At 48.9% G+C, this 49245-nt stretch carries 45 protein-coding genes; 15 read left to right on the plus strand and 30 right to left on the minus strand.

Going from position 1 to position 49245, the window contains the following annotated elements; all coding sequences use genetic code 11:
* Window positions 1-254 precede the first annotated feature (254 nt).
* The 3 genes from metQ to metN all read right to left on the minus strand — a co-directional run bounded on the left by metQ (window position 255) and on the right by metN (window position 2894).
* Window positions 255-1070 carry a methionine ABC transporter substrate-binding lipoprotein MetQ gene (gene metQ, locus BGK46_RS11170; RefSeq protein WP_069589332.1) on the minus strand — a complete coding sequence of 272 codons (816 nt, stop codon included), beginning with the start codon at window positions 1068-1070 and terminating at the stop codon, window positions 255-257.
* Between the two features lie 113 nt (window positions 1071-1183).
* Complete coding sequence (locus BGK46_RS11175) at window positions 1184-1870, minus strand: methionine ABC transporter permease (protein WP_069589333.1); 687 nt, start codon at window positions 1868-1870, stop codon at window positions 1184-1186.
* Window positions 1860-2894 (minus strand): methionine ABC transporter ATP-binding protein MetN, encoded by a 1035-nt coding sequence (gene metN, locus BGK46_RS11180; protein WP_069589335.1) that lies wholly within the window; start codon window positions 2892-2894, stop codon window positions 1860-1862. Before metN ends, BGK46_RS11175 begins: the two co-directional genes overlap by 11 nt.
* A 251-nt stretch (window positions 2895-3145) precedes the next feature.
* Here metN and BGK46_RS11185 point away from each other — a divergent pair, with 251 nt between their 5' ends.
* Window positions 3146-3784, plus strand: a complete 639-nt coding sequence (locus BGK46_RS11185) for a LysE family translocator (protein WP_069589336.1) — start codon at window positions 3146-3148, stop codon at window positions 3782-3784.
* Between the two features lie 118 nt (window positions 3785-3902).
* The gene (locus BGK46_RS11190) at window positions 3903-6170 is read left to right on the plus strand and encodes a TonB-dependent receptor plug domain-containing protein (protein WP_069589337.1); all 2268 of its coding nucleotides are present in this window, start codon (window positions 3903-3905) and stop codon (window positions 6168-6170) included.
* A gap of 90 nt (window positions 6171-6260) precedes the next feature.
* Here BGK46_RS11190 and BGK46_RS11195 read toward each other — a convergent pair whose 3' ends face one another.
* The 3 genes from BGK46_RS11195 to BGK46_RS11205 all read right to left on the minus strand — a co-directional run bounded on the left by BGK46_RS11195 (window position 6261) and on the right by BGK46_RS11205 (window position 10985).
* Window positions 6261-7415, minus strand: coding sequence for an amidohydrolase (locus tag BGK46_RS11195; protein ID WP_084781406.1), 1155 nt, complete (start codon window positions 7413-7415; stop codon window positions 6261-6263).
* A 118-nt stretch (window positions 7416-7533) separates the two neighbouring features.
* A complete protein-coding gene (gene pta / locus BGK46_RS11200) occupies window positions 7534-9681 on the minus strand; it encodes a phosphate acetyltransferase (protein WP_069589340.1) in 2148 nt (715 codons plus the stop codon).
* 107 nt (window positions 9682-9788) lie between these two features.
* Window positions 9789-10985, minus strand: a complete 1197-nt coding sequence (locus tag BGK46_RS11205) for an acetate kinase (protein ID WP_069589341.1) — start codon at window positions 10983-10985, stop codon at window positions 9789-9791.
* A gap of 357 nt (window positions 10986-11342) precedes the next feature.
* Between BGK46_RS11205 and yfbV the strand changes: the two genes are divergently transcribed.
* Window positions 11343-11792 carry a terminus macrodomain insulation protein YfbV gene (yfbV, locus tag BGK46_RS11210; RefSeq protein ID WP_069589343.1) on the plus strand — a complete coding sequence of 150 codons (450 nt, stop codon included), beginning with the start codon at window positions 11343-11345 and terminating at the stop codon, window positions 11790-11792.
* A gap of 165 nt (window positions 11793-11957) precedes the next feature.
* On the opposite strand, the gene BGK46_RS11215 is transcribed toward yfbV, so the two are convergent.
* From BGK46_RS11215 to BGK46_RS11225, 3 genes are all read right to left on the minus strand, one after another.
* Entirely contained in the window at window positions 11958-12908 is a 951-nt protein-coding gene (locus BGK46_RS11215) for a ChaN family lipoprotein (RefSeq protein WP_084781408.1), read from the minus strand.
* Entirely contained in the window at window positions 12905-13753 is an 849-nt protein-coding gene (rlmA, locus tag BGK46_RS11220) for a 23S rRNA (guanine(745)-N(1))-methyltransferase (protein ID WP_069589344.1), read from the minus strand. The genes BGK46_RS11215 and rlmA overlap by 4 nt, the downstream gene beginning before the upstream one ends.
* Window positions 13754-13896: 143 nt before the next feature.
* A complete protein-coding gene (locus tag BGK46_RS11225) occupies window positions 13897-14397 on the minus strand; it encodes a YfbU family protein (protein ID WP_069589346.1) in 501 nt (166 codons plus the stop codon).
* 172 nt (window positions 14398-14569) lie between these two features.
* Between BGK46_RS11225 and BGK46_RS11230 the strand changes: the two genes are divergently transcribed.
* Both BGK46_RS11230 and BGK46_RS11235 read left to right on the plus strand, forming a co-directional pair.
* Entirely contained in the window at window positions 14570-15235 is a 666-nt protein-coding gene (locus BGK46_RS11230) for an energy-coupling factor ABC transporter permease (protein ID WP_069589348.1), read from the plus strand.
* 229 nt (window positions 15236-15464) lie between these two features.
* Window positions 15465-16652, plus strand: a complete 1188-nt coding sequence (locus tag BGK46_RS11235; RefSeq protein WP_069589349.1) for an MFS transporter — start codon at window positions 15465-15467, stop codon at window positions 16650-16652.
* 92 nt (window positions 16653-16744) lie between these two features.
* On the opposite strand, the gene focA is transcribed toward BGK46_RS11235, so the two are convergent.
* On the minus strand, window positions 16745-18199 hold the full coding sequence (gene focA, locus BGK46_RS11240) for a formate transporter FocA (RefSeq protein WP_371414236.1): 1455 nt from the start codon (window positions 18197-18199) through the stop codon (window positions 16745-16747).
* Window positions 18200-18406: 207 nt separating this feature from the next.
* On the opposite strand from focA, the gene BGK46_RS11245 reads away from it, so the two are divergent.
* Complete coding sequence (locus BGK46_RS11245; RefSeq protein WP_069589352.1) at window positions 18407-19312, plus strand: LysR substrate-binding domain-containing protein; 906 nt, start codon at window positions 18407-18409, stop codon at window positions 19310-19312.
* Between the two features lie 55 nt (window positions 19313-19367).
* Here the strand turns inward: BGK46_RS11245 and pflA are convergent, their stop codons facing one another.
* Entirely contained in the window at window positions 19368-20108 is a 741-nt protein-coding gene (pflA, locus tag BGK46_RS11250) for a pyruvate formate lyase 1-activating protein (protein WP_069589353.1), read from the minus strand.
* 333 nt (window positions 20109-20441) lie between these two features.
* Here pflA and BGK46_RS11255 point away from each other — a divergent pair, with 333 nt between their 5' ends.
* The gene (locus BGK46_RS11255; RefSeq protein WP_069589355.1) at window positions 20442-22064 is read left to right on the plus strand and encodes a methyl-accepting chemotaxis protein; all 1623 of its coding nucleotides are present in this window, start codon (window positions 20442-20444) and stop codon (window positions 22062-22064) included.
* Window positions 22065-22232: 168 nt separating this feature from the next.
* On the opposite strand, the gene pflB is transcribed toward BGK46_RS11255, so the two are convergent.
* Window positions 22233-24509 (minus strand): formate C-acetyltransferase, encoded by a 2277-nt coding sequence (gene pflB, locus BGK46_RS11260; protein ID WP_069589356.1) that lies wholly within the window; start codon window positions 24507-24509, stop codon window positions 22233-22235.
* Window positions 24510-24645: 136 nt separating this feature from the next.
* Window positions 24646-26157 carry a DUF3360 family protein gene (locus BGK46_RS11265; RefSeq protein WP_069589357.1) on the minus strand — a complete coding sequence of 504 codons (1512 nt, stop codon included), beginning with the start codon at window positions 26155-26157 and terminating at the stop codon, window positions 24646-24648.
* A gap of 353 nt (window positions 26158-26510) precedes the next feature.
* Here BGK46_RS11265 and BGK46_RS11270 point away from each other — a divergent pair, with 353 nt between their 5' ends.
* The 5 genes from BGK46_RS11270 (at window position 26511) to BGK46_RS11290 (ending at window position 31472) form a co-directional block, all read left to right on the plus strand.
* The gene (locus BGK46_RS11270; RefSeq protein WP_069589358.1) at window positions 26511-27812 is read left to right on the plus strand and encodes a tetratricopeptide repeat protein; all 1302 of its coding nucleotides are present in this window, start codon (window positions 26511-26513) and stop codon (window positions 27810-27812) included.
* Window positions 27813-28385: 573 nt separating this feature from the next.
* The gene (locus BGK46_RS11275; protein WP_069589359.1) at window positions 28386-29156 is read left to right on the plus strand and encodes an ABC transporter ATP-binding protein; all 771 of its coding nucleotides are present in this window, start codon (window positions 28386-28388) and stop codon (window positions 29154-29156) included.
* A 76-nt stretch (window positions 29157-29232) separates the two neighbouring features.
* Complete coding sequence (locus tag BGK46_RS11280; RefSeq protein ID WP_069589361.1) at window positions 29233-30009, plus strand: ABC transporter substrate-binding protein; 777 nt, start codon at window positions 29233-29235, stop codon at window positions 30007-30009.
* Between the two features lie 38 nt (window positions 30010-30047).
* Window positions 30048-30788 (plus strand): ABC transporter permease, encoded by a 741-nt coding sequence (locus tag BGK46_RS11285; protein WP_069589362.1) that lies wholly within the window; start codon window positions 30048-30050, stop codon window positions 30786-30788.
* Window positions 30789-30794: 6 nt separating this feature from the next.
* On the plus strand, window positions 30795-31472 hold the full coding sequence (locus BGK46_RS11290) for an ABC transporter permease (protein WP_069589363.1): 678 nt from the start codon (window positions 30795-30797) through the stop codon (window positions 31470-31472).
* An 84-nt stretch (window positions 31473-31556) separates the two neighbouring features.
* On the opposite strand, the gene xthA is transcribed toward BGK46_RS11290, so the two are convergent.
* Window positions 31557-32360, minus strand: a complete 804-nt coding sequence (xthA, locus tag BGK46_RS11295; RefSeq protein ID WP_069589365.1) for an exodeoxyribonuclease III — start codon at window positions 32358-32360, stop codon at window positions 31557-31559.
* Between the two features lie 118 nt (window positions 32361-32478).
* Window positions 32479-32679, minus strand: a complete 201-nt coding sequence (locus BGK46_RS11300; RefSeq protein ID WP_046073639.1) for a hypothetical protein — start codon at window positions 32677-32679, stop codon at window positions 32479-32481.
* A gap of 696 nt (window positions 32680-33375) precedes the next feature.
* Here BGK46_RS11300 and BGK46_RS11305 point away from each other — a divergent pair.
* On the plus strand, window positions 33376-33678 hold the full coding sequence (locus tag BGK46_RS11305) for a hypothetical protein (protein WP_084781411.1): 303 nt from the start codon (window positions 33376-33378) through the stop codon (window positions 33676-33678).
* A 216-nt stretch (window positions 33679-33894) separates the two neighbouring features.
* Complete coding sequence (locus BGK46_RS18035; RefSeq protein ID WP_371440486.1) at window positions 33895-34197, plus strand: RNA polymerase sigma factor; 303 nt, start codon at window positions 33895-33897, stop codon at window positions 34195-34197.
* 56 nt (window positions 34198-34253) lie between these two features.
* Here BGK46_RS18035 and BGK46_RS11315 read toward each other — a convergent pair whose 3' ends face one another.
* From BGK46_RS11315 to BGK46_RS11365, 10 genes are all read right to left on the minus strand, one after another.
* Complete coding sequence (locus tag BGK46_RS11315) at window positions 34254-35864, minus strand: methyl-accepting chemotaxis protein (protein WP_069589369.1); 1611 nt, start codon at window positions 35862-35864, stop codon at window positions 34254-34256.
* Window positions 35865-35867: 3 nt separating this feature from the next.
* Window positions 35868-36359, minus strand: a complete 492-nt coding sequence (locus BGK46_RS11320; protein WP_069589371.1) for a DoxX family protein — start codon at window positions 36357-36359, stop codon at window positions 35868-35870.
* Between the two features lie 3 nt (window positions 36360-36362).
* Window positions 36363-37127 carry a DNA-binding domain-containing protein gene (locus BGK46_RS11325; protein WP_084781413.1) on the minus strand — a complete coding sequence of 255 codons (765 nt, stop codon included), beginning with the start codon at window positions 37125-37127 and terminating at the stop codon, window positions 36363-36365.
* Complete coding sequence (locus BGK46_RS11330; RefSeq protein WP_069589373.1) at window positions 37124-37981, minus strand: DUF692 domain-containing protein; 858 nt, start codon at window positions 37979-37981, stop codon at window positions 37124-37126. Before BGK46_RS11330 ends, BGK46_RS11325 begins: the two co-directional genes overlap by 4 nt.
* A gap of 7 nt (window positions 37982-37988) precedes the next feature.
* Entirely contained in the window at window positions 37989-38291 is a 303-nt protein-coding gene (locus BGK46_RS11335) for a DUF2282 domain-containing protein (protein WP_069589375.1), read from the minus strand.
* Window positions 38292-38576: 285 nt separating this feature from the next.
* Window positions 38577-38789 carry a zf-HC2 domain-containing protein gene (locus tag BGK46_RS11340; protein WP_217492735.1) on the minus strand — a complete coding sequence of 71 codons (213 nt, stop codon included), beginning with the start codon at window positions 38787-38789 and terminating at the stop codon, window positions 38577-38579.
* Entirely contained in the window at window positions 38786-39403 is a 618-nt protein-coding gene (locus tag BGK46_RS11345; protein WP_084781415.1) for a sigma-70 family RNA polymerase sigma factor, read from the minus strand. The genes BGK46_RS11340 and BGK46_RS11345 overlap by 4 nt, the downstream gene beginning before the upstream one ends.
* A complete protein-coding gene (gene nrtS / locus BGK46_RS11350; RefSeq protein WP_069589377.1) occupies window positions 39400-39624 on the minus strand; it encodes a nitrate/nitrite transporter NrtS in 225 nt (74 codons plus the stop codon). The genes BGK46_RS11345 and nrtS overlap by 4 nt, the downstream gene beginning before the upstream one ends.
* 522 nt (window positions 39625-40146) lie before the next feature.
* Window positions 40147-40989: a universal stress protein gene (locus BGK46_RS11360; RefSeq protein WP_069589381.1), complete on the minus strand. Its 843-nt coding sequence runs from the start codon at window positions 40987-40989 to the stop codon at window positions 40147-40149.
* Between the two features lie 10 nt (window positions 40990-40999).
* Window positions 41000-42487 carry a SulP family inorganic anion transporter gene (locus BGK46_RS11365; protein ID WP_069589384.1) on the minus strand — a complete coding sequence of 496 codons (1488 nt, stop codon included), beginning with the start codon at window positions 42485-42487 and terminating at the stop codon, window positions 41000-41002.
* Window positions 42488-42821: 334 nt separating this feature from the next.
* On the opposite strand from BGK46_RS11365, the gene BGK46_RS11370 reads away from it, so the two are divergent.
* Window positions 42822-43964, plus strand: coding sequence for a sensor domain-containing diguanylate cyclase (locus BGK46_RS11370; protein ID WP_069589386.1), 1143 nt, complete (start codon window positions 42822-42824; stop codon window positions 43962-43964).
* Between the two features lie 27 nt (window positions 43965-43991).
* On the opposite strand, the gene BGK46_RS11375 is transcribed toward BGK46_RS11370, so the two are convergent.
* From BGK46_RS11375 to BGK46_RS11395, 5 genes are read right to left on the minus strand one after another with little or no spacing between them, the layout of a single operon-like run.
* Entirely contained in the window at window positions 43992-45356 is a 1365-nt protein-coding gene (locus BGK46_RS11375; protein ID WP_069589388.1) for a TrkH family potassium uptake protein, read from the minus strand.
* A gap of 1 nt (window position 45357) precedes the next feature.
* Window positions 45358-46011 (minus strand): potassium channel family protein, encoded by a 654-nt coding sequence (locus tag BGK46_RS11380; protein WP_069589389.1) that lies wholly within the window; start codon window positions 46009-46011, stop codon window positions 45358-45360.
* Window positions 46012-46026: 15 nt separating this feature from the next.
* A complete protein-coding gene (locus BGK46_RS11385; RefSeq protein WP_069589390.1) occupies window positions 46027-47487 on the minus strand; it encodes a TrkH family potassium uptake protein in 1461 nt (486 codons plus the stop codon).
* Window positions 47480-48184 (minus strand): response regulator transcription factor, encoded by a 705-nt coding sequence (locus BGK46_RS11390; protein WP_069589400.1) that lies wholly within the window; start codon window positions 48182-48184, stop codon window positions 47480-47482. The genes BGK46_RS11385 and BGK46_RS11390 overlap by 8 nt, the downstream gene beginning before the upstream one ends.
* Window positions 48185-48186: 2 nt before the next feature.
* Entirely contained in the window at window positions 48187-49179 is a 993-nt protein-coding gene (locus tag BGK46_RS11395) for a sensor histidine kinase (RefSeq protein WP_069589392.1), read from the minus strand.
* Between the last annotated feature and the right edge of the window lie 66 nt (window positions 49180-49245).

Below are 49245 nucleotides of genomic sequence, written 5' to 3' on the forward strand. Positions count from 1 at the left end.
GATTTAGGAAACAACGCCGTCTAAATGTACCAACCGTTTTGGGCAAAAGTGAAGGCATTCGTGGTTTTTTGAATTAATCTCTCATAGTTTTCTACTAGATACGTCATCCTTTACATTAGAGCAACAGATAAAGGCTTCGATTTAACAAAAAACATATCTTACTCTTTGGCACCCAAATCATCACTCAGCGGATACCAAAAAGCCCGCACTTTTCAGCGCGGGCTTGAGTATTTAAGTATGGTGAGCGGACTGGCTTACCAGCCTTTTACCACTGCGCCGTCAAAAACTTCCATCGCGGCGTTGTAAACCGCGTCGGTTTGGTAGGCTTTAACAAAGTTTTTCACGTTTTCAGCGTCTACGTTGTCTTTGCGCGCCACAATCAGGTTCACGTAAGGCGATTCTTTGTCTTCAACAAACAGGCCGTCTTTGCTTGGGGTTAGGCCCACGCCGGCGGCAAAGGTGTTGTTGATGATCGCAATGTCCACGTCTTCCAGTGAGCGAGGCAGTTGTGGCGTTTCTAGCTCGATGATTTCCACGTTTTTCGGGTTCTCAACGATATCCAGTTTGGTGGCGTTAATGCCGGCGCCTTCTTTGAGTTTGATAATGCCTTGCTGCTCCAGCAATACCAGCGAACGGCCAAGGTTCGATGGGTTGTTAGGCACGGCAATTTTGCCGCCTTCAGGCAAATCGGCCACGCTATCGAGTTTGTAAGAGTAGGCCGCAATCGGATACACAAAGGTGTTGCCTGCAATCGCAAACTCGTAGCCACGGTCTTTGATTTGTGCGTCGAGGTACGGTTTGTGCTGGAAGGCATTCACGTCCACAGAGCCATCGGCGAGGGCGGCGTTAGGGGACACATAGTCGGTAAAGGTAATGAGCTTCACTTCAAGGCCGAGTTTTTTGGCTTCTTGAACCGCATATTCGGCCACTTGTGCTTCTTCACCGGCCATGACGCCAACGGTGATTTTGCTGTTGTCTTGCACGGCAGCTTCTTTTTCACCACAGCCGGTAAGGGCAAGGGTTGAGGCCAGTCCAAGTGTGGCAAGCAGTGTTTTAATCGTGGTTTTCATTGTCTGTCTCCCTTTTAAAAAACGTATCCGTTTTGACGGTAGTCCCGCACCACTTGTGGCCGTGTGGCATCCCAAGTGGCTGGGACAAATGTTGTGTTTATGTGTTTGGATGTTTAGCGGTGATTTGTGCGACGCACTAAGTAATCTCCGCATGATTGAATCGCTTGTACCAGCACGACCAGCATCACAACCGTGATCAGCATGACGGTGGTATCAAAGCGCTGATAACCGTAGCGAATGCCCACGTCCCCGAGGCCGCCACCGCCGACAGCCCCCGCCATGGCGGAATAGCTCACCAAGGTGACTAAGGTGATGGTGGCACCATTGATGATCCCCGGCAGCGCTTCGGGCAGCAGCACTTTGTAAATAATTTGCGTTGGGGTTGCGCCCATCGCTTTTGCGGCTTCTTCCAACCCTGCGGGCAGCTCTAAAAGCGCACCCTCTACCAAACGCGCAATAAATGGAATAGCGCCGACCGTAAGCGGCACAATGGCTGCCGCGGTGCCGATGGAGGTGCCCACCACAAAGCGAGTGAATGGGATGATAGCCACCAACAAAATAATAAACGGAATGGAACGGCCGATGTTCACGACGGCGCCCAAAATTTGATTAACCCGTGGCTGCGCTTTCAGTCCGCCTTTTTTGGTGATGTGCAGCAGCACGCCAAGTGGGATCCCGAATGCAAAGCCAAGCAGTCCGGAGACCAACACCATGTAAATGGTTTGGCCGGTGGCATCGGCCAGCAGTTCAATCAGTGCTTGGTTTTGTCCAATCCATTGGGTTAACGCATCAATCGACATAGCCAAGTACCTCCGTGGCGACATGGTGTTTGTTTAGGTAGTGAATCGCATCATCAACAGCACTTTTCGGGCCCATAATCTCCGCCAAGAGTAGACCAAATTTCACGCCGCCGGCGTAATCAATGTCAGAACTTAAGATGCTGATATCAATATTAAATAAGCGAGACATCTGGCTGATCAGTGGCTCGTCGACCGTGGCGCCTGTAAATTCTAGACGTACCAGCGGATAGCTGCCTTTAAAGTAGTCTTTTTGTAAGCGTTGGGCGTAGTCATGTGGCACCGACAAATCCAAGGTGGAGCGAATAAAGTTTTTCGCTAACTCGGATTTAGGATGAGCAAAAATATCGCCTACGGGGCCAGACTCAACCAGTTCGCCATCACCAATAATCGCCACATCGTGACAAATGCGCTTCACTACATCCATTTCGTGGGTGATCAGCAAAATGGTGAGGTTGAGCTTTTCATTAATGGTTTGCAGCAACGACAAAATTGATTGGGTTGTAGCCGGATCCAACGCGCTGGTTGCTTCATCACAGAGCAATACATTTGGGCTTGGCGCCAGCGCGCGAGCGATAGCAACACGCTGCTTTTGTCCACCACTGAGGCTAGCAGGATACACATCACGCTTATCGGCCAAACCGACCAAATCCAGCAACTCGCTGACGCGCGTTTCAATTTCATCGCGGCGAGTACCACTGAGCTCCAGCGGCAGGGCGATATTGTCGAACACGGTGCGCGACGACAGCAGGTTAAAGTGTTGGAAGATCATGCCGATTTTACGGCGCGCCTGGGTTAACTCACGGTTGGGCAACGCAGTAAGGTTGACGCCGCCCACGGTCACTGAGCCGCTGGTTGGGCGCTCAAGTAGGTTAACCATCCGGATCAGCGTGCTTTTGCCCGCACCAGAGGCGCCAATCACACCAAACACTTTTCCTTTCGGAATAAATAAATTGATGTCTTTAAGGGCATGAATTCGGCGCTCCCCGAGTTCGAATACCTTGTTGAGTTGTTTTATCTCAATCATCACATGTCCTTAGCGATAAATCTTATGACATCTCGCAGCTGTCCAGCGCCTTGCACCTTGGCTGTCGGGTCTCTCTGGTTATTGATGCTATGGTTTCGTTAAAAACAAGTCAATGGATATTTTTACTTCTAGACGTCTAAATGGCAATAAGTCTAACCGTCCGGTTATAAAGTAAGCGAAGGGCTTGATCTCTGCAGGCAAAGCGCGTTAACTGATAGCCTCCGTACCTAACTGTTAAGACTGTTGTATTTATGTCTCCCCTGTTGATTGATACCACCATGCTGACGCTGTTTATTCCCACCTTCTTTTTTGTGTCGGTTACGCCCGGCATGTGCATGACGTTATCGATGACCCTTGGCATGACAATTGGCGTTAAGCGTAGCTTACATATGATGTGGGGCGAGCTTATCGGCGTGGGGCTGGTCGCGATAGCCTCTGTTATTGGTGTGGCGACGGTGATGCTGAACTATCCCGCCGTATTTCAGGTGTTTAAATATGTCGGTGGTGTGTACTTGGCGTATTTAGGCGTACAAATGTGGCGCTCTCGCGGCAAGATGGCGATCCCAAATGAGGATGACGATAGCCCCAATGAAGCCTCGGCATTGTCGTTGGCCGCGCAAGGCTTTGTGACCGCCATTGCCAACCCGAAAGGTTGGGCGTTTATGATCTCGCTGTTGCCGCCGTTTATTAACCCTGCAATGTCACTACCCAGCCAGTTGAGCGTGCTGGTGTTGATCATTCTTTGCACGGAATTCAGTTGTCTCATGCTGTATGCCAGCGGTGGGCGTACCTTGCGTCAGTTTTTGCAGCAAAAGGGCAATGTGCAATTGCTGAACCGAATCGCCGGCACCCTGATGATTGGGGTCGGATTTTGGCTGGCGTTGGGATAAGTGCTTTCATGATGTTGTTGAGCATTTTATTACTTTATTATCTGCGTTAAATAAGATTAGCAAACGATAACCATTTGCATTATCATCCCCGTCGCTTTTTATTGACGGGGAATGTTCAATGCAGTTAAAGCCAATCGCCTCTTTTATTCTTACCTTTTTTGCTTTTCCTTCTCTCGCGCTTGCCGCACCGGCAGAGGATGTGTCTGAAAACGATGCGCCGATCGATACCGTGGTGGTCAATGCCGATCGCTTTTCCGATGCGCTGATGATGCGTGAGGATTTGGATAAGGTTCGCGGGATCAGTAACGCGGATGTCTTTTCGGGCAACACCAGTATTCAGCTCAATAACATGCACAACGAAGCCGGTGCGATTGATCCCGGTATTCGTGGTTTGCAGGGGCATGGGCGGGTTGCGATGCTGATTGATGGCAGTTTGCAGTCGACGCATACCTCGCGTGGTTATCAGGGGGTGAGTGATCGTACCTACATTGATACCGACTTATTGTCGTCGCTGTCGGTAGACAAAGGGGCCACAATTGGGCGGTCGCCTTATGCCAGCGGTGCGATTGGTGGCACCATTACCGCTACCACACTCAATGCGACAGACATTGTTCGCGATGGCGAGGGCTTTGGTGCGGTGGTGAAACTACGTGCCCACAATAACGCCCGCTCGCCGCGAGTGAGTGACGATGCCCAAGAGCAAATGCGTTATCGCTTGGCCGACCGCAATGATCATCAAGGATTTGATAACGGGTCTGCGATGGTAGGGCTGGGTTATCAGAGTGATGGGCTTGATGGTGTGCTGGCATTTAGCCATCGCAAAAAAGGCAACCACTTTGCCGGCAAAAAGGGCATTGAACGCTACGAAGAGCCCGTGATTGGCGCAGGCCAAGAGGTGGGTAATACCAGCTTTGAGAGTGATTCTTGGCTCGCCAAACTGGACAAAGAATTCGGCAATGGTCATCAGGCGGATATTAGCTATCGTCATCACCGCCAAGAGGCGGGCGAGGTGCTGATGGCCTACTGGTATACCTACGAGAAAGATGGCGACACTTTGATGCCACAGTGGGGGCTAGGAACCGCGGATGTGGATGCTTATAGTGCGAATTATCGCTATACGTCGCCGTCGCAAAGCTGGCTGAATCTGCATGCGAATGCGTGGCACACGTCCGCCAAATTGAACCAATACAACGGTCTCTGGGCGAAAGGCAGTAATGCAGAGCAATATCTGCATGAGTATCAAAACGACCGTCATGGCGCGAGTATCGTCAACCGCAGTGAATGGTCGAGTGTGCCGGTGAGTGTGGATTATGGTGTGTCTTACACCAAAGAAACCCTTGAACCGCGTGGTGACACCGACAAGTTTTATACCAGCGAGCCGACCTCTCGCCACGGAAAACGCTCTGAGTGGAGTGTGTTTGCCAATAGTGAAATCGATCTCGCGCCGGTGACCGCAAAGCTTGGGGTGAACTGGCATGAGGCGCAATCACTGGATAAGCAAACCCAGCAATCTTTGCACTATCGCGGTGAATGGGACTTATTGGGTGAGCTGTATTATGACATCAACGCTTCGGCGTCTGTGTTTGCCAAACTCTCTCGCACGGCGCGATTACCGAGCTTGTATGAAGTCACCATTTCTAACGAGGTGTTTAGCTACAATCCGTATAACCCGCTCGATCCTGAAGTGTCGTTTAACCAAGAGTACGGTGTGAGCTTAGACGGCCGAGCTTGGTTGCAGGAACTGGGGCTTGCGCAAACGCGCCGTGCCGCCATGACGGTGTCCTACTTTAATAATCACGTCAGTGACTTTATTTCTGGAGGTGTGCTCGATCGCACGCCGGGGATGCCGTCTTGGCGCAGTAATTTTACTTTTACCAATTATGATGAGCTGTCGCTGTCTGGCATCGAGTTGCAAGCGCATTACGCGTATCAAGGGTTTTATAGCCACTTCTCTGCCACGTTTTACGACAGGGTGCAGGTGTGTTCGCAAGATCAAGCCGAACGTTCAGGCATGGACCGCTGTAACAGCTTAGGCTTTGCGTGGGGCACCACACCGACTCGTATTCCACCTGAGCGTAAATGGCACCTGAATATTGGTCATAAATGGTTGGATGATCGGCTCGATATCGGTACAACAGTGCGTTATCACAGTGGCAAGTCGAACCCTGCGGATTGGCTAAAAGGCACCGGTGCCGCAAGCCCGGTGGTGGCTATCGCATCAGAATACTTGGTCGATATTTATAGTCACTATGACATCACGCCGGATGTCAGTGTCTTTATGACGGTGAATAACCTGACGGACCGTTACACTATTCAACCAGGCTCGGTGGTGAGTATGCCGGATCCGGGTCGTACCATTACCCTCGGCACCCAGTGGTCGTTCTAAAGGTGGTGAGTTAGCGCTGACTCGGCGTTGAGCAGGATGAACAGGCCTTTACGGATCCCGTAACAGGCCTGTTTTTTATTTTGCCCGTGTTCATTGTGGCGCTGAGGGTGCAGCCATGCCGTGATGGCGAGTCACCAAGGCGCAGAATAGGTCATGTGCCGTCGATAAAATCGCATCCGGAAAGTCATAGTCAGGGTTGTGCAGCTGTGGGTGATGCTCTCCGCTGCCAATTCCAAACAACGCGCCGGGCCAACGGGCGAGAAATTCGGCCACATCTTCTGACCACCGCATTGGCTCGGTAAGTGTTTGAACTGACAAACCAAGTGTTTGGGTGGCGTCAACCACATGGGCGTAATGATCCGGATGGTTGTAGGCGGCGATAAAAGGCTCGTGCCATGCAATGGATACCTCTAGCCCCGCGTGTTGCGCGATTGCGTTAATCGTGGTGGTCAGGCTGGCTTTCATCGCGTGGAAGGTCGCGTTGTCATCGCTGCGTAGCGTCGCCATCACAGTGGCATCACCGGGCGAAACACCAAAGGCGGGTTCACCTAGCTGCGCGTGCACTAAGGTGACCAGACTGAAGGCAGGGTGATGTTGTTCTGGTAGTTGCATCAAGGCGGTCATAACCTCTGTCATGGCACTGGCTGGGCTGATGCCGCGTTCTGGGTAAGCGGCATGGGAGGTTTTGCCTCGAAGGTGTATCGCGACGCCGGTTGACGCGCAGGCAAAGGTGCCTGAACGCACTACGATGTGATGTTGAGCAAAGCCCGGTAGATTATGAAAGGCATAGACATGATCGATCTCTTGCGTCGCTAAACAGGGATCAGCACACATGCGCGCCGCCCCTTCACCGGTTTCTTCGGCGGGTTGAAAAACAAGGAGTACCTTGCCTTGTTGTGGCGGTTGTTGCGCGAGGGTGTGCGCCACCATTAATAAGGCGGTGGCGTGGCCATCATGGCCGCATGCGTGCATAACGCCTTCATGGTTTGAGGCATGAGCACATTGGGTGCGTTCATGGATGGGAAGCGCATCAAAATCGGCACGCAGTAAGGTGGTGGGGCCAGCTGCCTTGCCGGCAATCTCAACCACAATGCCATGTCCACCAATCTCGGTGTGTGGCGTAAATCCGAAGGCGCGCAATTGGGCGGCAAGGGTCCGCGCACTTTGCGCTTCGTGGTTGGACAGTTCAGGGTATTGGTGCAGGGTACGGCGCAGGCTCACGGGATCAAATAGAGTGGCCATCATCGACTCCAAAACAAGGATGGACCCTTATGCTAGATCGGGTGAGGGCATCGCGTTGTGAACCCAAACGCAAAAAAGCCAGCAACGAATGCTGGCTTTTGAATCAAAGACGAGGCGAGGCTTACGCTTGGCCGTTGTCTTCTGCTTGTTTCGCTTGGATAGCGGTCAGTGCAACAGTGTAAACAATGTCGTCTACCAAGGCGCCGCGAGACAGGTCGTTGACTGGCTTACGCATGCCTTGCAGCATTGGACCAATTGAAACCAGCTCAGCAGAACGCTGTACCGCTTTGTACGTGGTGTTACCAGTGTTCAAGTCTGGGAAGACGAACACAGTGGCTTTACCCGCAACTGGGGAGTCAGGCGCTTTTGATTTCGCGACATTTTCCATGATCGCAGCATCGTACTGAAGCGGGCCATCAATCACCAGATCAGGGCGCTTCTCTTTCGCGATACGGGTGGCTTCGCGAACTTTGTCCACGTCAGCCCCTTTACCTGAACTACCGGTCGAGTAGGAGATCATCGCCACGCGAGGCTCAATACCGAATGCCGCGGCAGAATCTGCAGATTGAATGGCAATTTCAGCCAGTTGTTCTGCATTTGGATCCGGGTTGATCGCACAGTCACCGTAGACCAGCACTTGCTCAGGTAGCAGCATAAAGAACACTGACGATACCAATGAGGCGTTCGGTGCGGTTTTGATGATTTGCAGCGGTGGACGGATGGTGTTGGCGGTGGTGTGAACCGCGCCAGAAACCAGTCCTTGAACTTCGTTGGCTTCAAGCATCATGGTACCCAGTACCACGGTATCTTCGAGGTGTTCTTGTGCGATTACCTCTGTCATACCCTTGCTCTTACGCAACTCAACCAAGCGGGCAACGTATTTGTCACGGACTTTGGCCGGATCGATGATTTCAACGCCAGCGCCCAGTGTCACGCCTTGCTGCTCAGCAACACGTTTGATTTCTTCTGGGTTACCCAGCAGCACACACTCAGCAATTTTACGCTCAGCACAAATCGCCGCTGCTTTAATGGTGCGAGGCTCATCGCCTTCAGGCAGAACGATACGCTTCGCCGCTTGGCGAGCCAATTCGGTCAGCTGATAACGGAAAGCCGGTGGGCTTAGGCGACGCTCACGGTTAGAACCTTCAGACAGAGACTCAATCCAGTTACCGTCAATGTGGCTCGCTACATAGTCGTTCACAAACTCAACACGCTCTTTGTCGTCAGCCGGTACTTCAAGGCTGAAGCTTTGCAGGTTGAGAGAGGTCTGCCATGTGTTGCCCGCGGTGGTGAATACTGGCAGGCCAGTTTCGAAAGCACGGTCACACAGTGCTTTAAGCTGATCAGGGATAGCATAGCCGCCGGTCAGCAACAGGGCACCAATTTCCACGCCGTTCATCGCAGCCAAGCAGGCAGCCACAATCACGTCAGGACGGTCAGCAGAGGTGACCAGCAATGAACCTGGGCGGAAGTGTTCAACCATGTTTGGAATTGAACGCGCACAGAAGGTGATGCTCTTGATACGACGGGTTTGAATTTCACCTTCGTTGATGATGGTGGCATTCAAGTGTTTCGCCATATCGCTAGCACGAGTGGCAATCAGGTCGATTTTCCACGGCACGCAACCTAGCACACGAATTGGGCTAGAGTTGAAGATTTGCATGACTTCAACGTTAGTTGGACGTGCAGCATCCGCATCATCAAAGATTTCGGATAGGTCTGGACGGGTACGGCCAGCATCGTCAACAGGGGCGTTAAGCTTGTTGATGATCACACCAGAGATGTTGCCGTTTTTGCTGCCGCCAAAGTTGGTGCAAGCAAATTCAATGCGCTCTTTCAGCTGGGCTGGGTTGTCTGTACCTGGGGTGGTGACAAACACGATTTCCGCGTCCAGCGTTTTGGCGATCTCGTAGTTGATTTGGTTAGCGAATGGGTGGTTACGCGTGGTGACCAAGCCTTCAACCAATGCTACTTCCGCGTCTTTTGTCGCACGAGTAAAGCGAGCCAGCACTTCTTCCAACAGGACATCTTCCTGATCAGAGCGCAGCAGGTTTTCTGCTTCGTGCATCGACATGGACTCGGCTACCTTCATGTCACTATTAGCGTGAATGATTTGGGTAGTGAGGTCAGTCACATCAGTGTCGCTGCCGTGATGTGGCTGGGCAATAGGTTTAAAAAACGAGACGCGAACGCCCTTACGCTCCATCGCTCGCAGTACGCCGAGGCTGACGCTTGTCAGACCGACACCCGAGCCGATTGGGATTAGCATAATAGTACGGGACACGTTGACTTCCTCTTACTATCTGATGAATGTGCCGGAAAGCCGACACAAATACAAAAACGGCTGAGTGGAATCAGCCGTTGGAAAAGTGAGCCTTACAGGCCAGTCAGGCGCGCAGTATCTTGCGCAATCACCAACTCTTCGTTGGTAGAGATAACCATGGCTGGTACACGGCTGTTGTCAGTGGTGATCACACCTTCGCCGCCGAAGCGGGCTTTTAGGTTGCGCTCTTTGTCCACTTCCACACCCAGAAGACCAAGACGCTCAAGCACCAATTCACGGATTGGGCCAGAGTTCTCACCGATACCACCAGTGAAAACGATCGCGTCAAGACGGCCGTCTAGGCTAGCAGTGTAACCGGCAACATATTTCGCCAAACGGTGGCAGAATACGTTCATGGCACGGGTCGCTTCTTCTTTCTCACCGTAGTTGTCTTCAACAAAGCGGCAGTCAGAGGTCACTTCGGTCAAGCCTTGCAGGCCAGACTCTTTAGTCAGCATGGTGTTGATTTGCTCAACGCTGTAACCCAGTGCATCGTGCAGGTGGAAGATGATCGCAGGATCAAGATCACCTGAACGCGTACCCATCACCAAGCCTTCTAATGGAGTCATACCCATTGAGGTGTCAACGGATTTACCGTTTTTAATCGCACAAACAGACGCGCCGTTGCCAAGGTGACAGTTGATGATGTTCACTTCTTCTACTGGCTTGCCAAGCTGCTCAGCGGCCGCGTTAGCAATAAAGAAGTGAGAGGTACCATGCATACCGTAGCGACGGATACCGTGCTCTTTGTAGAGCTTGTATGGCAGCGCGTAAAGGTAAGACTCTTCTGGCATGGTTTGGTGATACGCAGTATCGAACACAGCCACGTTTTTCAGTGCAGGGAAGGCTTTCTTCGCTGCTTCAATGCCCACGATGTGTGCTGGGTTGTGCAGCGGTGCGAAGCTTGCCGCATCTTGGATCCCTTTTAGCACTTCATCCGTAATCAAGGCTGATTGGGTGAATTGCTCGCCACCATGTACTACACGGTGACCAATCGCGCCCAGGTTCTCGGCAAGCTCAGGTTTTGAGGCGAGAATGGTGTCAACAATAAAGGTCAGGGCTTCGGTATGGGCCGCGCCAGCGCCCAGTTGGGCTTCGTGTTTACCGTCCATTTTCCACTTAATGCGGGCTTCTGGAAGGTTAAGACATTCGGCAAGACCGGTAAGATGCTCTTCACCAGATTGTGCATCGACAATCGCGAACTTCAAAGAGGAGCTTCCGCAGTTGAGTACGAGAACCAGCTTTGACATGTATGACTACCTATTTTGTCGTGAGAAGTAGAGTGTGTAACTGAAAAGGATAGTGGACAAACTGAGACACTACCTTTTCAAAAAAGAATTATCTCATGCTTTGTCGCGGGGAAAGGATGCATCTTATCCGTCCTGGATAGGCATTCGCTCCATTGAGCACAACCGGATTAGGTTGCGAGACAATCAAATCCGAGCAACAATGATAAAGTGCGCTAAGGATAGCGGGACTTGATACAGATAACAAAAATTTTTTGAGTAATACTGGCTATTTTTGAAAGTTTTTGAACATTTTGTTTAGTTTTTATTGTAAAAGTTTAGTGACAGCCATCGCGGTCACGCTAAGCAAGTGAGGTAGGTATGGCAACGAACAAGTCAATCTGGCGCTGCCTGCAAGACGGCCAAAAGTATATGAAAGAGTGGCCGATGCGTAAGGAGCTCACCCCGGTATTCCCAGAAAATCGGGTGATTAAAACCACGCGTTTTGCGATGAAAGTAATGCCTGCCGTTGCTGCCATCAGCGTGTTGTTGCAAATGGCGACCTATAACTACCAAGGGATGCCGCAAGCCATGATTGTGGCGTTGTTTGCGCTGAGTTTGCCGCTGCAAGGGCTTTGGTGGTTGGGTAAGCGTCGTGATACGCCACTGCCGCCGGCGTTAGCGGGCTGGTACCGCGAATTGCATCAGAAGATCACCAGCCAAGGCCATGCCATGCAACCGTTGAAAAGCCAACCTCGCTATAAAGAGTTGGCCCAAGCGTTAAGTCGCGCGTTTAAAGTAGACCGTGCCGCGTTGGAGCGTTGGTTCTAGCCGCTCACCCTTTTTAATATTGAGAATACGAAAACGCCGACCCGCAGGTCGGCGTTTTTTATGGGAGCTTTTTAGTAGCTAGGCGTTTTGCAGCACAAAGGCTTTTTGCGTACAGCCAGCGCTGACCAACAGCCAGCCTAAGCTGACCAACAGCGTGAGGACGCGTTACTCACACACCGAGGAAGAGGTGCCTTTCATGGCGCTAACGGCCTCACGCATTTCATCCATTGAGCGCCAACGTGCAGGAAGAGGCTGCACCTTCAAGCGGAGGTCTGGGGCGTTATCGGCAAGCGGCGCCTCATCACTGACGGGGGTGATTAATGCGATACGCAGCTTGTTGTCGCGCTGACGAATTTGTTGTGCGGTGCCAAGCCCTTCGGCAATGTGAAAGCGGCCAGCCACATGGACAATTTGTGTCTCAGGATGCGTTTGGTGATAGCGCACCATGCTTTCGGCCATGGTGGCATCCCAAGCTAATTGGGCCGCGTATTGCGATTCGGTTTGACTCGGGGTGCCGTGGTGCATATTGGCTTTAAAAACCGATTTGTACGCTGAGTCACGGGTGTCGATGGTGTCTGCAAACCATGCTCGTTGCGCCGCAGGAAGTGTTTCGAGATAACTCAGCCCTTGTCGCCCAATGCAGCTCACCATGCGTTTGGGGGAGTTGGCGGCAAGCACGTCGATATTATGCTGTTTGGCAAATTCAATCAGTGGGCGGTAGCTGCCATCATAGTTATCCCATGCGTTGGCCTCGCGTTTAAAGCTATCTTCGCCCAGCTCGTCAGCCAGATAGCGGTTGAGCACAGGCTGGGCATCGCGGCTAAATTGTTCCATAGACAACGCAACAGCATGACGCTTGGACAGGGCTTGCAACAGCTCTGTTTGAAAGCGGTGTACCCCGGGGTGACCATGCCATTCACCGATTAACACGATATCCGCATCATCCACGTGTTTGGCGACCTCTGCCAAGGTCAGTGCTTTGCCGTCTGGCGTACTGACTTGATAATCAAATAGGGTGTTAAGCGCTTGTGGGGCGGCGCTGGCTGCTGATGCCAGACAAGCCAAGCTCGCGGCTAACAGCCAACCACGCGCTTTTGTAGCAAACGTTCGGTTCATGGCTTGGGGGTCTCCTCTGAGTGGCTGTCCGTTCCTTGGTGACGATAAACGCGCAATGTAAAGTCTGCTTCGCACTCGAAGGCGTCGCTGTTCGCTAAGGTGTCACGCCATGCGTCACTAGCACGCCACGCAAATGGTGTCATTTGCAGTAAGGTGAGTGCTTGCTCACCGGCGAGCGTCATGGTGTAGTGCAGCGATTGCTCCTTCTCAAGCACAAAGTTGGGCAGCGTTTCTGGCGGTGTTTCATGTAACCGCACATCCTGATAGATCCCCGCTTTGAGTTGATAAAGATGACGAGGGCCGGGGGTAACGGTGACCACCACGCCTTGCGGTTTCACCGCGCGGTCGAGCTCTTCGCCATTACAGGGCGCGTAGATACGGACGACGCCATCGAGGCTGTTGTCGTGAAAGGGCAGTCGCTGTGAGGACGCCACTGAAAACTGACACTGTGGATACCATTTGGCGGCATAACGGACCGCCACTTTGGCGATATCAAGGCCGTGCACGGACCAGTGTTTATCTGCAGTTTGGTCGGCAATCGCGTGGGTGTAGTAGCCTTCGCCGCAGCCCACGTCCAAGATAGCCTTGTGCTCGCCATTCAGCGCTTGGGTTAGCGCATCAATCATCGCTTGGCGCATCGGCGCATAATGCCCTGCATTAAGAAAGGCGCGACGCGCTTGCGTCATGGCTTTGTTGTCACCCGGATCTTTGGAGCGCTTAAATTGAACCGGCAGTAGGTTCAGGTAGCCTTCTTTGGCTTGATCAAATTGATGGTTGGCGTCGCAGTGAACACCACGCGCGTTAGTGTGCAAGGTTTGTTGGCACAGTGGGCATCGATAAATCATGGTTGGTCAGAATCTTGGCTTTGATGCGCTTTAGGGTACGGCGTTGTTAACGGTTCGACAAGCCAGATAAGCCAACCAAGGGGACAATCCATCAAAAAGCCGCCCAATAAGGCGGCTTGATGCTGAGATTCAGCGGCGAGACATTACGCGTTGAGAATACGCTCAATCTCGGTCAGGCTTAAGTGGAATTGGCGCGGGCAGTGGCGCCAAATTTCGAGCATTCGGCGGTATTTTTCCAGCATAGGCATCTGGCTATTAAAGCGATGCTCGCCTTGATCGAACTGGGTATATAGCCCTTCGGTATCAACCAAGAAGCGCACGTAGTGCACTAACGCGCCTTCCGTGGCGGCATCAAAGCCCCAGAATTGGACGCGGCGTGGTGACAACGCGGCTTGGCTAGCGTCATCCAATAGGTTGTAAGAGGCCTGCATGGCGTGGTGCATTTCCATAATATCAATCACTTCACGGCACTGGGTTTCACACAGTGCTTCAAATTGACTGATCACCTCTGCCATTTGTAATGCGTAGCCGCGCTCGATAATGGTCTGCAAACGGCGATATTTTTCACTGTTTGAGGGATCGAGGTGGCACATCAATTGGTATTGGTTAGATAAAATAAGACGTTGAGCAGGGGTCATATCCATCGCGGTTGGCCTCTTCACTAATAAAGGTAAAATAGCGTCTATCAAAGATGACAAACAATAAGAGAAGATTATCAGTTGCGCGATGGGCAAATCTTGATCTGGACCATGTCCGTAGCACGTTTTTCACCCGCTCATGTGCAATTGTTGATTTTGCCTTTAGTAAGGATGCGATATGAGTGATTTAGCCGCGCTAAGTGGCTGGCAATGGCTGGGTTGGATTGTGTTTGTGGCGGTGCTTTATGTCACTTACCCACGGGAGTTTTTCCCTAAACTCCGTCAGGAAGTTGGTTACCAGCATTTGGCGTTTTCGTCCGCGGTTGTACTGTTCGTACTTTGGGCCTTGCAAGCAGGGATCAAAGAAGGGCTCGATATCCACTTTTTAGGTGTCACGACACTGGCTCTGTGCCACGGCTGGCGAATCGCCATTTGGATTACCACGGTGCCTTTGACGCTTATGGCGGTGTTTGGGTTTGTGCCCCTTGGCGATATTGGTATGACGGCCTTGACCACAGCCGTGCTCCCCATTCTGTTTAGCTATGCCATTTTTGCGCTGAGTTATCATTATTTAACGCGCCATTTATTTATCTACATTTTTATTGCCGCTTTTTTGGGCGCTGCGCTGACCATTGTGTTTCAGCTGTCGGTGAGTTCGCTATGGTATTGGGCGGCGGACCGTTATAGCTGGCAAGAAATTGTACACAATTATCTGCAAATTGCGTTGCTGATGTGGTTCCCTGAAGCGCTACTAAATGGGATGGCGGTGACCGTGATGGCGGTGTATCGGCCGCATTGGTTACGCACCTTTTATGATCGCGAGTATTTATCGCCTGAGCGATAAAAAAGACGTGACACCTGCTGACAAAGTCGTTAAAAAAAGCGGGCAGGTGTTACGTTTATCCCTCTGACTTTATGGCGTTTTTATCTATAGGCGCCCGTGAATCCTTCCATCAAAATTTTTTATCATCAGCAAAGAAATTACTCGCTTTACCTTGGCGAAAAGCGGCGTCATAGTGCGCGCGTCTCGGCCCGTTCGTGCCTGATTTCTCCAATATAATGAGCGTACTTAAATGAACAAGACTTCCTCTGTGTCTCATGGTGGTTGCGTGACTCCGTCGGCTTTCCCTTGGGTGCCGTTGGTGAGTTTAACCGGCTTTGCGATTGCCAGTGGCTATTTGATGAGCTTGATTCCGCTTGCCCTTGCACCTTTGGGGTTGGCGCCGCATCTAGCCGCATGGCTAGCCAGTGCGTTTTACGCCGGTTTGTTATTGGGTGCGACGTTCAGTGCACGTATTGTTGCGACGCTGGGGCATCGCCGTGCGCTGGTGATGTTTTTGGGTATTGTGCTGCTCTCCATTACCGCCATGGCGGCGATTAAAGGGCAGGGCGTCTGGTTGCTTGCGCGTTTTGTGGCCGGTGTTGCCATTGCTGGTGTCTTTGTGGTGGTTGAGTCTTGGTTACTGATGGCCGATTCTGATCGCCAGCGTGCGAAGCGATTAGGTTTTTACATGGCGGCTTTGTACGGCGGTAATGCTTTAGGGCAGCTCGGCGTGGGCTATGTCGGCGTGACTGGCAATCAGCCTTATTGGCTTATTGGTGGACTGATTACGCTTGCGATCATGGTGCCTTTGTTTGCACGTCACGGCGAACCTCGCCATGAGGAAGGCCATAGTGCACGTTTAGGCTCGCTCAAATCTTTGCGTAAAGCGGCCTATATTGGTTGCTTGGTGTCTGGACTGACACTCGGTGCCGTTTATGGCCTATTACCACTGTATTTGGCTGAGCGAGTCAGTGATCACCAACAAGTGGGCGCTATGATGGCGCTCGTCATTGTCGGCGGGATGGCCGTACAGCCCGTTATTGGTCTGGTATCGGCAAGAATGAGTAAAGTGCTGCTGATGACATGGCTATGTGTGATTGGCACTGCGGCTGTCGCCTTAATTGCTTTTGCGGGCAGTCAATGGCAAATGGGTATCGGACTAGTTGTGTTGGGTGCCGCTGTGTTTGCGATTTATCCTGTAGCGATTACCTATGCCTGTGTCGGGCTGGCCGCTGAGAAAATCGTGGCGGCCACCGAAGTGCTGCTACTCGCGTATAGCGTCGGCTCCGTATCAGGCCCGTTGCTGGCAGATAACGCATTTTCTGGCACCAATGGTTTGATGACCTATTTAGCCGTTTGTTTGTTAAGTACGGCGGTTTATATGTTGGTGATGTATGTGAAAGAGCGTCGTCAAATGCCCGACCTCAGTGCGGCTTAACATCGATCAGAACCGATAAGGCAACAAACGATAAAGAAACGCCCCAGTCATTGGCTGGGGCGTTGTTATATGAGGCTTAGCGTCTCTGTCTGTTACGCGGTGACGAGTCCTTCTTTGGCGTCTGCTGGCAAGATATCCATGGCATTACCATATAAGGGCGCTAGCGCTCGGACCACATCGGCACGGGTAATCACGCCAACCAGCTGATTATCGCGCATCACTGGATAGATGTATGGGCGCGAGACCGTCTGTGTTTTCGCACGCTCTAGCGCGGATTGATTGGTAAAGTGGGTGGCGATCCCGGTATCGCTGACCGGATAAACCACTTTGTTATCAATGCTCATATATTGCGCCAGTTCAATCACTGATTGCTCGGCATCCACGGTTTGTACTTCAGTGCGCATCAGGGATTCAACTTTGGCATCCATATCCGGCTGATAATCGTTCCACCACAGGTCGACGAGAACATCTTGCACCGAGAAAAAGCCCACCAGATCACCGTCATCGTCGAGAACCGGTGCGCCGGATAACTGATATTGGTTAAGCTTTTCTAGTGCATCGGCAACATACTGGCGTGCGTTCAATGCGCACTGAGCGGGTTTCATGTGTTTTTCGATGGTTAATGTTTCTTGGGTCATAATCGCACTCTCAGAATAGGAAGCCGAAGGCAGAGCGAGTGAAGCAATCTGCGCTGTTTTCTTTTCTCTTTCAGGGTTAATAATTAGCCAGTAGCCCATGCCGACCAGTCCTGCGCCCCCAAGGATATTGCCAAGGGTGACTGGGATCAGATTGGCGCTGATAAATCGGACCAAGTTTAAATCGCTAAATGCGTCTGGGCTGGCTCCCACCGCCTGCCAAAAACTGTCAGGGGCAAAGGTGGCAATACTCATGCCCAGCGGCACCATAAACATGTTGGCGACGCTGTGCTCAAAGCCGGTACTGACAAACATGGCCACGGGCAAGATCACCATCACCGCCTTGGTGAGTGGATTTTGCGAGGTAAACGTCATCCAAATCGCAAGACAAACCAGCAAGTTACAAAGCACACCCAGTGCAAAAGCTTGGATCCACGTGTGATGGAGCTTGTGTTGGGCAACGTGCAGCGCGTTGAGTCCCCATTGGCCATCATCAAGCTGATATAACCCCGCCGTCATCACGATCAACACCAGCAACAAGGCGCCGAGTAAGTTGCCGAGATAGACTCTCGCCCAAGTATGCAGTAAGCCCGCGGTTGAGATTTTGCCGTTGGCACGCGCCAGCATGGAGAGCACGGTACTGGTAAACAATTCTGCGCCGCCCAGTACCACCAGAATCAAGCCCATACTGAATGCTAATCCACCCAGCAAGCGGGTAATCCCCCAGCCAGCGTTGCTGCCAGTAGTAACCGTGAGATAAAACACAAATGCCAACCCGATAAACAAACCGGCCATCATGGCGAGCCCAATCGCCATCCGGGTGGATTTGCGGGTTTTACTCACCGCATACTCTTCAGCTTGAGCGAGTAACGCCGCGGGTCCTTCGGGCTTTTTGATTTGAGTTGCACTCACCATTGGCTGTCTCCTCTGGCGGCACACTCTGCCCGAGGGCTAAGACACATCAACATACAGGTTGTACTCCTTTTTAGACGGATTGTGAATACATCCAGACTAAGCGGCGCGATATAAGGAGTAAAATTGATATTGCTTAGGGTAATAATCACAAAAGTTGATAGTGTGGTGTCATTGAAATCAGGCATCGTAGAAGGGTAAAAAAACATGCGCTACTCACTGAAGCAATTAGCCGTTTTTGAAGCGGTTGCAGCCAGTGGCAGTGTGAGTCGAGCCGCCGACCAATTGGCACTGACGCAATCAGCCACCAGTATGGCCTTGTCACAGTTGGAAAAATTATTGGGTCGGCCGCTATTTGAACGGCAGGGAAAGCAAATGCAGCTGACCTACTGGGGAGCGTGGCTACGTCCGAAGGCGCGCCAGTTACTGTTTGATGCGCAGCAAATTGAAGCAGGGTTTGACGGCCAGCATGTGGTCAGTGGCGATATTGCCTTAATTGCCAGTCAAACGGCGGCCGAGCATCTTATTCCTGACCTTATCAGTATTATTGATAGTGACTTTCCAGAGCTTAGAATCGACTTTACGGTGAAAAACACCCAGAAGGTGATCGACAGTGTGCGCCAGTATCAACATGATTTGGGGATCATCGAGGGGCGTTGTGACGATAGCCGCTTAAAGCAACAAGTTTGGTGCCATGACCATCTTGTCGTGGTTGCGGCAAAGCATCACCCTTATGCGCAGCTTGACCACGTTAGCTTGGCGCAACTCGAGCAGGCGCAATGGGTATTGCGCGAACCCGGCGCAGGGACGCGACATAGCTTTGATAGTGCGATTCACGGTGTGATTGAAGATCTAGATGTGCGCCGCGAGTATGAGCAAGTGCCTGTGCTGAGAACCTTGGTCGCAAACTCGAGTTATCTCAGCTGCTTACCTTACTTGGACGTAGAAAAATGGATTGAGCGCGACGAGCTGGTTGCTTTGAATGTACCTGAGCTGAATATGCGGCGGACGCTTTCGTTTATTTGGCGCGCGGATGCGGCAGCGAACCCGTTACGCGACTGCATTATTCGCGAAGCGACACGGATGACCAAAGCGCGTCGCCGTGATATGTAATACAAAAAAGCCGGCCCAAAATGGCCGGCTATTCGTGGTCTATCCACGGGATTAATTAGTAGGTGACCGTATGCCCATAACTACTAATGATGTTTTTGACGTTATCCATCACTTCTTTTGATGGTGGAGCAACGTCCTGCAGCTCGTAATCGTAGCCAAGTGCTTCCCATTTGTGGGCCCCCAACTGGTGGTAGGGCAGTAACTCCACTTTCTCGATGTTATCCATCTCTTTAATAAACTGGCCGAGACGGTGGGCGGAGTCATCATCGTCGGTGTAACCCGGGACAACCACGTAACGAATCCACGTCTTTTGGCCAATTTTATGGAGATAGTTGGCAAAGTCGAGCGTGCGGCGGTTTGATACGCCAACTAAATTCTCATGGATCTCATCATTCAGTTGTTTGAGATCTAACATCACCAAGTCTGTGGCGTCTAACACTTCATCAATCACTGGAGTGTGTTTACGCACGTACCCATTGGTATCTAAACAGGTGTGGATCCCTTCCGCTTTCGCGGCTTGGAAAAAGTCACGCACAAACTCAGGTTGAAGCATGGCTTCTCCCCCTGAGGCGGTCACACCGCCGCCCGATGCCGTAATGAAGTGGCGGTAGGCACGCACATCTTTCATGATTTCATCGACGGTGACTTCTGTGCCGCCATGCGTGTCCCATGTATCACGGTTGTGACAGTATTTGCACCGCATTAAGCAGCCTTGCATAAAGACAATGAAACGGATTCCGGGGCCATCTACGGTGCCGCAGGATTCAAACGAGTGGATGCGACCAACTGCCGACATAAGTGTCTCCAGACTGCGAATAGCTATGTCGTTATTTTATTACAAAACCCCGTCTCAACGTAAGGGAATTCGCGTCTTTTTCGCGATTTTGCAAGTTGTCTGAATGGTCGTTTGCAGTGCCTACCAACTTAGATCACAGTTCCATTTTTTCGTTTCATCACAATGAGATCACACCGAGGAAAAAACCATGGCAACATTGAGGTAACTCTTATGTCTGCCCAAACTTACGTGCAACACATCGAGGAAACTGACATGGATCGATAAAGATGTGTGTGAATACGTCGAAGGTTTGCTGCGTTGACGTGTTGAAGCCGAAAAAGTTGGGAATCAATAATGAAAAAAATTAGTGATTTAAGGGTAAAGAACAAGCTAATTGCGCTTATGTTAGTCGCCATTGCATTGCTTGGCGCAATCAGTGCTTACACCATTTCAAAAGAAAAAGACCAAGCGTACACTGAGCGGACTGCCTCGTTACGTAATAACGTGGAGGTTGCTGAAAGTGTGGTGAACTACTATCGCCAGCAAGCGGCGCAATTGGGTGAAGAAACCGCCAAGGCGCAGGCGATTGCTCAGTTAAATAAACTGCGTTACGACGGCGATAACTATTTTTGGGTGTTGAAGCCTGATCTCACCATAGTGACGCACCCCATCAAGCCGAACTTGAATGGAACCAGTGCTAGCTCACTGACGGACGGTGATGGCCGTTTTCATTGGCGTGAAATGGTAAAAGTGAGTCAACTGCCGGAAGGCGGGGTGCTGGATTACACGTGGCGCTCGCCAGAAGGGGAGTTGAAACCCAAAATCTCTTACGTGAAGCGCGTAAATGGCTGGAATTGGATCATTGGTTCAGGCGTGCACGTCAGCGATATTGAAGAGCAGTTTATTACCTCTGCGTGGCAGATCGCGGGTATGACGTTGATCGCGGCGGTGATCTTATTGGTGGCGGGCGCGTTTGTGAGCCGTGATATCGTGATGCCGCTTGATGAGCTGGTGGAAAAATTTGACCGAATTGCCGGTGGTGACTTGCGTGTGCAATGTGGTTACACGCGCGAGGATGAAATCGGCAAATTGGCACGTCGAATGGATACGGCGATGACCAGCGTCCGTGAAGCGTTACGTATCGCGCATGATGAAGCCAAACAATCGTCCACCATGGCGTCGTCGATTGCCTCGGCCAGTGAACAAAGCGCGCAAAGCATCCAATCGCAGCGTTCTGAACTGGAGCAACTGGCAGCAGCGATGAATGAAATGACGGCAACGGTGGCGGATGTGGCTGACCATGCAGAGCAAACGGCGCAAGCGACCAATGAAATTGCCGATATGGCCGAAGTAGGTAACCACAAATTAGACAGTACGGTGGCGAGTATTCGCGAGGTCGCAGACCGTATTGCCAGTGCCGATAAGCTAGTTAACCAAGTAAAACAAGGTGTGATGCAAATCAGTGATGTGGCCGGAGTGATCCAAGGCATCTCTGAACAAACCAATCTGTTAGCTCTAAATGCGGCGATTGAGGCGGCGCGAGCGGGTGAGCAAGGCCGTGGCTTTGCGGTGGTTGCCGATGAGGTGCGCTCGTTAGCGCAAGGTACCCAGAAGTCGACCACTGAGATTCAAGGCACCATTGAGGAGCTGACCAACAATGCAATTGAAGCGGCGGAAGCGATGACCTCGAGCCATCAATCCAGTGAAGAGAGTGTGGCGACAGCGCTCGAAACACAACAGCAGCTCAAAGACATGGTGGCGGCCTTACATCAGTCTAACGATCGTGTGGTGCAAATTGCGGCGGCTGCAGAGCAGCAAGGCACCGTCTCGGAAGAGATGAACCAGAATGTGAGTAACATTCACAACTCGGCCAATGAAGTGAGCGGTGCGGCCACTCACCTTGCCGAACAAAGCCAGCTACTGGCTGACTCCGCGCGAGAGTTAGATAGCAAACTCGATCACTTTGAGGTGGTGTAGCACCTGAGTAAACAAGCGACGTTAGCAACGGATGGGCTTTGGTTGGCACTGAGGTGGGTTGCGGATTAAATCGTGAAAGGGAAAGGGTGATAAATAAAAACCGCCAGCATTGCCGGCGGTTTTTTCTTTTTAGAAGCCCTTATTGTGTGAAGGGCTCTTGGTCATCTCTTACAGTGAAGAGGTGAAGGTACGAGTGATGACGTCTTGCTGCTGCTCTTTGGTCAGCGAGTTAAAACGTACCGCGTAACCAGAAACACGGATAGTCAGCTGAGGATAGTTCTCAGGATGTTCCATCGCGTCGAGTAGCATTTCACGGTTCATCACGTTCACGTTCAAGTGTTGGCCGCCTTCTTGACCGCTTTCATGGTGGAAGTAACCATCCATTAGACCGGCAAGGTTAGCGCGCTGGGTGTTTTCATCTTTACCCAGAGCATTTGGCACGATAGAGAAGGTATAAGAGATACCGTCTTTGGCGTGTGCAAATGGCAGTTTACCAACCGAAGTCAGTGACGCAACCGCGCCTTTTTCGTCACGGCCGTGCATTGGGTTAGCACCTGGTGCGAAAGGCATACCTGCTTTACGACCATCTGGCGTGTTACCGGTTTTCTTACCGTATACCACGTTTGAGGTGATAGTCAGGATAGATTGCGTTGGGACAGCGTCACGGTATGTTTTCAGTGAACGGATTTTGTTCATGAAACGCTCAACTAGGTCACAAGCGATTTGGTCAACACGCTCATCGTTGTTACCGAAGGTTGGGTATTCACCTTCGATTTCAAAGTCGATTGCAATACCGTCTTCGTCACGAACAGGTTTCACTTTTGCGTATTTGATCGCAGACAGTGAGTCAGCCGCTACCGATAGACCCGCAATACCACATGCCATGGTACGACGTACGTCACGATCGTGCAGTGCCATCAGCGCCGCTTCGTAGCTGTATTTGTCGTGCATGAAGTGGATGCTGTTCAGGGCAGTTACATATTGCTTCGCCAGCCAGTCCATCAGGTGATCCATGCGGTCCATGACTTTGTCATAGTCCAGCACTTCGTCAGTCATTGGCGCGTGTTCAGGCGCAACTTGGATTTTCAGCTTCTCATCGATACCACCGTTGATGGTATAAAGCAGGGTTTTCGCCAAGTTGGCACGAGCACCGAAGAACTGCATATGTTTACCAACCACCATTGGTGATACACAACATGCAATGGCATAGTCGTCTGACTCAAAGTCTGGGCGCATCAGATCATCGTTCTCGTACTGGATAGACGAGGTATCGATAGACACTTTGGCACAGAATTTTTTGAAGCCTTCAGGCAGTTTTTCAGACCAAAGCACAGTGATGTTTGGCTCTGGGCTTGGACCCATGGTGTATAGGCTGTTAAGGAAACGGAAGCTGGTACGAGATACCAGAGTACGTCCGTCTAGACCCATACCGGCTACTGATTCAGTTGCCCAAATTGGGTCGCCAGAGAAGAGATCATCATACTCAGGCGTACGTAGGAAACGAACCATACGCAGTTTCATTACGAAGTGGTCGATCAGCTCTTGCGCTTGTTCTTCAGTCAGTTTGCCAGCGGCCATGTCGCGCTCTAGATAAATATCTAGGAAGGTTGACGTGCGGCCCAGTGACATTGCTGCACCGTTCTGGGTTTTTACTGCACCGAGATAGCCGAAGTAAGTCCACTGAATGGCTTCTTGCGCATTTTCTGCTGGGCGAGAAATATCACAGCCGTATTTCGCTGCCATTTCTTTAAGTTGGCCCAGTGCGCGGTGTTGCTCTGCAATTTCTTCACGCAGTTGCATGGTCATTTGCAGATCTTCGCCGTTTTCGAATTTCTCTTGCAGAGAATCGAACTGCGCTTTTTTGTCTTTCATCAAGAAGTCGATACCGTATAGCGCGACGCGACGGTAGTCACCGATGATACGACCACGGCCGTAGGCATCAGGAAGACCAGTCAATACGCCAGACTTACGACACTTCATGATTTCAGGGGTGTAGATATCGAAAACGCCTTGGTTATGGGTTTTACGATACTCGGTGAAAACTTTCTTCACTTGTGGGTCAAGCTCACGGCCATAAGCGTGGCATGAACCTTCTACCATGCGGATACCGCCGTAAGGCAGCATGGCGCGTTTTAGCGGCGCGTCAGTCTGTAGACCAACAATCTTTTCCAGATCTTTTTCGATGTAGCCGGCGTCATGAGAAGTCAGGGTAGAAACCACAGACGTATCAAAGTCAACCGGTGCATGCGTCGCGTTCTCTTGCTTGATGCCTTCCATCACGCGAGCCCAAAGCTGGCTAGTCGCGTTAGTTGGCTCAGAGACTAGGAATGATTCGTCGCCCTCGTAAGGGGTATAGTTTTTTTGGATAAAGTCGCGAACATCAACGGCTTTGCTCCAGTTACCTTCAACAAATCCTTCCCATGCATTAGAAACGTGCTCAGACATGTTGCACCTACCTGTACTCTTTTCAAAAAGAAGTTTATCGGGACCAGGTTCAGTCATAGTGTTTGTCAGTATGGCTGACGCCTGCGACCCATCGATTTAAATCCGGATTGCCCCGCCCGTAAGCGGGGCTGAGTTATTACAATAACGCTGGAATGCCGGGAATCATTCCAACTGCCAACATGGCAGCAATACAAATAATCACAGTGGCGGTTGGAATCACCAGACGGTCAACCGATGACAGCGTTTTAGGACGCTCTTTGTCACCGATAAGGCCGTTGTTGTCCAAAAGCATTGTGACTGCCCAACCAAAGACTGGGTTAACAGCCATGGAGGCGAAAATACAAATACCGGCTGACTGACTTGATTTGGCGTCTTTGACCATCTGCATGCCTGCTTCAAGCAAGGGCAGGAATACCCCTGAAAGCAGTGCGATAGTCATCACTGGAGGCCAAGTGGCAACGTCCATTGGGTAACCAATTAAAGCCACACCGATACACAGTAAACCGAGAATAATGGCACCACCTGGGATCGGGCGGCGAGCTATCGCAGCCGGGATCATATAGGTGCCCCATGATGATGTGATGTTACCGCCACCCACTGAGGCGCCGACCATTTGGCGAATTGAGCAGCCTGTCATGGTGTCATCCACATCCATCAGTACTTTTTCGGCTTTTTTGGGATAGTTTAGTTCCTGGAAAATACGGTGACCAAGGAAGTCTGGCGACCACATCGCAACCGCGAGCAAAGCAAATGGCAATGACGCTAAGAAGTGCGATACATTAGGCAAACCTAGCTGCCAACCTTGTTCAGTCGATCCCCACCAGTACACAGGGTTAAGGTTTGGGATACCGGGCTGGGTGACAAACTCTAATGACGAGCCCGCACCAAGTGCAGTGGCAATCAAACCACCAGTAATGGCGCATACAGGGATCGCCAGCCAGCGCTTACCAATCCGTGCCAAGAAGGCATAAATCACAATCGACACGGCAAGAATCAAGATGGAGACATAGCCCATGTTGATCTCTGCGCCCCAAGCCAACAGGCTCTCAATTTGCCCTTTTGCGCCACCAAAGCCGAGGAAAATCAGCAAGCCACCGGCCACGCCCTGACTAGTAAGATTTACCAGTTTGGACCCACCTTTGAGGTAACTTAAGGTCAGGCCAAATACGCCGATCAGAATACCGAGAGCAAGTGGGTGAGCACCGGCCAAGGCGATGGTTCCGACCAACGGGATCATCGGACCGTGGTTACCGGCTAAGTTCGCGCGGGGGTTGATAAAGCCGCACAGTAACACACAAAACAATAAAGCAGGAATTAACATTTCCACGCGAGCAACCTCGACGGCAAATGCTTTACCAAGTGTGATGTGATCCCACGCTGCGGTTAGCCCCTCAGCCCATGACATCATTACCGCAGAATACATTGCGATGATGCCGATGGTACCAGCTAGCGCGGGAACAAGATCTTCAAGTTCAAAACGGAAGTCACGGCCGGGCAGGTTTAGCCCCCAACGGCGCGGACGCATGATTTGTAGTTCGTGATTCAGGTAGTCAGCGCGGGAGGCGAACGATGAAGCCGGCTTGTGCTTCTTTTGATATTCGCTTTTTTCTTCGTGACTCACACTGCGGTCTTGAGCATGTGTTGCCATAATTTCCTCGTCTACAGAAAGCAAAAGCTTTCGAAACAGTGGTTTAGCCAGTCTTTATAGTGTTTTTACGCTGGCCTTGTGGCCGTGTTCTGTTTCGTTATCAGCATGCTAACAATAGAGGATTTTCTGAATGTTGACTTAGATCATTACCGTGTAATTTTTTTACGTGCCACGGCCAGTTATCGGCGCTTTTTAGCGCGCCAAATGTGCCTAAAAAGCCACCCATGTCGGAGTTTTGTAATTTTTTTACCAAAAATCACGCCTAAAATGTGCTACAAAACAGGCGAGTATCGAGGGTGAAAGTGGGTGACTGAGTCGAGGAACGCGATCATACGCCAAGGAATGTAGACAGCATGACGGCAAGCGCTGCTGATAAAGAAAAATTGCGTTATAGTCTTCCCATCATGGTTGAACAATGGATAAGTTTGGTGCGGCGACTGATTTCGAGCTTAGGAAGCGCTTTTTCGAGTAAGAGGATTCACGCTTGTATGCTGGCAAGTATGTTGGTGTTGGCGCCCGCGTACGGACAACAAACCGCCAGTGTAGATGCCGTCAGTGGTCTGATTCAACAAGGGGCGTATCAGCAGGCGTTGCAAAATAGCAAAACGTTGCTGACCGCGGAGGATGATGCAGCACTGGATAATTCAGCACGTGCCGAGTTATTGCGTCTGCAAGGCGTAGCGCATTTGTATTTACAGCAACGGGCAGAGGCTTATCGCAGTTATCGTCAGGCACTCGCGCTCAATGCATTAAGTAGAGACAGCGAAGCGGACGCCTTATCGGCAGTGATTACCTTAGCCTACCGCGTTAAACAATATGATGAAGTCCTTCGTTATGCGCGGCAGATGGCCGAGCACCATGAATTACTGCCGCATGCCAACCGTTTGGCGATGCAGTCGGCTTACGCATTATCTCGCTATGATGTGGCCATTGACTATGCGTCGCGACTACAAAAGAGCGGCAATGCGGATGCGTTTACTCTGCAAACCAAAGGGTTGAGTGAAATGGCCTTGTCGCAGTTTTCTGCCGCGGCACGTACCTTTGATGCATTGGCTCAGCAAGACGATGTTGCGCCGAAATGGTTGGATCAGGCTGCGCGAGCACATGCGCATGCCGGATCGCACTCTCAAGCCCGTCAATACTTAGCGAGAGCGAGGGCCGACATTGCTTTGTATCGCACATTGGCGCTAGAGCAACTCGAACAAACCCAACCTCAAGAAGCGCTGGCTTATTGGCAGCAAGGGTTAAGCCAATTGGATCGCGTTCCCACACGAGATGAGCAACTTTTGTTGGTGCAGTGTCTGTTGCAAGACAACCAGCGTGTGGCGGCACTTAATCGGGTCAGCGAGATCAACCTGAGCGCGCCTGATAAACAAACCCTTAAGCTTCAAGTGATGTTGGCGTATCAGCTCAAGCGCTGGCAAGAGGTGATTGATACGTCCCAAGTGGCGCTTTCTCATGGTTTAAAAGAAGATAGGATGCTTTGGCAGTGGCTATCTATTAGCGCTATCAAAGCGGGAGATTATGCCTTGGCTGACTTTGCCTTAAATGAGTGGCAAGCAAGGGATACCTCAGGCTTGGCTGAACGTTGGCGAGAGACGTTGGAATTACTTAAAGCAGGTCGCGCGAGCTTGTCTGATCTATCTATTTCCTAATCTGTCTTACAATGCGGGCGCTTTTGTCTGCCATCATGGTCTTAGCGTTCGCCCCTTCACAGTTTTGTTACTTCTTGGTGCGTATTAACACTGAAAAGCTTTCACCACTCGTGCGTGAGAGTTTGGGTTTCTATTCAGCGCCTACTTTATTTCCTTAAAAACAATGTGCTGCGCTATGCTTATTGTTAAGCGATACCTCACGTTCGCCTTTTTGTATCTCGCCCATACTGCCGACGGTTGTCTGTTGGAAGCAGAGTAGAGAAAGATGACAGTTGTAACTTTGTTGGTATGTCGACGATCTCGATGTGACGAATGTGCTGGTTGTTTTTTCAGCAGTTAATTTTGCGTTTGACTTTTTATGCAATAATATTGACTATAATAATTCCATTTTTAAGGTTAACAAAATGTTGCTCATTAGAGGGAGGGGTGATATTTTCGATTGCAATATGTCGAATTAATCACCAACGATGGTGAGGAGTCAGGCACTCACCCAACCGTGAGTAATAATAAGCGCGCATTTGATGTGGGCGGTACGTAAACACAACAGATTTCATGGATGATAGGAGCTAGCGCATGACGGAAGCTGTAGCGCTACAGGTTAAGTCACTCAAAAAAAGCTTTGGGCAGCACCAAGTGCTCAAAGGCATTTCTCTCGACGCCCACCGTGGCGACGTTATCTCTATTATTGGCTCTTCCGGATCCGGGAAAAGCACCTTTTTGCGTTGTATCAATTTACTTGAGACGCCCACCGGCGGCGAAATTTGGGTCAATGGTGAGTTGATCAAAATGAAAAACAATCGCGCTGGTGAGCCTGTTCCCGTCAGTGACAAACAAGTGCAACGCATTCGCTCGCGTCTGGCAATGGTATTTCAAGGCTTCAACCTTTGGTCACACATGACGGTGATGCAAAATGTTATTGAAGCGCCTGTTCATGTATTGGGTGTGCCCAAGGCGGAAGCGATTGAACAAGCTGAGGCATTGTTGCATCGCGTTGGATTGTATGAACGGCGCGATTACTACCCAGGCCATCTATCCGGTGGTCAGCAACAACGTGCAGCGATTGCGCGCGCGCTCGCCGTCGAGCCAGAAGTGTTGCTGTTTGATGAGCCAACCTCCGCGCTGGATCCTGAGTTAGTCGGTGAGGTGCTGGGAGTGATGCGTTCACTGGCTGAAGAAGGACGCACCATGCTGGTGGTTACCCACGAGATGAGCTTTGCACGTGATGTCTCGAATCATGTGATGTTTTTACATCAAGGGTTGGTTGAAGAGCAGGGTGATCCGAAAGAGTTGTTTAATGCCCCGGAATCAGAACGCCTGAAGCAGTTTATCTCATCAATCTATTAATTAAATATATCAATAGCATAACCATGCAAATGGGCGTAGCCCGCACAACATCGTAATAACGACAGGAGAAAGGAAAATGAAAAAATGGCTAGTTGCCGCCGCCGTGATGGCCGCGGTTGGGTCAACCTCCGTAGCAGCCAAGGATTGGAAGGTCGTACGTTTTGGGATCGAAGGGGCGTACCCTCCATTTAGTTGGACCACCAATGAAGGCGAACTGAAAGGCTTTGATGTGGATATGGCCAATGCGCTGTGCGAAGAGATGCAAGCGAAGTGTAAAATCGTCGCTCAGGATTGGGATGGCATCATTCCCTCACTGTTAGCGCGTAAATACGATGCGATCATCGCGGCGATGTCTATCACCGAAGAGCGTAAAAAGAAAGTCGATTTCACCAACAAATACGCCCTCATCCCGAACAAATTTGTGGCTGAAAAAGGCACGGATCTGACCTTTACCAAAGAGGGATTAGATGGCGTTAAAATTGGTGTTCAGCGCGCAACCACCCATGATAAGTACCTGACGGATAACTATGGCGATGCGGTCGATATCGTTCGCTATGGCACTTTCGATGAAGCTTACCTTGATTTGAAAGCAGGCCGTATCGAATCGATTCTTGGCGATGCGTCAGCACTGCAACAAGGCCTGCTTGATAAAGAAGGCGGTGATGCGTTTGAGTTTATTGGCCCGTCATTAACCGATCCTGAGTGGTTTGGTGAAGGTTTTGGCATTGCGACACGCAAGCAAGACAAAGCGTTGACTGAGAAGCTTAACCAAGCGATCGATTCGTTACGCGAAAAAGGCGTGTATGACGAGATTGCAGCCAAGTACTTCGACTACGACGTATACGGCGAGTAATAGGCAGGCGGGCAGCATGAAAGTGCTGCCCGAATCATATGATTGATTTGAAAGGTTACGAGTGGTCCCTGCTCGAAGGTGCATGGGTGACCCTTCAGGTTGCGCTGCTCTCGTTAGGTCTTGCCATGTTGCTGGGTATGCTCGGGGCGTTGGCAAAACTGTCAAAATTTTCAACGTTGCGTGGTGTGGCCACCCTTTATACGACAGTGATCCGCGGTATCCCTGACCTTGTCTTGATGATGCTGATTTTTTATGGCGGACAAATGCTACTCAATAACAGCCTGTATGGGATGAATGAGTGGCTCAATGAGTATATGGCAGGCCAGAATCCCAGTCATGAGTGGACGTCTTATTTGCCGGATTACGTCGATGTCAGCCCATTTATCGCCGGGATCCTAACCATCGGGTTTATCTTTGGCGCTTACATGGCCGAAACCTTCCGTGGCGCGATTATGGCAGTGGATTCAGGAGAGATGGAAGCGGCACGTGCCTATGGCATGAGCAGCAGTTTAGCGTTTCGCCGTATTCTTTTGCCGCAGATGATCCGTCACGCGTTACCAGGCTTCGGTAACAACTGGCTGGTGCTACTTAAAACTACCGCGCTGGTGTCAATCATCGGTCTTGATGACATGGTGCGCAAAGGCGCATTGGCGGCGGGATCCACCCAAATGCCATTTACCTTCTATTTTACTGTCGCGCTGATTTTCTTGCTCTTCACCAGTATCTCAACCACGGGACTGCGTTGGATGGAGCGTCGCTTTAGTATTCACACGCGGTAGGTGCTTATGGATTTTTCACTTGTTCTGGAAACGTGGCCCATCTATCTCGAGGGATTGTGGACCACTGTATGGCTGGTATCACTGGCATTGGTAATTGGTTTAGTGGTGGCGGTGCCGGTCGCGGTAGCACGCAACGCGCAATTCCCTTTATGGCGCTACCCAGCGTGGGCGTTTATTTATTTTTTCCGAGGCACACCGCTGTTGATTCAGTTGTATCTGATTTATTACGGCTTAAGCCAAGTGATCAATGTCGAGAATTCCCTGTGGCAGCACGCTTGGTTCTGCGCCTTAGTGGCCTTTGTGCTGAACACCGCCGCTTACACAGCGGAAATCATCCGTGGCGCGATTAATGGCCTTCCTAAAGGGGAAGTCGAGGCGGCGATCGCTTATGGCATGAGCCCCTATAAAGCCTTTTCGCGCATTGTGTTGCCGAGCGCGATGCGTCGTGCGTTGCCGGCGTACAGTAACGAAGTGGTGTTTATGCTACACGGCTCAGCGGTGGCAGGGATTATCACCATTGTCGATTTAACCGGTGCCGCTCGGATAGTTAACTCTCGCTACTATGCGCCGTTCGAGTCGTTTTTGACAGCCGGCGTGTTTTATATGGCGCTGACATTTAGCATCCTTTGGATGTTCCGCTTAGCGGAGCGCCGCTTCCTACGCCATTTAAGGCCGCTGAGCTAATCGGCTCAATCTCAAATAAGAAACGCCGCAGTGATCCCCTGATCATCTGCGGCGTTTTTTTATCCAACGCGTGCGCCTTGGGGCTTACTTAAAGGTTGCCCAAATCGGCGCGTGATCTGACGGTTTTTCAATTGCACGGAGTTCGTAGTCAATGCCGGCATCGATGCATTGGCTCGCCAGGTCTGGAGTGGCCAGAATCACGTCAATACGCAGGCCGCGGTTATCGTCAAAGCCGCGGGAACGGTAGTCAAACCACGAGAACTGATCGTTCACGGTTGGATGCAGGGCTCGGAAGGTATCAACAAACCCCCAGTCCATCAGAGTGCCCAGCCACTCACGCTCTTCGGGTAAGAAAGAGCACTTACCGGTGCGTAGCCAGCGTTTGGCGTTTTGCTCACCAATGCCGATGTCATCGTCTTTCGGGCTGATATTAATATCGCCCATCACCACTAACTGCTCACTCGGATCACGGTCAGCTAAATAGGTCATTAAGTCTTGATAAAACTTACGCTTGGCGGGGAATTTGGTTTCATGGCTGCGGTTTTCCCCTTGCGGGAAGTAACCGTTGAGCACAGTGATTGGCTTGCCGTTTTCGTCTTCAAAAGTCGCCATGATCATCCGGCGTTGAGCGTCCTCGTCATCAGTGGGAAAGCCTTTTTGCACGCTGATAGGGGACTTTTTGCATAGCATTGCCACACCATAATGGGCTTTTTGGCCATGAAAGTGCACTTCATAACCCATCGCTTCGACATCCGCGAGCGGGAAGGCGTCGTCATGAACTTTGGTTTCTTGTAACCCGATCACGTCAGGTTGATGCTTTTCAATTAAGGCTTGTAATTGATGCAAACGAGCACGAATACCATTGATATTGAATGAAATTATTTTCACGTGTGAGGCTGCCTTTGTTGTCTTGTTAATAGCAAGACACTTTACCAGCTTCGTTCAATGAACGGAAAGGCGGCCTCTATCTCTATAGGTTATGGAAACGCGCGATATTGTCTAAGCGTTAGTGCGCAAGAGAGAATTCACCCAAGCATTCACCTTGGCTAAAAATGGCGCCAAGCTCGGTGCTAGGATCAAACTGTAGCGTCGGTTGGGATAGTGTCGGTAGGCGATGGAGCAAGTGCTTGAGGATAATATCCCCATTAAATTGATGAATCGCGACCTGCCAGTTGGCAAGATTAGGGAGTGAAAAGTTAACTATCAATGGCGTTCCTTACTGTTTTGGTTGTGTTGTTAGCGGTTTTAGTTTGTGTTTGTGCACGGCGTAAATGATACCAGTGACGCAGTCTGCCGTTAGTAGCGGCCATATTTTATCTCCATGAGTTAAATGATTATTGCTCTGCCCCCTCAGTGGTTATCCGTCATAGGCCGCGCAGATGCGTCGGTTTCTTTTGGGGTGAACGATCACCATTAATACAGTGATACCCACCAATGAGTGATAGCAAAAGGGGTGTTAACGGGTTATCAATCTAGGAAAAAGCGAAAGTGGATTGCTGCAGAGAGTCTATGCGGGAAATAGCGTGGTCTGTCTCGACTTTGACTTGATGTCTTTTGATGCTCCGTATCTAGAGCTTTAGCCACACTACAGCATTTTAAACGGATGTAAAGGGTTTTTAGAGCGCAGAGATAAATTTAGGATACAAAAATTAATTTCTAAGGTGCCAAAGATTGAAAGCAACGCAGTTGCGGTGCGACGTCAATAGCCGTGCGAAGCAGGGCGTCACCAATCAAATAGCGGCTTCAGCAGACCTGATTTTGACTAAAAACTTTCATCGAATTATTCGACCAAGACTATCGATACATTATGTGGCTTAAATCACGCTTTATCACTAAACATAAATGAGCGTGGATGAGATTGAGTCGATTCGCGCTGAAACGAAACAATCTCGAGGGAGACAATATGATGAAAGCAATGACGTTAGCAGCATTAATCACCGTTACGGCTACGCCTGCAATGGCCAATTTGAATGTCGATGTAACACCGGCACAGCAAGGCGCTTGGGTCGAAGTCAGTTATAATGGTGAGCCGGTCAATGGTGCCACAGTGACCACTCCGTCACTTAGTGAGACACGCTTAACCACAGAAAATGGGCGTGTATTTATTCCCACAACCAACAATGCAAGTAGCTCTATCACATACACGATAGACGCTAAAAATACTCAAGTAGAAGCCACGCGCTTTGTTGCTATTCAGAAAGACTGATACAAAAAGGGGCGCTGCCCCTTTTCATTTCTCTCGATGTCTAGGTGAAACATGACTTGAGCCATTACAGTGTCTACACTGATAGGCATTGATAAGGCTAGGTGAGAGAGAGGCATGTTGGCGCCCAATATCATTAATTCACTATATCGCTATGGATTATGGTTAGGTTTTTATTGCGATGATGTCGAAGTTCACCTGATTAAGATCACGCGAAAAATGACTAATGACACCCTTTTTAACATTATTATCTCATTACGTCGCACACTCATTCAACGCTGCCAAAGTACCTTATCACCGCAAAGTAGCGATCTACTCGGCACATATATCTCGCATTTGAGTGCGTGTGATAGAGAGATACTCGCTCTTACCTATCTATTTCATCTTTCCAGTAATGAGATCGCGATGGTTTGTCAGCTATCAGAGAGTACCGTAAAGCGACGTTTAACGATGATTCGTTATCGTTTGCACGCAGCTATCCACGCACACAATAAGAAACAAGAGTCATCAGATGTTAATTAGTACGTTGGATAAAATGCGTTTTTTTAGTGCCTTACGGTGAGCGAACGCCAGTAAGATTAGGTTCGAAAACTTGCTACTGCATCTTGAAGTTGTTGGGACGTATCACTTAAGACATCGGTAATGTTGGCAACCTCATCGGCAGCGTGCTGGTTGACCTGTGTCTTTTCGACGATCTCTTGAATATGGGCTGCAATCGCGTCGCTTTCCGCTACTTGATCGCGCACAATTAAATTTAATTTATCGATACTTTCTAAGGAATGTTGAGCACCTACCCGAAGTTCATCCAAAGGCGCAATGATACCTCGGATTAAGGCCGTCCCTTTTTCCATTCCTTTTTTTCCGCGTTCAATTTCAAGGATAGATTCTTTGGCTTGCTGATTAATTTGAGTGATCACTTGATCAATTTTACCGGTTGCATCTGCTGTTCTCGTCGCAAGTGTACGGACTTCATCGGCGACAACGGCAAAGCCTCGTCCACTTTCGCCTGCACGCGCGGCTTCAATAGATGCGTTGAGGGCCAGGAGATTGGTTTGATCGGCAATATCACGGATCACACTCACTGTATCTGTTACTTCTAAGACGCTCCGCTCCAATTTCGCCACCGTTTGTGCCGATTTATCGACCGTTGTGGCAATCGTGACAATTTCGTCCGAGACTCGGACTATCTCTTCTGCTCCCTGAGACGCCATGTCACGTGCTTTACTCGCTTCATCACGCGTCGTTTGAACGTGAGAGGCCAATGATGTGATCCCTTCCGAGAAGGTCGCGACGGAAGACTCAATGGCATGTGTTAATGTACTTTGCTCTGCAGAGCCAGATCTGACGTTAGAGGATGCACGTTGTAACGCGATAGCGGACGTGTTGACATGCGTGGCGCTGTGATTGATTGCATTGATAACCTGCCTTAAACGCTCGCGCATGTGTGTCATGCCTGATAACAAATCACCTAACTCATCTTTACCTACCACGAAAGGAATCGTCGTCAGATTACCTTGGCTAATCGCGGTTGTGCCTTTTACTGCCTGATTCAGTGGCATCATAATGGAGCGAGTCATGTACCATGCCATAAATCCTCCAGTCAAAAGTGCCCCCACCCCTAATATCAAAACAGTGCGAATTGACATGTGCACAAGATCAAGGGCTTCGTCTTGACGCTGCTCCATTGATTGTTGCTGGTATTGCGCTAATTCAGACGTCAATGCAAGCACTTGGTTTAACGCTTGATGTGTCGGCCCAGCCATGAGTCTTGTCGCTTCGGGTCGGTCACCAAATTCCAACGCTTCAACTGTCGCAGTAAAGTACTGATTAAATTGATCTCTATATTGTGAAAGTTGTTGTAATTGTGCCTGTTCTTGCTGACTCGTCATCAAAGGTTCTAACGCGTCAAGCGCAGTGTTGATGGCCGCGTTATGACGATCAATTTCTTTGTACATGCTGACACGTTGCTCCCGCTCTTCGAGCAGAAAAAGAAGAAGAAGGCGCCCTGCAGCACTTTCTGAGTGCAGGTTAATCGCGTGAGTCAGAGCGGCCCGACGCGAATCTTGTTCTACTAAGGTCTGCGTGTTATCCGCCAGATGCTCTAAACGAAGGGCGGCGACAACAACAATCGCGGCCAAAAACATCAACAAAACCGCATAACTTAACGAAAGACGAAACTTTATACGCATGCTTTACCTCGCAACAAACCACCGTTTCAAAAGGTGATCAACGGAAACGCGCCCTGGCCCATGCGCAATTAAAAAAAGCAAAACAGCCGCCCATACACCATGTGTCGCGTATGCATCTGGGTAGACAAATACCTGTATAACCGCTGTCATTCCAAGTAACGCCAATGCAGAAAACCGCGTAGCAAATCCGATTAAAATAAGCAGTGGAAATAAATGCTCGGCAAAAGCGGCCATGGGGGCGGCGATCTCCGGTGGAATGAGTGGCAATTGATATTCATAGCGGAATAGAGTAAGCAGTGAATCAGAATAACGCGGCCACCCTAGTTCAAACTCGCCAGCGATAAGGTCAATCGACAGTCCTTCTATCTTCGTTTGGCCTGATTTCCAAAAAATAGCCGCAATAGAAAAACGCGCGAGTAACCCGATGAGTGTATTAGGTATGCATGTAAATAAGGTGATGGATGATTGAATCCATTTAACAAGGGTTACTAACATAAGTCACTCTCTCATAGGTCGCACATTGACAATACATTCATTTTTTAGCAGCCACGCTAACGTGGCAGAAAGTTCAAGCTCACCGACCCGCTGCACAGCATCAGCAAAGGACAACCCTTCTTTGAGCAGTGAGATAAATCGAACTGTGTGGTGATCAAAGCGTGTAATGTCTACGCGCATATTTTGTCTGATTAATACAACCGCTTCCGATACTGCAAGATCAATGTGCGAGAGATTGACGGTCTCATGTTGATGCGCGGCCCAAAGAGAAGCGACTGGATACTGAGAGCAAAAAGTCGATAAAGAAGGATGTAGTTCAATCGTTGTTTGTGCTAATGCATCACCATTGGCAAGCCATGCTGTTAGCGCTTCCTGTGCCATAGGAGGAGCATCTGCAGCATGCCATGCCGCCACTCTCATCCACTCTAACCGTGCCACGTCAGCCAGATAAGGCACACTAGACGCGGGCGAGAAATTATAGATAAAACCAGGAAATTCAGCACCATACCACACTAAAACAGGCGAGCTTGGCGGATGTGTGCGAATAAACTCGCGAGCCATTGCAACGAAAAAATCATCGCCAACTAACGCTTGAACTACTGGAAAGCTATCCGCAAGCGCATCCGTTAAGGAAACAATGACATTGTTTCGGTAGACGGCAAAGCGCTGAGAGGGATCGGACCCATTCCATGTCGTTAATCCTTCTGGACACGAGGGCATTGAGGCGAAAAGATCAGTCATCCACTGGGTTTGTCGATCTATGCTCATGCCTTCTCCCGCGTCTGCATCATCATAGATAGTGCGTGTTTCGCTTCCGCCGCTAAGACGGAAAATGGCGGTATGTTATTATCACGCTCGATCAAGGTCGGTGTGGGCCCGATGCGTTCAATCACAAAACGGTACCAATGCCACACGTCTTGGCTAATGGGAGCGTCATGGCTATCAATTAAAAGCGGGGCACCTATCGAGTCAACATCCGTGGCATGACCGGCAAGATGGATCTCCGCAACTGCATGCAAAGGTAAAGCTTGAAGATATGAAGCCATATCGTGTCCGTGATTCACACAAGAGATGTAGGCATTATTGACATCAAGCAGTAAACCACAGCCTGTACGCTTGATAATGCCATCGATAAAGTCTTCCTCAGCCAATGTGGAGTCAGAAAACGCCACATAGGTGGCGGGATTTTCGAGTAACATTCTGCAACCTAGCTTTTCTTGAACACGATCAATATGGTCACAAACCCGCGATAGTGTTTTTTGATGATAGGGGGCAGGCAGTAAGTCGTTTAAAAACGTACCTTGATGAGAAGACCAAGCAAGGTGTTCAGAAAAAACGGCTGGCTGATAGCGCTCAATTAAGGCAGCTAGCCGCTCTAGATGCGCGTCATCCAACGGGTCTTCTCCGCCAATCGATAATCCCACGCCGTGAATTGAAAGCGGGTAGTGGGCGCAGATCTGTTCGAGATGATGATGAAATGGCCCGCCAGCCACCATATAGTTCTCAGCATGGATTTCAAAAAAGCCAATATCAGGCTGAGTATCGAGGATGGTTTGAACATGTTCAGGTTTCAAACCAACCCCGACAGACAGGGGAAGGCGGGAGAGTGTTGTCGCAGTCATCGTGTGATCACGCGTTTTTTTCTTCGAAGGGTTCCAGCTGACCAAACCCTGTTGGCGACGTTTTCGAGACCGTTTGTTCACAGGTCCCTTTAGGCACCAGTGACCATGCATTGCCTTGATAATCTCTAACTGATGTACCGGCACATGAGGTGCCTGGCCCGGCTTTGCAATCATTTTGTCCCTTTAAGGCAACACCGTAGCATTTTTCTTTGTCTTTCATCCCCGACGCCTCAGCAGGCGCTGCCGCCATGACTAATGCGGTACTCAAAGCAGTGACTAGTGACGCTGAAACTATGGCTTTGTTCATCATGTCTCTCCATTGTTTTTGACGATTTTCATTGAATCAATAAGATAGAGAAAGAGAGTGCAATGTGATGGTCATAATCTCACCACGACTTGCGACTGTTTCCTTGTCTCTAGTGATTTGTCGTGTATACCTATCCGTTTCTTACACATCTTTTGACATTATTTTTGTTAATCATTGATAACTGTAGAAGAGATAAGATGATGTGCATGATTTTTTATACGTGCGTCACAGATAAGATATGGAAAAACATTATGTGACTAATGATAACCGGGCGCTGGCGGGCGGGGATTAGGGGGGGTATGAGTCTTGATTTTTGTCGGGACTATCGCCGTTGACAAACTGCTTACTGATTTGTCGGATTGTGCCCATTTGCTTACCAAAATGACGGCACCCCGAACACATCGATGTATGAACAGTGAGCGCCGCTTTCTCTTTTATTGTCAGCTCACGGTCCAAAGCGTCAGACAGTAAGCGAGTGGCTTGTTGACAGTTCATCATCATTGCCGTGCTCCTCGAAACCATTTGTTTTCTAAACATTCTCGCAATCTTAGTCGTGCTCGATACAGTAGAACGTGCAAGTTACTCGTAGTGATCGCCAAGTTTTGACATATTTCATCACTCTCTAGCTCGACAAATTCTCTCATCATAAAAACGCGCGCTAAGTGTTCAGGTAATCCATGTAAACACGTTTCAAAGACCAGCCAGAACTGCTGATCTTTTACTGACTCCGTCGGCGTTGACCATCGCTCTGGGCGCTCATCAGTATGCCAATACCCGCGCTGAGTAAACAGTACTTCATCGAATGCATCTGATTCATCACTGACAGGTTGGCTTACACTGATTTCCCTCTGACCTTTTCGCAGTATATCTATGATTTTATTCTTTAAAATAGCGAAAACCCATGTTTTAAAAGCAGACTGACGACTAAACTTTTCGATACTCCGGTAGGCCGCCAATAATGCGTCTTGCACCGCATCTTCTGCTTTAGCATCGTCTCTTAATTGAAGCTGAGCAAACTTAAGCATCTCTTTTCTTAGGTTGCTGATAAATTGCGGATCTTTAAATACTTCATCACTGATATCCGATAGAGAGTGCATGTTCAGATCGGTACTCATGATCGGATATCCTCGCGCATTTCTATCTTGGCTGCGCTGTATGAAGAGACGCAATAAGGAACCAGATAATTAAGTACCACTTGCCCCCATGCAATCGGACTCTCGCCTAATAGAGCATGGCCTTGATTGATAACATTGAGTATCGTTCCAACCACAAAAGCCACTTTGAGCGCTGTTTGTATAATCGGCCATCGAAGCGCGACGGACATGATTTTCATCATCGATTTTCTCTACTTTTATATAACGGTCTACTTCGACTCTAGTTGAAAAAATCAAGATTTAATAACTGTTTGCGCTCATAACTGACACCACGCCAAGAAAATCATAACCAGACTGCTTTTTTTGGATTTGACGCTTTGCTGACGCGGCATGCGCTTTTGCTTAGCTTCTCGCCGCTCTAATGCTCGGTTCGCAACCTCCGCATACCTTCTCCGCTGCTCAGTGGTGAGCATCACTTCACACTTTACGTGGCTAGGGTGACGAAGCATCTTCGCCGGATCGCTTCTTGGTGTGCAACACATAAAAACCTCCTCGCGCATCATTAATGATTAGACGTAGCGATACGAAGAAAACTTACACTTTTTTATGTGTACAAAAGCAAGATCGCGTTTTGAATGCCGTCACAGAAGGCTACACCGCCAGATAATGTCGTTGCGGTGTGACCTTTAGTCGTCTTGCGGGCTCGGGGATATAGAAGGAGGAAAGCGGCGGAGCAGCACTCCGCCTAGAGATATAAATCACCATTATCGAATCAATAACAGAGGGACGGGCGAGTCAATCACAATGCGTGTGGTGGTGCTCCCCACGAATAGCTGGCGTAGCTTAGTATGGCCGTAAGCGCCCATAGTGATTAAGCCCACGTTTTGTTGCGCTTGGTACGCCAATAAAGCCTGAGCAGGGTCACCCGACAAACGGGCTTGAACAACATCCATGCCTTGGGCGGTTAAGCGCTGTGCCGCACCGTTAAACGCCTCTGAATGTGCGTCGTTATCTACCATCACCAAATGACAGGTCATGCCCTTAAGAAGGGGCGTATTTAACGCTTTCTCTACCAGTTTTTCACTGACCTCACTGCCATCAAACGCGAGAAGGTAGCTATCGGGTGGCGTGACATCCCCAGTGGCAATCAAAATATGATTGTGAATACGGCGAACGACGCTTTCGAGTTGTGATCCAATCGCTTTGGCATCGTTCTGGTGCGCATCACCGGAGCGACCCATCACAAGCACTCGCATGGTCGACTCAAACGCTAGCAGCGCGTTAAGTAAATGGCCGTGTTGCTGCAAGCGTGAGATCTCAGTCACTCCTTTTGAGAGTGCCATTTCTTCGCATTCATGCAGCAGCGCCTTTCCATGTTGCAAGGCTAGTTTGGCGCGTTTTTCATCCAGCTCGACTAACTCATTCATCAGTTGTTCACGGCTACCCAATCCGATACTGCCTGATAACTCAGAATCGCTACTCGCGGGCTTTTCCAATACATGCAAAAAGGTCAGCGGTGCAGACAGGCGTGAAGCCGCCCAAATGCTTAGATCCGTCACCGATTGGGTGTAAGATGCCCCATCAATACAAGCAATAATTTTATTCATCGTGCGCTCCTTAGTGTCCGCCCATGAGTTTTTCGACTTCTTCAGGCTTATCGTGCACGCCAAATTTATCGACAATGGTAGCGGTTGCCTCATTCATGCCCACTAAATTCACCTCGGTACCTTCTCGGCGGAATTTAATCACCACGCGATCGAGCGATGAGACAGACGTAATATCCCAAAAGTGTGCGGCAGACAGATCAATGGTGACGCGTTCAACCGCGTCTTTAAAATCAAATGATTCAATAAATTGCTCGGAAGAGGCAAAGAAAACCTGCCCAATAACGCGATAAATACGCTCATCAGGTTGTGATTGCTCGCTTTTGACCACCATAAAGCGGCCGATTTTGTTGGCAAAGAACAAAGCCGCCAATAGCACACCGACCAAAACCCCGATAGCTAAGTTATGGGTCGCCACCACCACAATCACGGTAGTGACCATCACAATATTGGTCGATAAAGGATGAGTTTTAAGATCTTTAATAGAGCTCCATGAGAATGTCCCGATGGAGACCATAATCATTACCGCTACCAAGGCCGCCATGGGGATTAATTTAAGCCAGTCACTTAAAAACACCACCATGATTAGCAGGAATATCCCCGCACACAGCGTGGATAAGCGCGAACGACCGCCCGATTTGATGTTGATAATTGACTGACCAATCATGGCACAACCGGCCATCCCTCCCATAAAGCCGGTGGCAATGTTCGCGATGCCTTGGCCTTTACACTCACGGTTTTTATCACTACCCGTGTCGGTTAGGTCATCGACAATGGTGGCGGTCATCATCGATTCAAGTAAACCAACAACTGCTAGCCCTGCTGAATACGGGAAGATAATCATTAACGTTTCAAGGTTAAGCGGTACATCGGGCCATAAAAACACCGGTAAGGTATCTGGTAATTCGCCCATATCGCCCACCGTACGGATATCGAGTCCAATGCTGACGGCAAGTGTCGTCAGGACCAAAATACACACCAATGGAGAAGGCAACAACTTGCCGATAACCGGCACATAGGGGAATAAATAGATAATAGCGAGTCCACCGAGTGTCATCGCATACACATGCCACGTCACATCAGTGAGCTCAGGCAGCTGGGCCATAAAAATGAGGATCGCAAGAGCGTTAACAAACCCAGTGACTACCGAGCGTGATACAAAGCGCATGAGATCGCCGAGCTTGAGATAACCGGCCAGAATTTGCAAAACACCCGTTAGTACGGTGGCGGCCAACAAATATTCAAGGCCGTGCTCTTTGACTAGCGTCACCATCAATAACGCCATGGCGCCGGTTGCCGCAGATATCATCCCAGGTCGACCACCGACAACAGCAATAATCACCGCAATACTGAATGAGGCGTATAACCCAACTTTTGGATCAACGCCTGCAATAATAGAAAAAGCAATCGCTTCAGGAATAAGCGCTAACGCAACCACAATACCAGCCAGTACGTCGCCACGCAGATTGGAAAACCAATCACGTTTCATTGTTTCAATCATGAACAGTCTCAGTCTTTGTTAAGAGAATACATTGAGCGGAAGGCAATAAGGCAGGAACGACTAGGGCGGCGTCATGTGCATGGCAACTCTCCTAAAAAACAAAAGCGTGATGATAGTCACTGTTCGCTTTTCATGCAAGAGAAGACTCGAGGGTTCAATACACTTATCAACCATTCACTAAAATTAACGTTATGTTTTAATTGATATTAAACACAGAAAGCATATTAACGCATTCGTTGACTATATTAAGTGTGCTACCCATAAGTGATACAGAAATAGAAAAACTCAATAGGCATGGTTTTTGTATAAATCACATAAAAAGATGAGGAAAGCCATGAACGCAACATTATTCGATACACTGATAACGTCGGTCGTGATGTTGCGTGACGATCTCACCTTGGCGTACGCGAATCCTGAAGCGATGGCTTTGTGTACTCAACCGTATGAAGCTGCCACATCCTTTTTTGAGGTTTTCCCATTCTCGAAGCAAAACGCGGATTTAGCCGCGTTATTATTACGTCTCTCTCATGCGCTACTAGAAGCACAATGCTCGGATATTTTGGGGTGTTGTTTGGCAGGAAAAAAGGGACGCTATACCTTAAGAGTGACACGGCTGGCGCCATCGATGGGCTTAATGGTACAAATCGTGGTTCCTCAGCAAGCAGGCGCGCAACGGGTATCTTATTTTAATATCAGTCCGGTTGCGATGATGTGGACGGATAGCCACGATATTATTCAAGCAGTTAACCCCGCGTTTGAAGCCATGTTTGGGTATACGCAAGCCGACTTACTTGGCAGAACACCGGCATTTTTGCGTGATGGGCTTGATGAGCAAGATACCTTAGAAACCATGTGGAAAGCTGTCAGCGACGGAGGACATTGGGAGGGAGAAGTTCACCATCGTCGTCAAGATGGAGAAGTATTAACCACGCAGCTGTCACTTTCTGCGATTAGCCACGATCATTGCGCGACAACGTACCTCTCGTTTTTCACCGATATATCACACCATTTCGAGCAAATTAAGCAACTAAAAGCACGCGCCTACCAAGACTACTTAACCGAGCTTCCTAATCGCTTTGCGCTGGATGATACCATCTATGAGTTAATCCTCACTCAAAGCTATTTTTACCTTATTTTTATCGACTTAGGTGATTTTAAACAGATTAACGATAATTATGGCCACCTTGTCGGGGATCGGCTACTGCATGCTGTTGGTCAGCGATTGCATCAACTTGACCGCGCGTTTGTTTGTCGTTACGGCGGTGATGAATATATTGTGTTGCTACCAATCTCCGCACAGCCAAGTGACGTCGATGCGGCTTTTTCCTCGCCCTTTCTGATAGATGGGCAAGCCATCTCCGTGATTGCTCACAAAGGGGTGGCGCAATATCCACAAGATGGCCATACCAGCGAAGCGCTTATTCGTCATGCTGATCAGAATATGTATCGCTGTAAGTTATCTCTCATCCGAAAATAGACGATAGATATATCGCCTACTTCTATCCTACCCTATTGCTAGCTTTGTCTCTGCATAGCGTAGCTTTTTCTTTCTTGGGCTGGCTAAAAAGTAAGCCAAAGTTAGCGGGCCCAGTCGGCCAGCAAACATCATAAAAATGATAATACACTCGCCGACATCGGATAATGATCCAGTGAGTCCTCTTGAAAGGCCTACCGTTCCTAATGCAGACACGGCTTCAAACACCACATCCGTCATTTCTGCGCTTTCACTCAGCAATAAGCAAAAAATAGCAAACCAAGTCATCCCAATCGAGATAAGAGACAGTGCTAACGCTTTACTGACGGTGTCTCTGGCTATTTCACGTTTATAGACGTAAACCGCTTCATCTCGACGTAAAAATGCATATGTCGCTAAAATAAGCACCATAAAAGTAACGACTTTTATACCGCTTGCGGTACTAAGCGAGCCTCCACCAATAAACATTAACACCAAGATAATGGCGGTGGTTGCATCCTCAAGTTGATCAATCGCCAGTGTATTAAACCCTGCGGTACGCGGTGTTACTGCTTGAAACCACGAAGCAAGCCATTTTCCAGATTCACTCAAGGGAGCCAATGTATTAGGGTTATCGTACTCAATAAGATAAATGGCAATTAATGCAACACCATTAATTAAACATGTCCCAGTGATCATCATTTTGCTGTACACGGTCAGTTTTGACCAACAGCGATGACGCTTTAAATCTATCCATACCGTAAACCCTAACCCGCCAATAATAAACAGCGCAGTAATGGTTAAATTAACCGTAATATCATCAACATATGGCATTAAGCTGTCAGCGCTGAGAGCAAATCCTGCATTATTAAATGCGCTGATGGTGTAAAAAAAGCCATGGAATAGGCTATCAGTCCAACCCAATTCAGCTTGCCAACGGAGAGTGAGTACAACCATACCAATGGCTTCAATTAGCAACGCAAACGCAAGGACCGACTTAGCTGTCGAAGTAAGTGTTGATGCGTCTGTCTGATTGAACGCCTCACGCGCGACGGTTCGCTGTAAGAAGCCAATTCGTCCGCCCAGCGCAATTAACGTCACAATGGCAAAGGTCATTAAACCCAGCCCACCACATTGGATAAGCAGTGCAATCACCGTTTGCCCAAACATAGTGAACTGGGTACCTGTATCAACGACAACCAGCCCAGTCACTGTCACCGCTGAGGTTGCGGTAAATAAGCTTTGAATCCAAGAGATGGGGCTTGTCGTTGCAACAGGGAGTTTTAAAAGGCATGTCCCCAGTAGGATTAGTAAGGCAAAACTACCACTTAAAATTAGCGGTGGTGCACCGAGTAATTTCTTGCCCGCTTTTGGTTTACGCTCGATAGGGCTAATCGAAGGATGCCATAACACCATGTCACACTAACCTCGGTGCAATATATTTCAGTTCCGCACGTGTACCGCACAAGAGAAGCTGATCACCCGTACGTAACTCAAAACCTGTATCTAACCCCGTGATTACCTCTTGACCGCGCTTAACCAGCAATGGCGTGATGCTCGTCCGCGCATCGCCAAGTGCATGTGCAATTGTCCTATCATGAAGTTTGGGTTTTATCTCAATTTCTACAACATACAAGCCATGACCAATGGCAAGATAGTTATTAACCATTGGATAGTTTAAAGACTGAGCAACACGGATCCCCATTTCTTCTTCAGGATGAATGATGCGAGAAACCCCTAGTTTAGAAACAATTGTATGATGCGCTTTCGTACTGGCTTTAACCCAAATTTCTTTAACTCCTAAGTTCTTTAATGCAAGCGTACACAAGAGACTGGATTGCATGTCTTCTCCAATCGCAACGAGTACCGCGTCGCTGTTCGCTAAATCGAGTTCGCGCAGTGCATTTTCATCTGTAGAGTCACAAATGACCGCTTGAGTTAAATCTTCAACATACTGTTCAACCATTTTGGGATCTTTATCAACACCAGTAACAGTATGACCAAGATGAATAAGCTCTAGGCTCGCTGCAACACCAAAGCGACCTAACCCAATGACAGTGAAGTGTGCCATAGTCTCGTAACCTTCTTATATTTTCCAAAAGTGCGGTAATAACATTGCTAAAACCGTAAAATATTCTAGACGACCAAGGATCATCGCCACATTAAGTAACCAAATTCCTATATCACTTACTGGCTGAAAATTACTACTTACCTCACCAAATCCTGGGCCGAGTACATTAATACAAGCCACAACTGCGGTAAATGATGTCCAAAAATCAAGTCCTGTCATGATAAGTAAAAGAGTGAATACTACCGTCGTCAAAACAACTAATGACATAAAGGCCATGATTGCATTTGTAACATCTGATGAAACCGCTTTCTTTTGATAACGAATAGGGATCACTGCCCGTGGGTGAGAAAGTTGCTGAATTTCACGACGTATCACTTTAAATGTGATAATGTCTCGAATAATTTTATTACCACCTGCTGTCGAGCCAGAGCAGCCGCCAAGATAAGCACAGAAAACTAAGAACAATGCAGTTGCGGCAGGCCACGCCCCTAAATCAGCAGCGCCATAACCAGTACTCGTAATAAAAGACACAACATGGAAGAGTGCAAAGCTTACCGAAGATGCCAATGATGGGTAAGTATTGGTTTTATAGAGATAGAGACCTAAAACACTCCCTAAAAAAAGAACGATAAGTAGGAATGTTCTGGCTTCTTCGTCTTGAATGTATAACTTCACGCCTTTTGCACTGCGCTGAAAAACACGAAAATGCAAACCAAAATTGATAGCGCCTAACAGCATAAAAATATTGGCAATCATTAAAATGCTATGGCTTTCAAAGTACCACATGCTAGCGTCATGTGTTGAAAAGCCACCGGTAGAGACGGTCGTAAAGCTATGGCCGATGGCGTCAAAAAGAGACATGCCTGCCACATAATAGGAAATAGCGCACAATATTGTAATCGATAAATAAACACCCCATAAGTAATGAGCGGTTTTTGTAATCCGAGGCGAAAGTTTGTCGTCTTTTATTGGCCCAGGCGTTTCTGCTTTAAGAAGACGCATTCCGCCAACATTGAGCATCGGCAAGACTGCTACAACAAAAATGACAACACCAAGCCCTCCCATCCATTGTAGAAATTGACGATACATTAAAAAAGAAGGTGGCATAGTATCTAAGTTAGAGAGTACTGTTGCTCCAGTCGTCGTTAGTGCACTGATAGATTCAAAAACTGCATCAGAAAAGTTCACGTGCGTAAAAGAATAAATAGGCAAAGCGCCTAATATCCCAGTTACAAACCAAGTTAAGGTTGCAAATATCAATGCATCTTTAAATGCTACGTTTTCAATCTTCTCTTTTCTAAAATAGAAAGATAATAAGAAAGAAAAAGATAGCATTATTATAGCTGGCCGAAAAAATAATCTAGATATATGATCATCAAATAGGAACAGTGATAGGATACCAAATGAAAACTGAACGACACCCATCCATAGAATGGGCATAGATAATAAACGAACGGTACTTTTAGGATTAATCATTTTCAATCTCATCGACACAAAGACGATAACCAATACCAGGCTCTGTTTTTATTATATTTTTTCGACTTTCTTCCTCGCATATTTTTTTTCTTATCTGACTAACTAAAACACGTAGATAGTGGCTGTCTTGTCTATGTGTTTCACCCCAAATTGAGATAAGAAGATCGTCTTGTCTTACTAAACCACCATTACCTTCCATGAGCATTTTAATAAAGTGAAATTCTTTCTTTGTTAACGAGATCAAACGAGAATCATACCAAAATTGATGGCTAGACAAAGATAAGCTTAATTCGCCGCACTGAATAAGATCCTCGGTTTTCTTTGATGGTGCGATTAAATCTCTGACGAGCACTTTTATTCTTACAATAAGCTCTTTCACGCCAAATGGTTTGCTTATATAATCATTTGCACCGGCTTCGAGTAATGTGATTTTCTCATCTTCCTGATCGCGCGCAGTGAGAATAATAACCGGTGTTGTATGTCCTTTTTCTCGAATGTGATTGAGTAAAGAAATACCTTCGCCGTCGGGTAAGCCTAAATCCAATACAATCACATCGGGGGACCGATTCTGAATAACACTTAATGCGCCATCTAATGAATATGCACCGAGATAATCAAATCCTTCTGCATTCAGTGATATTCGAACAAATGTATGGATTTGTTTTTCATCATCAACCAATAATACGCGGTATGCCATCATTACTCTCCACCATCAACAGGCAAACAAATTCTCATTAAACAGCCTATTTCTGAGTGTGCTAACTCAATCCTGCCCTGATGTGCCCGTATAACTCCATTAGCAACCGCCAGCCCCAGCCCTGACCCACTGTCGCTTTTTTTATCCTCGTGCGTTGTATAAAAAAGATCAAATATCTTATGTGCATGTTTTAGGGGGATCCCTTTACCCTGATCTTTAATATCTATGTATATGTTGTTTGACTGACTATATACATGAATAGTCACAATGGTGTTTGCCGGAGAATATCTTAAGGCGTTGTCAATAATATTAAAAATGGCTTGTTCTATGAGTGCACGGCTGACCGGCACAGTAGGAGATTCAATGCTGGTAATTTTTACTCGTTCAGGCTCATGACACCGAGAGACAGAAACATTGATAACATCGATGATGTTTTCAGCGTTTTTATTGATCACTAAACTACCGTGTTGCAACTTGGTGGCTTGCAGCAAGTTCTCTATGTAGTGATGTAGGCGGTGGCTTTCTTGCGTCGCGCTATCGAGTAGCTCATTCCTTTCTGTATGCGACAGTTTATTCATATACGCTTGCAACGTTGTCAAGGTACCAATAATTGTCGCTAACGGGGTACGTAAGTCGTGTGAAACGGAGAGTAAGATGCTATTTCTTAATCGGGTTTGCTCTAATTCATCACGTTGTTGGCGATAAAAGTGTGCTATGTAGCTTGTCACGCCAGCGACCAACATAAATACCACCAAGTTAATGACATCAGTGACGTCGCTCATTTGTAACGAAAAACGCGGGGCGGTGAAAAGAAAATTAAAGCTAAGTGCAGCGACTAAAGATATCGGTACAGCCAGAGAGGGACCGGATTGCAGAGCAACAATTGCAACAGAAAGTTGTAGTAGTAGTAACACTGCAATTGTTACAGGAATAAAAGTGTTCAGTATCCAGCATAGCAATAGTGTAGTACCAAGTAAGCTAAAGGAGGCACACACAGGATAACGGCGAAGAAACGGCGTTGTTGATCAAATCATTCACCTAACGCACTGATCCCAATGGGG

It is taken from the genome of Salinivibrio sp. SS2 (assembly GCF_001722075.1).
GTDB lineage: Bacteria > Pseudomonadota > Gammaproteobacteria > Enterobacterales > Vibrionaceae > Salinivibrio > Salinivibrio proteolyticus.

Excerpts from the sequence above, each read along its gene's own strand:
- metQ (WP_069589332.1), bottom strand. The coding sequence starts at position 1,070 with ATGAAAACCACGATTAAAACACTGCTTGCCACACTTGGACTGGCCTCA.
- BGK46_RS11175 (WP_069589333.1), bottom strand. The coding sequence starts at position 1,870 with ATGTCGATTGATGCGTTAACCCAATGGATTGGACAAAACCAAGCACTG.
- metN (WP_069589335.1), bottom strand. The coding sequence starts at position 2,894 with ATGATTGAGATAAAACAACTCAACAAGGTATTCGAACTCGGGGAGCGC.
- BGK46_RS11185 (WP_069589336.1), top strand. The coding sequence starts at position 3,146 with ATGTCTCCCCTGTTGATTGATACCACCATGCTGACGCTGTTTATTCCC.
- BGK46_RS11190 (WP_069589337.1), top strand. The coding sequence starts at position 3,903 with ATGCAGTTAAAGCCAATCGCCTCTTTTATTCTTACCTTTTTTGCTTTT.
- BGK46_RS11195 (WP_084781406.1), bottom strand. The coding sequence starts at position 7,415 with ATGATGGCCACTCTATTTGATCCCGTGAGCCTGCGCCGTACCCTGCAC.
- pta (WP_069589340.1), bottom strand. The coding sequence starts at position 9,681 with ATGCTAATCCCAATCGGCTCGGGTGTCGGTCTGACAAGCGTCAGCCTC.
- BGK46_RS11205 (WP_069589341.1), bottom strand. The coding sequence starts at position 10,985 with ATGTCAAAGCTGGTTCTCGTACTCAACTGCGGAAGCTCCTCTTTGAAG.
- yfbV (WP_069589343.1), top strand. The coding sequence starts at position 11,343 with ATGGCAACGAACAAGTCAATCTGGCGCTGCCTGCAAGACGGCCAAAAG.
- BGK46_RS11215 (WP_084781408.1), bottom strand. The coding sequence starts at position 12,908 with ATGAACCGAACGTTTGCTACAAAAGCGCGTGGTTGGCTGTTAGCCGCG.
- rlmA (WP_069589344.1), bottom strand. The coding sequence starts at position 13,753 with ATGATTTATCGATGCCCACTGTGCCAACAAACCTTGCACACTAACGCG.
- BGK46_RS11225 (WP_069589346.1), bottom strand. The coding sequence starts at position 14,397 with ATGGATATGACCCCTGCTCAACGTCTTATTTTATCTAACCAATACCAA.
- BGK46_RS11230 (WP_069589348.1), top strand. The coding sequence starts at position 14,570 with ATGAGTGATTTAGCCGCGCTAAGTGGCTGGCAATGGCTGGGTTGGATT.
- BGK46_RS11235 (WP_069589349.1), top strand. The coding sequence starts at position 15,465 with ATGAACAAGACTTCCTCTGTGTCTCATGGTGGTTGCGTGACTCCGTCG.
- BGK46_RS11245 (WP_069589352.1), top strand. The coding sequence starts at position 18,407 with ATGCGCTACTCACTGAAGCAATTAGCCGTTTTTGAAGCGGTTGCAGCC.
- pflA (WP_069589353.1), bottom strand. The coding sequence starts at position 20,108 with ATGTCGGCAGTTGGTCGCATCCACTCGTTTGAATCCTGCGGCACCGTA.
- BGK46_RS11255 (WP_069589355.1), top strand. The coding sequence starts at position 20,442 with ATGAAAAAAATTAGTGATTTAAGGGTAAAGAACAAGCTAATTGCGCTT.
- pflB (WP_069589356.1), bottom strand. The coding sequence starts at position 24,509 with ATGTCTGAGCACGTTTCTAATGCATGGGAAGGATTTGTTGAAGGTAAC.
- BGK46_RS11265 (WP_069589357.1), bottom strand. The coding sequence starts at position 26,157 with ATGGCAACACATGCTCAAGACCGCAGTGTGAGTCACGAAGAAAAAAGC.
- BGK46_RS11270 (WP_069589358.1), top strand. The coding sequence starts at position 26,511 with ATGACGGCAAGCGCTGCTGATAAAGAAAAATTGCGTTATAGTCTTCCC.
- BGK46_RS11275 (WP_069589359.1), top strand. The coding sequence starts at position 28,386 with ATGACGGAAGCTGTAGCGCTACAGGTTAAGTCACTCAAAAAAAGCTTT.
- BGK46_RS11280 (WP_069589361.1), top strand. The coding sequence starts at position 29,233 with ATGAAAAAATGGCTAGTTGCCGCCGCCGTGATGGCCGCGGTTGGGTCA.
- BGK46_RS11285 (WP_069589362.1), top strand. The coding sequence starts at position 30,048 with ATGATTGATTTGAAAGGTTACGAGTGGTCCCTGCTCGAAGGTGCATGG.
- BGK46_RS11290 (WP_069589363.1), top strand. The coding sequence starts at position 30,795 with ATGGATTTTTCACTTGTTCTGGAAACGTGGCCCATCTATCTCGAGGGA.
- BGK46_RS11305 (WP_084781411.1), top strand. The coding sequence starts at position 33,376 with ATGATGAAAGCAATGACGTTAGCAGCATTAATCACCGTTACGGCTACG.
- BGK46_RS18035 (WP_371440486.1), top strand. The coding sequence starts at position 33,895 with ATGACTAATGACACCCTTTTTAACATTATTATCTCATTACGTCGCACA.
- BGK46_RS11315 (WP_069589369.1), bottom strand. The coding sequence starts at position 35,864 with ATGCGTATAAAGTTTCGTCTTTCGTTAAGTTATGCGGTTTTGTTGATG.
- BGK46_RS11320 (WP_069589371.1), bottom strand. The coding sequence starts at position 36,359 with ATGTTAGTAACCCTTGTTAAATGGATTCAATCATCCATCACCTTATTT.
- BGK46_RS11325 (WP_084781413.1), bottom strand. The coding sequence starts at position 37,127 with ATGAGCATAGATCGACAAACCCAGTGGATGACTGATCTTTTCGCCTCA.
- BGK46_RS11330 (WP_069589373.1), bottom strand. The coding sequence starts at position 37,981 with ATGACTGCGACAACACTCTCCCGCCTTCCCCTGTCTGTCGGGGTTGGT.
- BGK46_RS11335 (WP_069589375.1), bottom strand. The coding sequence starts at position 38,291 with ATGATGAACAAAGCCATAGTTTCAGCGTCACTAGTCACTGCTTTGAGT.
- BGK46_RS11340 (WP_217492735.1), bottom strand. The coding sequence starts at position 38,789 with ATGATGATGAACTGTCAACAAGCCACTCGCTTACTGTCTGACGCTTTG.
- BGK46_RS11345 (WP_084781415.1), bottom strand. The coding sequence starts at position 39,403 with ATGAGTACCGATCTGAACATGCACTCTCTATCGGATATCAGTGATGAA.
- nrtS (WP_069589377.1), bottom strand. The coding sequence starts at position 39,624 with ATGATGAAAATCATGTCCGTCGCGCTTCGATGGCCGATTATACAAACA.
- BGK46_RS11360 (WP_069589381.1), bottom strand. The coding sequence starts at position 40,989 with ATGAATAAAATTATTGCTTGTATTGATGGGGCATCTTACACCCAATCG.
- BGK46_RS11365 (WP_069589384.1), bottom strand. The coding sequence starts at position 42,487 with ATGATTGAAACAATGAAACGTGATTGGTTTTCCAATCTGCGTGGCGAC.
- BGK46_RS11370 (WP_069589386.1), top strand. The coding sequence starts at position 42,822 with ATGAACGCAACATTATTCGATACACTGATAACGTCGGTCGTGATGTTG.
- BGK46_RS11375 (WP_069589388.1), bottom strand. The coding sequence starts at position 45,356 with ATGGTGTTATGGCATCCTTCGATTAGCCCTATCGAGCGTAAACCAAAA.
- BGK46_RS11380 (WP_069589389.1), bottom strand. The coding sequence starts at position 46,011 with ATGGCACACTTCACTGTCATTGGGTTAGGTCGCTTTGGTGTTGCAGCG.
- BGK46_RS11385 (WP_069589390.1), bottom strand. The coding sequence starts at position 47,487 with ATGATTAATCCTAAAAGTACCGTTCGTTTATTATCTATGCCCATTCTA.
- BGK46_RS11390 (WP_069589400.1), bottom strand. The coding sequence starts at position 48,184 with ATGGCATACCGCGTATTATTGGTTGATGATGAAAAACAAATCCATACA.